Source organism: Streptomyces sp. NPDC001852 (genome assembly GCF_042891825.1).
Taxonomy (GTDB): Bacteria; Actinomycetota; Actinomycetes; order Streptomycetales; family Streptomycetaceae; genus Streptomyces.
This window is the reverse complement of record NZ_JBIATN010000016.1, coordinates 114,489-171,088: the sequence shown is the minus strand read 5'-3', so window position 1 is coordinate 171,088 and position 56,600 is coordinate 114,489. Positions and strand designations below refer to the sequence as shown.

At 70.8% G+C, this 56,600-nt stretch carries 55 protein-coding genes (2 of these 55 cut by a window edge); 46 read left to right on the top strand and 9 right to left on the bottom strand.

Features of this window, described 5'->3' with window-relative positions; genetic code table 11:
* The 9 genes from ACFYZB_RS27430 to ACFYZB_RS27390 all read left to right on the top strand — a co-directional run.
* Positions 1-3,192, top strand: partial view of a helicase-related protein gene (locus ACFYZB_RS27430; protein WP_388763270.1) — the 3' portion only. Its footprint begins 39 nt before the window's first position; the window shows 3,192 of its 3,231 coding nt (coding positions 40-3,231); the start codon falls outside the window, past its left edge; its stop codon occupies positions 3,190-3,192.
* A gap of 41 nt (positions 3,193-3,233) precedes the next feature.
* Positions 3,234-3,821, top strand: coding sequence for a 16S rRNA (guanine(966)-N(2))-methyltransferase RsmD (rsmD, locus tag ACFYZB_RS27425; RefSeq protein WP_351216330.1), 588 nt, complete (start codon positions 3,234-3,236; stop codon positions 3,819-3,821).
* 26 nt (positions 3,822-3,847) lie between these two features.
* On the top strand, positions 3,848-4,327 hold the full coding sequence (gene coaD / locus ACFYZB_RS27420; RefSeq protein ID WP_067041222.1) for a pantetheine-phosphate adenylyltransferase: 480 nt from the start codon (positions 3,848-3,850) through the stop codon (positions 4,325-4,327).
* 57 nt (positions 4,328-4,384) lie between these two features.
* On the top strand, positions 4,385-5,470 hold the full coding sequence (locus tag ACFYZB_RS27415) for an ATP synthase F0 subunit B (protein ID WP_388763268.1): 1,086 nt from the start codon (positions 4,385-4,387) through the stop codon (positions 5,468-5,470).
* Positions 5,471-5,598: 128 nt separating this feature from the next.
* Complete coding sequence (locus ACFYZB_RS27410; RefSeq protein ID WP_388763266.1) at positions 5,599-6,249, top strand: YceD family protein; 651 nt, start codon at positions 5,599-5,601, stop codon at positions 6,247-6,249.
* A 2-nt stretch (positions 6,250-6,251) separates the two neighbouring features.
* Positions 6,252-6,425, top strand: coding sequence for a 50S ribosomal protein L32 (rpmF, locus tag ACFYZB_RS27405; RefSeq protein ID WP_003951102.1), 174 nt, complete (start codon positions 6,252-6,254; stop codon positions 6,423-6,425).
* Between the two features lie 8 nt (positions 6,426-6,433).
* On the top strand, positions 6,434-7,291 hold the full coding sequence (rnc, locus tag ACFYZB_RS27400) for a ribonuclease III (protein ID WP_351216323.1): 858 nt from the start codon (positions 6,434-6,436) through the stop codon (positions 7,289-7,291).
* 82 nt (positions 7,292-7,373) lie between these two features.
* On the top strand, positions 7,374-8,255 hold the full coding sequence (gene mutM, locus ACFYZB_RS27395) for a bifunctional DNA-formamidopyrimidine glycosylase/DNA-(apurinic or apyrimidinic site) lyase (RefSeq protein WP_388763264.1): 882 nt from the start codon (positions 7,374-7,376) through the stop codon (positions 8,253-8,255).
* Between the two features lie 13 nt (positions 8,256-8,268).
* A complete protein-coding gene (locus ACFYZB_RS27390) occupies positions 8,269-8,688 on the top strand; it encodes a DUF6924 domain-containing protein (RefSeq protein ID WP_388763262.1) in 420 nt (139 codons plus the stop codon).
* Here ACFYZB_RS27390 and ACFYZB_RS27385 read toward each other — a convergent pair.
* Positions 8,664-9,092 carry a helix-turn-helix domain-containing protein gene (locus ACFYZB_RS27385; protein ID WP_351216378.1) on the bottom strand — a complete coding sequence of 143 codons (429 nt, stop codon included), beginning with the start codon at positions 9,090-9,092 and terminating at the stop codon, positions 8,664-8,666. The genes ACFYZB_RS27390 and ACFYZB_RS27385 overlap by 25 nt on opposite strands.
* A 117-nt stretch (positions 9,093-9,209) precedes the next feature.
* On the opposite strand from ACFYZB_RS27385, the gene ACFYZB_RS27380 reads away from it, so the two are divergent.
* Complete coding sequence (locus ACFYZB_RS27380; RefSeq protein ID WP_351216317.1) at positions 9,210-9,794, top strand: flavodoxin family protein; 585 nt, start codon at positions 9,210-9,212, stop codon at positions 9,792-9,794.
* A 59-nt stretch (positions 9,795-9,853) separates the two neighbouring features.
* Here ACFYZB_RS27380 and ACFYZB_RS27375 read toward each other — a convergent pair whose 3' ends face one another.
* On the bottom strand, positions 9,854-11,164 hold the full coding sequence (locus ACFYZB_RS27375; RefSeq protein WP_388763315.1) for a CAP domain-containing protein: 1,311 nt from the start codon (positions 11,162-11,164) through the stop codon (positions 9,854-9,856).
* Positions 11,165-11,346: 182 nt separating this feature from the next.
* Here ACFYZB_RS27375 and ACFYZB_RS27370 point away from each other — a divergent pair, with 182 nt between their 5' ends.
* The 4 genes from ACFYZB_RS27370 (at position 11,347) to ACFYZB_RS27355 (ending at position 17,659) form a co-directional block, all read left to right on the top strand.
* Positions 11,347-11,628: an acylphosphatase gene (locus ACFYZB_RS27370; RefSeq protein ID WP_351216313.1), complete on the top strand. Its 282-nt coding sequence runs from the start codon at positions 11,347-11,349 to the stop codon at positions 11,626-11,628.
* 381 nt (positions 11,629-12,009) lie between these two features.
* Positions 12,010-12,213 carry a hypothetical protein gene (locus ACFYZB_RS27365; RefSeq protein WP_061925742.1) on the top strand — a complete coding sequence of 68 codons (204 nt, stop codon included), beginning with the start codon at positions 12,010-12,012 and terminating at the stop codon, positions 12,211-12,213.
* Between the two features lie 247 nt (positions 12,214-12,460).
* Entirely contained in the window at positions 12,461-16,039 is a 3,579-nt protein-coding gene (smc, locus tag ACFYZB_RS27360) for a chromosome segregation protein SMC (protein ID WP_388763259.1), read from the top strand.
* A gap of 201 nt (positions 16,040-16,240) precedes the next feature.
* On the top strand, positions 16,241-17,659 hold the full coding sequence (locus ACFYZB_RS27355) for a sugar porter family MFS transporter (RefSeq protein ID WP_388763257.1): 1,419 nt from the start codon (positions 16,241-16,243) through the stop codon (positions 17,657-17,659).
* 118 nt (positions 17,660-17,777) lie between these two features.
* On the opposite strand, the gene ACFYZB_RS27350 is transcribed toward ACFYZB_RS27355, so the two are convergent.
* The 3 genes from ACFYZB_RS27350 to ACFYZB_RS27340 form a co-directional block, all read right to left on the bottom strand.
* Positions 17,778-17,978 carry a hypothetical protein gene (locus ACFYZB_RS27350; protein ID WP_388763255.1) on the bottom strand — a complete coding sequence of 67 codons (201 nt, stop codon included), beginning with the start codon at positions 17,976-17,978 and terminating at the stop codon, positions 17,778-17,780.
* A gap of 64 nt (positions 17,979-18,042) precedes the next feature.
* Positions 18,043-19,014 carry an LLM class flavin-dependent oxidoreductase gene (locus ACFYZB_RS27345; protein WP_388763254.1) on the bottom strand — a complete coding sequence of 324 codons (972 nt, stop codon included), beginning with the start codon at positions 19,012-19,014 and terminating at the stop codon, positions 18,043-18,045.
* A 214-nt stretch (positions 19,015-19,228) separates the two neighbouring features.
* Entirely contained in the window at positions 19,229-20,680 is a 1,452-nt protein-coding gene (locus tag ACFYZB_RS27340; RefSeq protein ID WP_388763252.1) for a cytosine permease, read from the bottom strand.
* A 363-nt stretch (positions 20,681-21,043) separates the two neighbouring features.
* Between ACFYZB_RS27340 and ftsY the strand changes: the two genes are divergently transcribed.
* The gene (ftsY, locus tag ACFYZB_RS27335; protein ID WP_351210920.1) at positions 21,044-22,246 is read left to right on the top strand and encodes a signal recognition particle-docking protein FtsY; all 1,203 of its coding nucleotides are present in this window, start codon (positions 21,044-21,046) and stop codon (positions 22,244-22,246) included.
* Between the two features lie 327 nt (positions 22,247-22,573).
* Here the strand turns inward: ftsY and ACFYZB_RS27330 are convergent, their stop codons facing one another.
* A complete protein-coding gene (locus ACFYZB_RS27330) occupies positions 22,574-23,236 on the bottom strand; it encodes a bifunctional DNA primase/polymerase (protein WP_351210918.1) in 663 nt (220 codons plus the stop codon).
* A 489-nt stretch (positions 23,237-23,725) separates the two neighbouring features.
* Here ACFYZB_RS27330 and ACFYZB_RS27325 point away from each other — a divergent pair, with 489 nt between their 5' ends.
* From ACFYZB_RS27325 to ftsH, 6 genes are all read left to right on the top strand, one after another.
* A complete protein-coding gene (locus ACFYZB_RS27325) occupies positions 23,726-25,204 on the top strand; it encodes a hypothetical protein (RefSeq protein WP_388763249.1) in 1,479 nt (492 codons plus the stop codon).
* Positions 25,205-25,545: 341 nt separating this feature from the next.
* Positions 25,546-26,889 carry an ammonium transporter gene (locus tag ACFYZB_RS27320; protein ID WP_388763247.1) on the top strand — a complete coding sequence of 448 codons (1,344 nt, stop codon included), beginning with the start codon at positions 25,546-25,548 and terminating at the stop codon, positions 26,887-26,889.
* Positions 26,886-27,224 (top strand): P-II family nitrogen regulator, encoded by a 339-nt coding sequence (locus ACFYZB_RS27315; protein ID WP_039656487.1) that lies wholly within the window; start codon positions 26,886-26,888, stop codon positions 27,222-27,224. Before ACFYZB_RS27320 ends, ACFYZB_RS27315 begins: the two co-directional genes overlap by 4 nt.
* Positions 27,225-27,253: 29 nt before the next feature.
* Positions 27,254-29,695 (top strand): [protein-PII] uridylyltransferase, encoded by a 2,442-nt coding sequence (locus ACFYZB_RS27310; protein WP_388763245.1) that lies wholly within the window; start codon positions 27,254-27,256, stop codon positions 29,693-29,695.
* A gap of 124 nt (positions 29,696-29,819) precedes the next feature.
* Positions 29,820-31,370 (top strand): signal recognition particle protein, encoded by a 1,551-nt coding sequence (gene ffh / locus ACFYZB_RS27305; protein WP_388763243.1) that lies wholly within the window; start codon positions 29,820-29,822, stop codon positions 31,368-31,370.
* Between the two features lie 138 nt (positions 31,371-31,508).
* The gene (gene ftsH / locus ACFYZB_RS27300) at positions 31,509-33,449 is read left to right on the top strand and encodes an ATP-dependent zinc metalloprotease FtsH (protein ID WP_388763242.1); all 1,941 of its coding nucleotides are present in this window, start codon (positions 31,509-31,511) and stop codon (positions 33,447-33,449) included.
* Here ftsH and ACFYZB_RS27295 read toward each other — a convergent pair.
* Positions 33,446-34,369 (bottom strand): SAM-dependent methyltransferase, encoded by a 924-nt coding sequence (locus ACFYZB_RS27295; RefSeq protein ID WP_388763240.1) that lies wholly within the window; start codon positions 34,367-34,369, stop codon positions 33,446-33,448. The two genes, ftsH and ACFYZB_RS27295, sit on opposite strands and share 4 nt — an antisense overlap.
* Before the next feature lie 522 nt (positions 34,370-34,891).
* On the opposite strand from ACFYZB_RS27295, the gene ACFYZB_RS27290 reads away from it, so the two are divergent.
* The 18 genes from ACFYZB_RS27290 to ACFYZB_RS27205 all read left to right on the top strand — a co-directional run bounded on the left by ACFYZB_RS27290 (position 34,892) and on the right by ACFYZB_RS27205 (position 48,278).
* On the top strand, positions 34,892-35,488 hold the full coding sequence (locus tag ACFYZB_RS27290) for a hypothetical protein (protein WP_351210904.1): 597 nt from the start codon (positions 34,892-34,894) through the stop codon (positions 35,486-35,488).
* A gap of 307 nt (positions 35,489-35,795) precedes the next feature.
* A complete protein-coding gene (gene rpsP, locus ACFYZB_RS27285; protein WP_351210902.1) occupies positions 35,796-36,224 on the top strand; it encodes a 30S ribosomal protein S16 in 429 nt (142 codons plus the stop codon).
* 5 nt (positions 36,225-36,229) lie between these two features.
* Positions 36,230-36,469, top strand: a complete 240-nt coding sequence (locus ACFYZB_RS27280) for an RNA-binding protein (protein WP_003973401.1) — start codon at positions 36,230-36,232, stop codon at positions 36,467-36,469.
* A gap of 82 nt (positions 36,470-36,551) precedes the next feature.
* Positions 36,552-37,103, top strand: a complete 552-nt coding sequence (rimM, locus tag ACFYZB_RS27275; RefSeq protein ID WP_351210900.1) for a ribosome maturation factor RimM — start codon at positions 36,552-36,554, stop codon at positions 37,101-37,103.
* Entirely contained in the window at positions 37,103-37,936 is an 834-nt protein-coding gene (gene trmD / locus ACFYZB_RS27270) for a tRNA (guanosine(37)-N1)-methyltransferase TrmD (protein WP_351210898.1), read from the top strand. Before rimM ends, trmD begins: the two co-directional genes overlap by 1 nt.
* Positions 37,937-38,070: 134 nt before the next feature.
* On the top strand, positions 38,071-38,421 hold the full coding sequence (rplS, locus tag ACFYZB_RS27265) for a 50S ribosomal protein L19 (protein ID WP_055704359.1): 351 nt from the start codon (positions 38,071-38,073) through the stop codon (positions 38,419-38,421).
* 63 nt (positions 38,422-38,484) lie between these two features.
* On the top strand, positions 38,485-39,180 hold the full coding sequence (lepB, locus tag ACFYZB_RS27260; protein WP_388763238.1) for a signal peptidase I: 696 nt from the start codon (positions 38,485-38,487) through the stop codon (positions 39,178-39,180).
* Positions 39,173-40,264 carry a signal peptidase I gene (lepB, locus tag ACFYZB_RS27255; RefSeq protein WP_388763236.1) on the top strand — a complete coding sequence of 364 codons (1,092 nt, stop codon included), beginning with the start codon at positions 39,173-39,175 and terminating at the stop codon, positions 40,262-40,264. The genes lepB (ACFYZB_RS27260) and lepB (ACFYZB_RS27255) overlap by 8 nt, the downstream gene beginning before the upstream one ends.
* Positions 40,152-41,162 carry a signal peptidase I gene (gene lepB / locus ACFYZB_RS27250; protein WP_388763234.1) on the top strand — a complete coding sequence of 337 codons (1,011 nt, stop codon included), beginning with the start codon at positions 40,152-40,154 and terminating at the stop codon, positions 41,160-41,162. The genes lepB (ACFYZB_RS27255) and lepB (ACFYZB_RS27250) overlap by 113 nt, the downstream gene beginning before the upstream one ends.
* Positions 41,159-41,449 (top strand): hypothetical protein, encoded by a 291-nt coding sequence (locus tag ACFYZB_RS27245; RefSeq protein WP_388763233.1) that lies wholly within the window; start codon positions 41,159-41,161, stop codon positions 41,447-41,449. The genes lepB (ACFYZB_RS27250) and ACFYZB_RS27245 overlap by 4 nt, the downstream gene beginning before the upstream one ends.
* Positions 41,450-41,542: 93 nt before the next feature.
* The gene (lepB, locus tag ACFYZB_RS27240) at positions 41,543-42,328 is read left to right on the top strand and encodes a signal peptidase I (RefSeq protein WP_388763231.1); all 786 of its coding nucleotides are present in this window, start codon (positions 41,543-41,545) and stop codon (positions 42,326-42,328) included.
* Positions 42,318-42,842 carry an NUDIX hydrolase gene (locus ACFYZB_RS27235; RefSeq protein ID WP_351210886.1) on the top strand — a complete coding sequence of 175 codons (525 nt, stop codon included), beginning with the start codon at positions 42,318-42,320 and terminating at the stop codon, positions 42,840-42,842. The genes lepB (ACFYZB_RS27240) and ACFYZB_RS27235 overlap by 11 nt, the downstream gene beginning before the upstream one ends.
* Before the next feature lie 56 nt (positions 42,843-42,898).
* Positions 42,899-43,207 (top strand): DUF2469 domain-containing protein, encoded by a 309-nt coding sequence (locus tag ACFYZB_RS27230; RefSeq protein WP_003965949.1) that lies wholly within the window; start codon positions 42,899-42,901, stop codon positions 43,205-43,207.
* Positions 43,208-43,288: 81 nt separating this feature from the next.
* Positions 43,289-43,684, top strand: coding sequence for a YraN family protein (locus ACFYZB_RS27225; RefSeq protein ID WP_388763229.1), 396 nt, complete (start codon positions 43,289-43,291; stop codon positions 43,682-43,684).
* Positions 43,685-45,310 carry a YifB family Mg chelatase-like AAA ATPase gene (locus tag ACFYZB_RS27220; protein WP_388763227.1) on the top strand — a complete coding sequence of 542 codons (1,626 nt, stop codon included), beginning with the start codon at positions 43,685-43,687 and terminating at the stop codon, positions 45,308-45,310.
* Positions 45,307-46,470, top strand: coding sequence for a DNA-processing protein DprA (gene dprA, locus ACFYZB_RS27215; protein ID WP_388763225.1), 1,164 nt, complete (start codon positions 45,307-45,309; stop codon positions 46,468-46,470). The genes ACFYZB_RS27220 and dprA overlap by 4 nt, the downstream gene beginning before the upstream one ends.
* 322 nt (positions 46,471-46,792) lie before the next feature.
* On the top strand, positions 46,793-47,635 hold the full coding sequence (gene whiG / locus ACFYZB_RS27210) for an RNA polymerase sigma factor WhiG (RefSeq protein ID WP_351210878.1): 843 nt from the start codon (positions 46,793-46,795) through the stop codon (positions 47,633-47,635).
* An 85-nt stretch (positions 47,636-47,720) separates the two neighbouring features.
* Positions 47,721-48,278 carry a TetR/AcrR family transcriptional regulator gene (locus ACFYZB_RS27205; protein ID WP_388763313.1) on the top strand — a complete coding sequence of 186 codons (558 nt, stop codon included), beginning with the start codon at positions 47,721-47,723 and terminating at the stop codon, positions 48,276-48,278.
* Between the two features lie 124 nt (positions 48,279-48,402).
* Here the strand turns inward: ACFYZB_RS27205 and ACFYZB_RS27200 are convergent, their stop codons facing one another.
* Positions 48,403-48,990, bottom strand: a complete 588-nt coding sequence (locus ACFYZB_RS27200; protein ID WP_388763224.1) for a murein hydrolase activator EnvC family protein — start codon at positions 48,988-48,990, stop codon at positions 48,403-48,405.
* Between the two features lie 273 nt (positions 48,991-49,263).
* Here ACFYZB_RS27200 and rpsB point away from each other — a divergent pair, with 273 nt between their 5' ends.
* The 6 genes from rpsB (at position 49,264) to ACFYZB_RS27170 (ending at position 54,574) form a co-directional block, all read left to right on the top strand.
* Positions 49,264-50,127, top strand: a complete 864-nt coding sequence (rpsB, locus tag ACFYZB_RS27195; RefSeq protein WP_388763222.1) for a 30S ribosomal protein S2 — start codon at positions 49,264-49,266, stop codon at positions 50,125-50,127.
* Between the two features lie 175 nt (positions 50,128-50,302).
* Entirely contained in the window at positions 50,303-51,139 is an 837-nt protein-coding gene (tsf, locus tag ACFYZB_RS27190; RefSeq protein ID WP_388763221.1) for a translation elongation factor Ts, read from the top strand.
* Positions 51,140-51,343: 204 nt separating this feature from the next.
* Positions 51,344-52,102 carry a UMP kinase gene (gene pyrH, locus ACFYZB_RS27185; protein ID WP_166002526.1) on the top strand — a complete coding sequence of 253 codons (759 nt, stop codon included), beginning with the start codon at positions 51,344-51,346 and terminating at the stop codon, positions 52,100-52,102.
* A gap of 176 nt (positions 52,103-52,278) precedes the next feature.
* A complete protein-coding gene (frr, locus tag ACFYZB_RS27180) occupies positions 52,279-52,836 on the top strand; it encodes a ribosome recycling factor (protein WP_055706853.1) in 558 nt (185 codons plus the stop codon).
* The gene (locus ACFYZB_RS27175; RefSeq protein WP_388763219.1) at positions 52,836-53,999 is read left to right on the top strand and encodes a phosphatidate cytidylyltransferase; all 1,164 of its coding nucleotides are present in this window, start codon (positions 52,836-52,838) and stop codon (positions 53,997-53,999) included. Before frr ends, ACFYZB_RS27175 begins: the two co-directional genes overlap by 1 nt.
* Positions 54,000-54,127: 128 nt before the next feature.
* A complete protein-coding gene (locus ACFYZB_RS27170; RefSeq protein WP_388763217.1) occupies positions 54,128-54,574 on the top strand; it encodes an SRPBCC family protein in 447 nt (148 codons plus the stop codon).
* A gap of 26 nt (positions 54,575-54,600) precedes the next feature.
* Here ACFYZB_RS27170 and ACFYZB_RS27165 read toward each other — a convergent pair whose 3' ends face one another.
* Positions 54,601-55,251, bottom strand: coding sequence for a YceI family protein (locus tag ACFYZB_RS27165; protein WP_388763216.1), 651 nt, complete (start codon positions 55,249-55,251; stop codon positions 54,601-54,603).
* A gap of 189 nt (positions 55,252-55,440) precedes the next feature.
* Here ACFYZB_RS27165 and ACFYZB_RS27160 point away from each other — a divergent pair, with 189 nt between their 5' ends.
* Positions 55,441-56,600, top strand: the 5' portion of a protein-coding gene (locus tag ACFYZB_RS27160) for a PP2C family protein-serine/threonine phosphatase (protein WP_388763214.1). Its footprint extends 64 nt past the window's final position; the window shows 1,160 of its 1,224 coding nt (coding positions 1-1,160); it begins with the start codon at positions 55,441-55,443; its stop codon lies off the right edge, out of view.

Genomic DNA, 56,600 nt, shown 5'->3' with positions numbered 1-56,600 from the left:
CCCCTGAAGTCGGTGCTCGGCCCCGCCACCGCGAAGGTGATGGCCGAGCACCTCGGCCTGCACACCGTCGGCGACCTCCTCCACCACTACCCGCGCAGATACGAGGAGCGCGGCCAGCTCACCCAGCTCGCCGACCTCCCCATGGACGAGCACGTCACGGTGGTCGCCCAGGTCGCCGACGCGCGCCTGCACACCTTCGCCTCCGCCAAGGCCCCGCGCGGCAAGGGCCAGCGCCTGGAGGTTACGATCACCGACGGCAGCGGCCGGCTCCAGCTGGTCTTCTTCGGCAACGGCGTGCACAAGCCCCACAAGGAGCTGCTGCCGGGCACCCGCGCGATGTTCGCCGGCAAGGTCTCGGTCTTCAACCGTCGCCTCCAACTGGCCCATCCTGCCTATGAGTTGCTGCGAGGCGACAGTGAGGAAACGGTGGAGAGCTGGGCCGGCGCGCTGATCCCCATCTACCCGGCCACCGCCAAACTGGAGTCCTGGAAGATCGGCAAGGCGGTCCAGACGGTGCTGCCCACCGCCCAGGAGGCCCGCGACCCGCTGCCGCCGTCCCTGTGCGAGGGACGTGGCCTGGTCCCGCTCCCGGAGGCCCTGCTCAAGATCCACCGCCCGCACACCAAGGCCGACATCGCCGACGCCCGCGCCCGCCTGAAGTGGGACGAGGCCTTCGTCCTCCAGGTCGCCCTGGCCCGCCGCCGGCACGCGGACACCCAACTTCCCGCCGTCCCCCGCAAACCCAAGCCCGACGGCCTCCTCGCGGCCTTCGACGACCGCCTGCCTTTCACCCTCACCGAGGGCCAGCAGAAGGTCTCCAAGGAGATCTTCGACGACCTCGCCACGGAACACCCGATGCACCGCCTGCTCCAGGGAGAGGTCGGCTCGGGCAAGGCCCAGCCGCTGGACTCGCTCGTCCTCACCCCTGTTGGTTTCCGTCGCATGGGCGACTTGAAGACAGGGGACGAGGTCATCGTGCCGGACGGGGAGGTCGCCCTGATCGACGGCCTCTTCCCGCAAGGAGAACGCGACGTCTGGCGTCTGATCCTTTCGGACGGAAGCTCTGTGGAGTGCGACGACGAACATCTCTGGATCGTCGGCACGAGCTGCGGGTGGCATCGGGGGCAGCCGCCCAAGGTCATGACCACTCGGGAGATCCGCCTGGACACATTGAAGGCCAACGGATCCTCGAAGTGGTACATCCCGGCCGCAGCCCCCGTCGACCTCGGAGACGACTCGGCGCTGCCGATGGATCCTTACCTTTTCGGCCTTCTCCTAGGGGACGGTTCCTTCCGCCACAACTTGCGCCTGTCCACTATCGATGACGAGATCCGGGATGCCGTGGCGGCCGCCGTGGCGCCAGAATGCCGGTTGGTGCCAGTGCAGGGCTCCCGTTGCGACTACACGATCCAGCTCGCGCAACGTGTCGGCGGGGCGCGAAATCCAGTGATCCAAGCCCTGCGCGATCTGGGTCTGTGGGATCTGACATCACACGACAAGTTCGTTCCCGACGTGTTCAAGAACACGTCGATCAAGAACCGTCATGCTGTACTCCAGGGGCTCATGGACACTGATGGGACCGTCCATACGGGCGGCTTCAGCGCCTCGTTCTGCTCCGCCTCGCGCAGGCTCGCGGACGATGTCGCATGGCTGGTGCGCTCCCTGGGAGGCCGGGCGCGGATCCTGCCGAAGCGGGCTGCGTTCAATGTCTCCGTGTCCCTGCCCGATGCCTATGCCCCGTTCAGGCTTACGCGCAAGGCTGAACAGGTAGGTCCCCGGCCGAAGTACAACACCTTCCGACGCGGAGTCCGCTCAGTCGAGTACGTGGGACGAAAGCCGGTCCAGTGCATCAGCGTCGCCCACCCGAGCCACGCGTACGTCACCGACCACTTCACGGTCACCCACAACACCATGGTCGCCCTGCGTGCCATGCTCGCCGTGGTCGACGCGGGCGGGCAGGCCGCCATGCTCGCGCCCACCGAGGTGCTCGCCCAGCAGCACCACCGCTCGGTCACCGAGATGATGGGCGAGCTGGCTGAAGGCGGCATGCTGGGCGGCGCCGAGCACGCCACCAAGGTCGTCCTGCTCACCGGCTCCATGGGCGCCGCCGCCCGCCGGCAGGCCCTGCTGGACCTGGTCACCGGCGAGGCCGGCATCGTCATCGGCACGCACGCCCTGATCGAGGACAAGGTCCAGTTCCACGACCTCGGCCTGGTCGTGGTCGACGAGCAGCACCGCTTCGGCGTGGAGCAGCGCGACGCCCTGCGCGGCAAGGGCAAGCAGCCCCCGCACCTGCTGGTCATGACGGCCACCCCGATCCCGCGCACGGTCGCCATGACGGTCTTCGGCGACCTGGAGACCTCCGTCCTCGACCAGCTCCCGGCCGGCCGCTCCCCGATCGCCAGCCACGTCGTCCCCGCCGCCGACAAGCCGCACTTCCTCACCCGCGCCTGGGAGCGGGTCCGCGAGGAGGTGGCGAACGGCCATCAGGCGTACGTCGTCTGCCCCCGGATCGGGGACGAGGAGGACGATCCCGGGAAGGCCAGGCAGAAGTCCCCCGAGGACGAGGCGGAGAAGCGCCCGCCGCTCGCCGTCCTGGACATCGCCGACCAGCTGGGCCGCGGCCCCCTGCAGGGCCTGAAGGTGGAGGTCCTGCACGGCCGTATGCACCCCGACGACAAGGACGCGGTGATGCGCCGCTTCGCCGCGGGCGAGACCGACGTCCTGGTCGCCACCACGGTCATCGAGGTCGGCGTGAACGTCCCCAACGCCACGGTGATGGTCATCATGGACGCCGACCGCTTCGGCGTCTCCCAGCTCCATCAGCTCCGCGGCCGCGTCGGCCGGGGTTCGGCCCCCGGACTGTGCCTGCTGGTCACCGAGATGCCCGAGGCCAGCGCGGCCCGCCAGCGGCTGAACGCCGTCGCCTCCACCCTCGACGGCTTCGAGCTCTCCCGTATCGACCTCGAACAGCGCCGCGAGGGCGACGTCCTCGGCCAGGCCCAGTCCGGCGCCCGCTCCTCCCTGCGCGTCCTCGCGGTCATCGAGGACGAGGAGGTCATCGCGGAGGCGAGGCAGGAGGCGACGGCGCTGGTGGCGTCCGATCCGGAGCTGGAGCGCCTGCCGGGTCTGCGTACGGCTCTCGACGCTCTTGTGGACGAGGACAGGGAGCAGTACCTGGAAAAGGGCTGAGCCACAATGAACGTACTGCCGCCCACGAAGAAGGACCCCACATGACCCGCGTGATCGCCGGCCGGGCCGGCGGACGGCGCCTCTCGGTACCTCCTGGTACCGGAACCCGCCCCACCTCCGACCGCGCACGCGAAGGTCTCTTCTCCACCTGGCAGTCACTGTTGGGCGGCCCCCTGGACGGCGAACGGGTCCTCGACCTCTACGCCGGATCGGGCGCCGTGGGCCTGGAAGCCCTCTCCCGGGGCGCCGGCCACACCCTCCTCGTCGAAGCCGACGCCCGCGCGGCGAGAATCGTGCGCGAGAACGTGAAGAACCTGGGCCTTCCCGGCGCCGAAGTGCGAGCGGGCAAAGCAGAACAGATCATCAGGCAACCGGCGCCGGAAGAGCCGTACGACCTCGTCTTCCTCGACCCCCCGTACGCCGTCACAGATCACGATCTTCGCGAGATTCTGCTCACACTCCACTCGGAGGGCTGGCTCGCTGAGCAAGCGCTCGTCACCGTGGAGCGCAGCACCAGAGGCGGCGCATTCCAGTGGCCGGACGGCTTCGAGGCGATCAGGTCCCGTCGCTACGGCGAGGGAACGTTTTGGTACGGTCGCGCCGCCTCTACGTGCGAAGACGCACGATGACCGGACCGGAGAGCGAGGGATCACAAGTGCGCCGCGCCGTCTGTCCCGGGTCGTTCGACCCGATCACCAACGGACATCTCGACATCATCGCCCGAGCCTCCCGTCTCTACGACGAGGTCTACGTCGCGGTGATGATCAACAAGTCCAAGAAGGGCCTGTTCGAGATCGAGGAGCGGATCGAGCTGATCCGCGAGGTCACCGCCGAGTACGCGAACGTCCGCGTCGAGGCTTTCCACGGCCTCCTCGTCGACTTCTGCAAGCAGCGCGACATCCCCGCCATCGTCAAGGGCCTGCGCGCCGTCAGCGACTTCGACTACGAACTGCAGATGGCCCAGATGAACATCGGCCTCACGGGGGTCGAGACGCTGTTCGTGCCCACCAACCCCACCTACAGCTTCCTCTCCTCCTCCCTGGTCAAGGAGGTCGCGGCCTGGGGCGGCGACGTCTCCCACCTGGTGCCCGCCCCGGTGCTCGAGGCCCTGAACAAGCGCCTGCGCAAGGACTGATGGGGCTACAGTCGTCCCGTCCGTCTCCAACCCGGCTGTAGAGAGTGGCGAGCACAGGTGGACGTGCAGAAGAAGCTCGACGAGATCGTCTCCACGGTCTCCGGCGCCCGGTCCATGCCCATGTCGGCGTCGTGCGTGGTCAACCGCGCCGAGCTGCTCGCGATGCTCGAAGAGGTGCGCCAGGCGCTGCCCGGCTCCCTCGCACAGGCGCAGGAGCTGATCGGCGACCGTGAGCAGATGGTCGAGCAGGCCCGCATGGAGGCCGAGCGGATCATCGAGAGCGCGCACGCCGAGCGCGGCTCGCTGATCTCCGACACCGAGATCGCCCGCCGCTCCCAGGCCGAGGCCGACCGGATCCTCGCCGAGGCCCGCAAGGAGGCCGAGGAGATCCGCGCCGAGGCCGACGACTACGTCGACTCCAAGCTCGCCAACTTCGAGGTCGTCCTCACCAAGACCCTCGGCTCGGTGGGCAGGGGCCGGGAGAAGCTGCTCGGCACCGGGCCCGGCCTGGACGAGAACGGCTACGAGGACGAGGACGCCCCCGAGCGCAGCCACGACCCGGAGACCCTGCGCCACAACGCCGACCAGTACGTCGACGTCAAGCTGGGCGCCTTCGAGGCGGTCCTCGCCAAGACCCTGGAGGCCGTCGGCCGCGGCCGGCAGAAGCTGCACGGCCGGATCGCCACGGACGACCTCGGCGCCCTCGCCGACGACACCACGACCTTCCAGCACTCCAGCGACGCCGACTACCTGGCCGACCTCGCCGCCCTCGCCGAGCAGGACGCCCCGGCCGAGCGCACCGACCGGCACCAGCAGCCGCAGCAGCAGCAGCCGTCGTACGAGCCACAGCCGGCGTATGCGTACGACCAGCAGCAGCCGGACCCCTACGGCGGCTTCCCGCAGCAGCCCGCCTACGGGCAGCAGGACCCGTACGGCTACCAGCAGGCCGACCCCTACGCCTATCAGGGCTACGACCAGCAGCAGGCCGCCTACGACCCCCAGCAGGCCCACCAGCACCAGCACCAGCAGCAGCCGCAGCAGCCGCAGCAGGGCTATGCCCTGGACGAGACCAGTCTCTTCGACACGGGCATGATCAGCGCCGAGCAGCTGCGGGCCTACGAGCAGGGGCGCGGTCTACAGTGACGTACCGGATTGGGCCCTGAGGGAAAGGTCCAGTATCCTGGCTCTTCGGTCGCGCGTACGTCCGCGATCACCGCTGCCCGCGACACCGACGGGCGGCGGCCCTCCGAGCTCGAAGATCGAAAGCAGGAATGGCCTCCAACGCCCGCCTCGACCACCGCAACCCCCTCGTGTTCGACACGCACGAGCTGGGTCGGCGTCCTGGCGCGCTCCAGCGCCTGTCCCGCACGATCGACGCTCCCGCCGATCTCGGCATCCAGGGGGTCATCGGAGTGCCGGAAGGCGCCCCGGTGGAGCTCGAACTCCGGCTCGAGTCGGTCATGGAAGGGGTGCTCGTCACAGGCACCGCCCGTGCACAGGCCGAGGGGGAGTGCGTAAGGTGTCTGGAGCCGGTCGGGCTGGAGCTCGAAGCGGACTTCCAGGAACTGTTCTCGTACCCTGACGCCGACGACCGGGGCCGCGTGATCGCGGAACCGGGCGACGACGCCGAGGACGACGAGGACAGGTTCTTCCTCGAGGACGGACTCTTCGACCTCGAACCTCTGCTGCGCGATGCGGTGGTGCTCGCACTGCCGATGCAGCCGGTGTGCCAGGAAGACTGCCCGGGCCTGTGCTCCGAGTGCGGAGCGCGGCTCGCGGACGACCCGGACCACCATCACGACGCCGTCGACATCCGTTGGGCGGCTTTGCAGGGACTCGCCGGTTCACTCGAAGACGGCGAGAAGGACGAGATGAGCGGCGCTGACGCGGAAGCGGGCGTCGACGAGAAGCAGGAGAAGTAGCCGTGGCTGTTCCGAAGCGGAAGATGTCGCGCAGCAACACGCGCCACCGCCGGTCGCAGTGGAAGGCTGCGGTCCCCACCCTGGTTGCGTGCGAGCGCTGCCACGAGCCCAAGCAGCAGCACATCGCGTGCCCGTCTTGCGGCACCTACAACAAGCGCCAGGTCCTCGAAGTCTGAGCGGGCTGGTGAGAGGCACTGTGTCCAGTCCCAAGAAGGCGGAAGACGCCAAGGCGGACGCACCCGCCAAGAAGAAGGCGGACAACCAGGCCTCGTCCCACACGCTTCTGGAAGGGCGGCTCGGCTACCAGGTCGAGTCCGCCCTTCTGGTGCGCGCGCTGACCCACCGTTCCTACGCGTACGAGAACGGCGGTCTGCCGACGAACGAGCGGCTGGAGTTCCTCGGTGACTCCGTCCTCGGCCTCGTCGTCACGGACACGCTGTACCGCATCCACCCCGACCTGCCCGAAGGCCAGCTGGCCAAGCTGCGGGCCGCGGTGGTCAACTCGCGTGCGCTGGCGGAGGTCGGCCGCGGCCTCGACCTGGGCTCCTTCATCCGGCTCGGCCGCGGTGAAGAGGGCACGGGCGGCCGGGACAAGGCGTCCATCCTCGCCGACACCCTCGAAGCGGTGATCGGTGCGGTCTATCTCGACCAGGGCCTCGACTCGGCGTCCGAGCTGGTGCACCGGCTCTTCGACCCGCTGATCGAGAAGTCCTCGAACCTCGGTGCCGGCCTGGACTGGAAGACCAGCCTCCAGGAGCTGACCGCGACCGAAGGACTCGGCGTGCCCGAGTACCTGGTCACGGAGACCGGCCCCGACCACGAGAAGACCTTCACTGCTGCCGCCCGCGTCGGAGGCGTCTCGTACGGCACCGGCACCGGCCGCAGCAAGAAGGAGGCGGAGCAGCAGGCCGCCGAGTCCGCCTGGCGGGCCATCAAGGCCGCGGCGGACGAGCGCGCCAAGGCGGCCAAGGAGGCCCAGCAGGCCGACGAGGCGGCCAAGGCCGCGGCCAAGAACGACGAGTCGTCGTCGGCTCCCGCCTGACCCACAGCAGTACCGAGCGCCCGCCCCGCCCGTCCCGGCGGAGCGGGCGCTCGGCCATCCACCGCTCCGTACGGGGGTCGCGATGCCCGAGTTGCCCGAGGTCGAGGTCGTCCGGCGCGGTCTGGCGCGCTGGGTCGCCCACCGCACCGTCGCCGAGGTCGAGGTGCTGCACCCGCGCGCCGTACGCCGGCACATCGCGGGCGCCGACGACTTCGCGCACCAGCTCAAGGGCCACCACATCGGCGCGCCCAGCCGCCGCGGCAAGTACCTCTGGCTGCCCCTGGAGGAGACGAACCAGTCCGTCCTCGCCCACCTCGGCATGAGCGGCCAGTTGCTGGTGCAGCCGCAGGAGGCGCCGGACGAGAAGCACCTGCGCATCCGGATCCGGTTCGCCGACTCCCTCGGCACCGAACTGCGCTTCGTGGACCAACGCACCTTCGGCGGGCTGTCGTTGCACGACAACACCCCCGACGGCCTGCCCGACGTCATCGCGCACATCGCCCGCGACCCCCTCGACCCGCTGTTCGACGACGAGGCGTTCCACCGGGCGCTGCGCCGCAAGCGGACCACCATCAAGCGGGCCCTGCTGGACCAGTCACTGATCAGCGGCGTCGGCAACATCTACGCGGACGAGGCGCTGTGGCGCGCCCGCATCCACTACGAGCGCCCGACGGCGAACCTCACCCGTCCGGTCACGACCGAACTCCTCGGCCACGTCCGGGACGTGATGAACGCGGCCCTCGCCGTCGGCGGCACCAGCTTCGACAGCCTGTACGTCAACGTCAACGGCGAGTCGGGCTACTTCGACCGGTCGCTGGACGCGTACGGCCGGGAGGGCGAGCCCTGCAACCGGTGCGGCACCCCGATCCGCCGCCGCCCCTGGATGAACCGTTCCAGCTACTTCTGCCCGAAGTGCCAGCGCCCCCCGAAGGTCCGGGCGGCGGTGCCGGCCGGCCGGGGCTGAGAGGAACAGCCGTATGGCGCTGCCCGGACAGGGCGAGTTCTCGCTCGTCCTGCGCACCGACTTCTCCGACGACCCGGCCTGGGACGCGGTGTGCGCGGAGATCGAGGAGACGGAGGAGTTCTCGACGGCCGTGTTCGTCAGCGATCCCCGGTTCGCCGGGGTGAGCGTCCGGGCACTGGTCGAGGAGGACGCCGCCGCCGACGACGACGCGAAGGTCTTCTACGTGTTCCTCGCGGACGAGACCACCATGGCGGACGCGGAGCACCGCCTCCTGGCCGTCGACCTCGCCGACGAGCCCGGCCGCACCTTCCGGGTCCCGCCTGCCTGGTTCTCCGACATCTCCGTCAACCTCGGCATCGCGAACATGGACTTCGCCGAGTTCGCGGACTGCGTCGACGGCTCGGGCACCTACCGGGGCTGCGGCGACGGCTGACCGCCACCCGGCTGTGCCGGCCGACGGCCGTCGTACGCCTCGCGTGCCGCCAGCACCTCGTCCATGGCGCCTTCCACGCAGTGGATGAGCGCCAGCAGCCGCTCGGCGACCTGACGGCCCAGGGGAGTGAGGTCGTAGTCCACGCGCGGTGGGTTGGTCGGCTGTGCCTCGCGGTGCACCAGGCCGTCGCGTTCCAGCGCGTGCAGCGTCTGGGACAGCATCTTCTCGCTCACCCCGTCCACCCGGCGGCGCAGCTCGTTGAAGCGCAGCGAACCCTCGTACAGCGCGCCGAGCGTGAGGCCGCCCCAGCGGCCCGTGACGTGCTCCAGCGTGCCGCGGGACGGGCAGGCCTTGGCGAAGACGTCGTAGGCGAGGTCGTCGGGGTCCTGGGCGGTGGCGCTCATACCGGCGGTCATGGCGCAAGGATACTCCCGCACAGCGCTAACCGGCAGGTTGCACTAACCAAGAGTTAGTGCTTTCCTGGGGTCACCGCTTTCGATCTGCCCATTCGAGGAGTCCCTGTGACCACCCCTGTCGTTTCCATCGCCTACCACTCCGGCTTCGGCCACACCGCAGTCCTCGCCGAGGCCGTCCGGGCCGGTGCCGCCGAGGCAGGTGCCGAGGTGCACCTGATCAAGGTCGACGAGATCACCGACGAGCAGTGGGAGACGCTGGACCGCTCCGACGCCATCGTCTTCGGCTCGCCCACCTACATGGGCACGGCCTCCGGGGCCTTCCACGTCTTCGCCGAGGCCACCTCCAAGCGCTGGTTCGGCCAGGACTGGAAGGACAAGCTGGCAGCGGGCTTCACCAACTCGGCCTCCAAGAGCGGCGACAAGCTGCACACCCTGCAGTTCTTCCAGACGCTCGCCGCCCAGCACGGCATGACCTGGGTCAACCTCGGTCTGCTCCCCGGCTGGAACGCCAGCACCGCCTCCGAGAACGACCTCAACCGCCTCGGCTTCTTCGCCGGCGCCGCCGCCCAGAGCAACAACGACCAGGGTCCCGAGGGCGTCCACAAGGCCGACGTGGCCACGGCCGAGCACCTGGGCCGCCGCGTCGCGGACACCGCCCGGCAGTTCGCGCGGGGCCGGATCGCCGCCTGACGCCAACGGGGCGGGGAACGAGCCGTGGCGTAGGTGGGGACGGGCTGTGCCGGGTCGGCTCAGTACCCGAAGTCCTGCGTCCACCAGGGCCCGCCCGGGCCGAAGTGGACGCCGACGCCCAGGGTCTTGAAGTCGCAGTTCAGGATGTTGGCGCGGTGGCCGGGGCTGTCCATCCAGGCCTGCATCACCGCCGCCGCGTCGGCCTGGCCGCGGGCTATGTTCTCGCCGCCGAGGTCGGTGATCCCGGCCGCCGCGGCCCGGTCCCACGGCGTCCTGCCGTCCGGGTCGGTGTGGTCGAAGAAGTCCCGTGCCGCCATGTCGTCGCTGAACGACTCGGCCAGCCTGGTCAGCGAGGAGTTCGTGGTCAGCGCGCTGCACCCGACCTTCGCCCGCTCCTCGTTGACGAGCCTGAGCACCTCGGTCTCCGCCGCGGCCGTGTCCGTCTTCGACACCGCCACCGGTGCGGAACCCGCCCTCGGCGCCTTGGACGCCGTAGCCGACGGAACCTCCGTCGACGGGGCGGACGCCGTCGCCCGCGGCGTCGGCGTCCCGGTCGCCGTCTGCGACGGGGTGGGGGTGGGGGAGGCCGACGGGGACGCCGACCGGGAGGCGGAGGCCGACGGGCTCGGGGCGGACGGGCTCGGGGACCGGGAGGGCCCGGAGGCGTGACCGGTGCCCGAGCCCGTGGGATCGTCGGCACTGCCCGAGGCGCCGCCCTGCTCGGCGGCCGTGTTGCTCGGCGCGGGCACCGCCTGCAGGCGCGCGTCCCCGGTGGTGTGCGTGTCGCCGCCGAGTCGGTAGTTCTGCAGACCCGGTATGACGCCGGTGGCCACCGCGGCCGTACCGAGGGCCACGGCCACGGACACCCCGAGCAGGCCCGCGCGCACCGGCCGCGCGCCCTTCCTGCGGCGCCGGTGACCGGAGGAGAGGCCGTCGGCCGGGGCGAAGCCACCGGCCCCGGAGCCGCCCGCGCCGTCGTGCTCCGCCGCGAACAGATAGGCGTGCGCCCTGGCGGTCGCCTCGGCGTAGGCCATCGGCTGCAGACCGGTCGCCGGGAAGTGCAACTCCGGGTTCAGATACGGCGCGATGCCCCGCGGCGCCTGTTCGCGCCGGACGATCTCCGTCCGTCCGCGCCGGACGATCTCACCCGGGTACGGCTCCCGCCGGGCGCCGCCCTGGTAGGGGTCCTGCCAGGCCTCACCCGCGAACGGGTCCTGCCAGGCCTCACCCGCGAACGAGCCCTGCCAGGCCTCACCCGCGAACGAGCCCTGCGGGACACCGCCCCCGGTGACGGAGCGCTGCGTGTGGGTGCCCCGCGTGGCGCGGCCCGTGGCGGAGCGGCCGGCGGTGGAGCGTCGGTGGCGTCCCATGTCCTTGCCCTCTTCCTCGTCCTCGCGGTGGGCCGGCGCCTGCGCGGCCGATGGGCTTCCCATGGCCAACCCGACTCACCCGATCGAGTGAGTTTCATATGAGATGCATGGGGTCGGGACGCTACCGCATGCCGTCGGCGAGCGATGTGAACCGAGCGACACCGGCCGGTTAGGTTGCACCCATGAGCGAGGATGTACGACTGGTCGCCTGGGTGCGTGGACGCGTGCAGGGTGTGGGTTTTCGCTGGTTCACGCGTGCCAAGGCGCTGGAGATCGGCGGCCTGAGTGGTTTTGCTCTCAATTTGGCCGACGGCCGCGTCCAGGTCGTCGCGGAGGGCCCGCGCGAGGACTGTGAGGGGCTGCTGGACTGGCTCCAGGGCGACGACACGCCCGGACACGTGGACGGAGTCACCGAGATCTGGGACACACCCCGCGGCGGCTACGACGGCTTCGCCATCCGCTGAGCCGATTCCGTAAAGGCGCGCAGGCCGGCGCACCGGGAGCTGCCGGGGGCACATGCACACCGCAGAAACGACCTGGTGGTTGCCAAGAACGGGCCGGCATGGCAGGCTCCGCAGGAACAGCTGATCGCCACGCCCTGAGGGTCCCGGAAGACTCGCTGCGCCGCCGCTTTTCCGGCCGCGCGCCCCGGTTTGCCCGCCAATACAGGGCGTGATCGTGTTGACCGTCAAACTTTTTGGTGAGACGCTGAAAGCCCCGCGCACCTTAGCTGTTTGGCATGGAGCAGCACTAGAGCAACACCCGAATGTGCCAAGCACCGCGGGTGCTATCCCTCACGACCCACACCGCATCGGTCGGTCACTCATTGTGGAGGACCATCCATCATGGCAAAGGCGCTTCTCGGTTACGTCGGCGGCTCCGACCCGCGACTCCTCGCCGAGATGCGACGGCTGCAGCAGCGCGTCCAGGACCTGGAGTCCGAGCTCGTACGGATCCAGGCGGAGAACGAAGCGCTGGCGGCTGCCGCCTCTCAGGACAGGATCATGGAGAGCATCGACGCACACCAGGCGGAGCCTGCGCTCACCTGATCACTGCATCAAGCTCCACAACAGCAGTCGCAGTGGTTGGGCTGCCCGTATCAACCGCTCAGTTGATGAGGACGACCGCAACCCGGTCGTCAGAGTTGCAAGGGACGCTTCGGCGTCCCTTCTTTCTTGCCCCGCGCATCCTTTCACCCTCTTTAACGTACGGTGTGCCCTGCATGTTCATTGGCGAAACCGCGCGGTTGCGAGGGTTCATGGAGTGAGATAGCGGCGCCCGGTAGAGTCCAGCGGCGTGCACCTCAAGGCCCTGACCCTCCGCGGGTTCAAGTCGTTCGCCTCGGCGACCACACTCCGGTTCGAGCCGGGGATCACGTGTGTCGTCGGCCCGAACGGCTCGGGCAAGTCCAACGTCGTGGACGCGCTCAGCTGGGTCATGGGTGAACAGGGCGCCAAGTCGCTGCGCGGCGGCAAGATGGAGGACGTCATCTTCGCCGGCACCACCGGCCGTCCCCCGCTGGGCCGCGCCGAGGTGGCCCTGACCATCGACAACTCCGACGGCGCCCTGCCCATCGAGTACGCCGAGGTCACCATCACGCGGATCATGTTCCGCAACGGCGGCAGCGAGTACCAGATCAACGGCGACACCTGTCGCCTCCTGGACATCCAGGAACTCCTCTCCGACTCGGGCATCGGCCGCGAGATGCACGTCATCGTCGGTCAGGGCCAGCTCGACTCCGTGCTGCACGCCGATCCCATGGGCCGCCGCGCCTTCATCGAGGAGGCCGCCGGCGTCCTCAAGCACCGCAAGCGCAAGGAGAAGGCCCTGCGCAAGCTGGACGCGATGCAGGCCAACCTCGCGCGCGTCCAGGACCTCACGGACGAACTGCGCCGCCAGCTCAAGCCCCTGGGCCGCCAGGCGGCGGTGGCGCGCAGGGCGGCCGTGATCCAGGCGGATCTCAGGGACGCCCGCCTGCGCCTCCTCGCCGACGACCTGGTACGCCTGCGCGAGGCGCTCAAGGCCGAGATCGCGGACGAGGAGGCCCTGAAGGAACGCAAGGAGGCGGCCGAGCAGGAGCTGAAGAAGGCCCTGCACCGCGAGGCCCTCCTGGAGGACGAGGTACGACAGCTCACGCCGCGCCTCCAGCGTGCCCAGCAGACCTGGTACGAGCTGTCCCAGCTGGCCGAGCGCGTCCGCGGCACGGTCTCGCTCGCCGAGGCGCGCGTGAAGAGCGCCACCTCCGCCCCGCCCGACGAACGCCGGGGCCGCGACCCCGAGGACATGGAGCGCGAGGCCGCCCGCATCCGCGAGCAGGAGGCCGAGCTGGAGGCGGCCCTGGAGGCGGCCCAGCGCGCCCTCGACGACACCGTCGCCCACCGCGCCGAGCTGGAGCGGGAGCTGGCCGCGGAGGAACGCCGGCTGAAGGACGTCGCCCGCGCCATCGCCGACCGCCGCGAAGGCCTGGCCCGCCTGTCCGGCCAGGTCAACGCGGCCCGCTCCCGTGCGGCCTCCGCGCAGGCCGAGATCGACCGCCTGGCCACGGCCCGCGACGAGGCCCAGGAACGTGCGGTGCGCGCGCAGGAGGAGTACGAGGCCCTGAAGGCCGAGGTGGACGGTCTCGACGCGGACGACGCGGACCTGGCCGACCAGCACGAGGCCGGCAAGCGCCGGCTCACCGAGGCCGAGGCCGCCCTGAGCGCGGCCCGCGAGGCGGCCACTGCGGCAGAGAGGAGCCGCGCGGCGACCCAGGCCCGGCACGAGGCGCTGGCACTGGGTCTTCGCCGCAAGGACGGCAGCGGGATACTGCTGGGGGCCCGTGACCGCCTCACCGGCGTCCTCGGCCCGGCGGCAGAACTCCTGACGGTCACCCCGGGCTACGAAGTACCGCTGGCGGCAGCCTTCGGAGCGGCGGCGGACGCGATCGCCGTGGCCACCCCGGCATCGGCAGCCGAGGCGATCCGCCTGCTGCGCAAACAGGACGGGGGAAGGGCGGCCCTGATTCTGGCCGGGGCGCCTGATGAGCCGACGGCGGACGCCGGCGCTTCCGTCACCCCGCCCCCGCCGGAGCCCACCCCCCTCCCCGCGGAGCGCTTCGTGCGCGGCCCCGCCGAACTCCTCCCCGCCGTCCGCCGCCTCCTGCAAGGAATCGTCGTCGTCGGCACCCTCGAGGACGCCGAGGACCTCGTCTACGCGCACCCGGAACTCACCGCCGTCACCGCCGACGGCGACCTCCTCGGCGCCCACTTCGCCCACGGCGGCTCGGCCGGCGCCCCCAGCCTGCTGGAGGTGCAGGCCTCCGTCGACGAGGCGGCGGCCGAGCTGGCCGAGCTGGCGGTGCGCTGCGAGGAGCTGGCCGAGGAGCAGCGGGCCGCGGCCGAACGGCGTACCCAGGCCGCCGCCCTCGTGGAAGAGCTGGGGGAGCGGCGCCGGGCGGCGGACCGGGAGAAGTCGGCCGTCGCCCAGCAGCTCGGACGGCTCGCCGGACAGGCGCGGGGCGCCGCCGGCGAGGCGGAGCGGTCCGCCGCGGCCGCCGCACGCGCGCAGGAGGCGCTGGAGAAGGCCGTACAGGAGGCCGAGGAACTGGCCGAGCGGCTCGCGGTCGCCGAGGAGATGCCGGTCGAGGAGGAGCCGGACACCTCGGTACGCGACCGGCTCGCCGCCGACGGCGCCAACGCTCGGCAGACCGAGATGGAGGCCCGCCTCCAGGTCCGTACCCACGAGGAGCGGGTCAAGGGGCTCGCCGGGCGGGCCGACTCGCTCGACCGTGCCGCCCGCGCGGAACGCGAGGCACGCGCGCGTGCCGAGCAGCGCCGCGCCCGGCTGCGGCACGAGGCGGCCGTGGCCCAGGCCGTCGCCTCCGGCGCCCGGCAGCTGCTCGCGCACATCGAGGTGTCCCTCGCCCGCGCCGAGCAGGAACGCGCCGCAGCCGAGGCCGCCAAGGCGCAGCGCGAGCAGGAGCTGACCGCCGCGCGCACCGCCGGACGCGGACTGAAGGCCGAACTGGACAAGTTGACGGATTCGGTGCACCGCGGCGAGGTGCTCGGCGCCGAGAAGCGGCTGCGCATGGAGCAGCTGGAGACCAAGGCGCTGGAGGAGCTGGGTGTCGAGCCGGAGGGGCTGGTGGCCGAGTACGGCCCGCACCAGCCCGTGCCGCCCTCGCCCCCCGCCGAGGGCGAGGTGCTGCCGGAGGACCCGGAACACCCGCGCAACCAGCCCAGGCCCTTCCACCGTGCCGAGCAGGAGCGGCGGCTCAAGGCCGCCGAGAGGGCGTACCAGCAGCTCGGCAAGGTCAATCCGCTGGCCCTGGAGGAGTTCGCGGCGCTGGAGGAGCGGCACAAGTTCCTCAGCGAGCAGTTGGAGGACCTGAAGAAGACCCGCGCCGATCTGCTGCAGGTGGTGAAGGAGGTCGACGAGCGCGTCGAGCAGGTCTTCACCGAGGCCTACCGGGACACCGCCCGTGAGTTCGAGGGCGTGTTCAGCAGGCTGTTCCCCGGTGGCGAGGGCCGTCTGGTGCTGACCGATCCCGACAACATGCTCACCACGGGCGTGGACGTCGAGGCGCGTCCGCCGGGCAAGAAGGTCAAGCGGCTGTCCCTGCTCTCCGGCGGCGAGCGCTCGCTGACCGCCGTGGCGCTGCTGGTGTCGATCTTCAAGGCCCGGCCGAGCCCGTTCTACGTCATGGACGAGGTCGAGGCGGCGCTGGACGACACCAACCTCCAGCGGCTGATCCGGATCATGCAGGAGCTGCAGGAGGCCTCGCAGCTGATCGTGATCACGCACCAGAAGCGCACGATGGAGGTCGCCGACGCGCTCTACGGCGTGTCGATGCAGGGCGACGGCGTCTCCAAGGTCATTTCCCAGCGCCTTCGTTAGCGCATCCATTCAAGATCAACTCACCCTGTGTTCAAGAAGTGAACACAGGGTGAGGGGGCATATCGAAAAACTCACAGCGGTTGGACTATTGACTTCGAAACTTGAAGGCATAGTCTCTGCAACGTTGCTTTTACCTTCAGGTCTCACCTGTAAGGGCTCGCCCCCCACGCGGCAGCGCTGCCGCGGCCCGAGGAGATTCACGTGACCAGCACAGCGCAGGCACCTCAGACAGGAGCCAGAACGGCCCACCCCGAGCATCTCGGGCACGTCATCTTCATCGCGGCGGCCGCCGCCATGGGCGGTTTCCTCTTCGGTTACGACAGCTCCGTGATCAACGGCGCGGTCGAGGCCATCCGAACCAAGTACGACATCGGTTCCGCGGCCCTCGCCCAGGTCATCGCGGTCGCCCTGATCGGCTGTGCCGTCGGTGCCGCGACCGCCGGCCGCATAGCCGACCGGATCGGCCGTATCCGGGTCATGCAGATCGCGGCGGCGCTCTTCGTCGTCAGCGCTGTCGGCTCCGCGCTGCCCTTCTCCCTGTGGGACTTCGCCTTCTGGCGCATCGTCGGCGGCTTCGCCATCGGCATGGCCTCCGTCATCGGCCCGGCCTACATCGCCGAGGTCGCCCCGCCCGCCTACCGCGGCCGGCTCGGCTCCTTCCAGCAGGCCGCGATCGTGGTCGGCATCGCCGTCTCCCAGCTGGTCAACTGGGGCCTGCTCAACGCCGCCGGCGGCAACCAGCGCGGTCACCTGATGGGCCTGGAGGCCTGGCAGGTCATGCTCGGCGTCATGGTCGTCCCGGCCGTCCTCTACGGCATGCTGTCCTTCGCGATCCCCGAGTCCCCGCGCTTCCTGCTCTCCGTCGGCAGGCGCGAGCGCGCCAAGGAGATCCTCGCCGAGGTCGAGGGCACGGACGTCGACCTGGACGCCCGCGTCGCCGAGATCGAGCACGCGATGAAGAGCGAGCACAAGTCCGCCTTCAAGGACCTGCTCGGCGGTGGCTTCTTCTTCAAGCCGATCGTCTGGATCGGCATCGGCCTGTCGGTCTTCCAGCAGTTCGTCGGCATCAACGTCGCGTTCTACTACTCCTCGACGCTGTGGCAGTCGGTAGGCGTCGACCCGACGGACTCGTTCTTCTACTCCTTCACGACGTCGATCATCAACATCATCGGCACCGTGATCGCGATGATCTTCGTGGACCGCGTCGGCCGCAAGCCGCTCGCGCTCATCGGTTCGGTCGGCATGGCCGTCGGCCTGGCCCTGGAGGCCTGGGCGTTCTCGTACCACCTCGTCGACGGCAAGCTCCCGAGCACCCAGGGCTGGACCGCCCTGATCGCCGCCCACGTGTTCGTCCTCTTCTTCGCCCTGTCGTGGGGTGTGGTGGTCTGGGTCTTCCTCGGCGAGATGTTCCCGAACAAGATCCGCGCCGCCGCCCTGGGCGTCGCCGCCTCGGCGCAGTGGATCGCCAACTGGGCCATCACCGCGAGCTTCCCGTCGCTGGCCGACTGGAACCTCTCCGGCACCTACATCATCTACACGGCCTTCGCCGCGCTCTCGATCCCGTTCGTCCTGAAGTTCGTCAAGGAGACGAAGGGCAAGGCGCTGGAGGAGATGGGCTGACCAGCCCCCCGTGAACTCGGGGAGAAGGGCCAAGTCCCCGCTGCCCTCCTCCTCGTACCGTCCGCCGCCCCCAGCCCGGCCACTGCCCGGACCGGGGGCGGCGGTGTCGTACGACGGCTCACCAGATGAGGACGCGGGCGCCGATCTCCCGGGCACGCAGAGTCGCCGCCTCGATGTTGTCCAGGCGTCTGACGATGCTGGACGGGTGCACTCCGACGGCCGCGCAGATCACGTCCAGGCGGGCGCGCAACAGCGCGAGCTCCTTCAGGAAGAGCGGCAGTTCCTCGGTCGGGACCGTCGGGCCCCCGGACCACCACATCCACATTCAGACTCATGCAGGCAGCGCACCACCGCGCCGGACGCGAGTCCACCGGATTCTTCGCTCAGCCCCCCACCACCGGCACCACCCGCTCCGCGAACAGCCTGAGGCTCCGCCAGCCCTCCTCCACCGGCATGCCGCCCACCAGCGGATGCAGGACGAGACTGTCCAGCCCCAGCCCCACGCACTGGTCCGGCGTGAGGATCCGGTACACGCCCTCCGCGCGCAGCTCCGCCACCGTCGTGGCCGCCGACCTCACCGCCGAGCGGATCTGCCCCGACTGCCAGGAGGCGTAGGTGCGCGCCTCGTGCAGGAAGTGCTCGCCGTACTGCGCCCACGCCCGGTCCGGGTCCTCGGCGATGTGCAGCAGGGGCGTCTCGGCCGCGGGCATCATGACCCAGCCCTCCGTGCCGTACTCGGCGAGCTGCTCCTTGTAGTAGGACTCCAGTTCGGGCAGATGCGCGCTCGGGAAGAACGGCAGGCCGAGCCGGGCGGCCCGGCGGGCGGCGGCCCTGGAGGAGCCGCCGACCAGCAGGAGGGGGTGCGGGTCGGTGTACGGGCGCGGGGTGAGCCGTACCGTGCGGCCCCGGTGGTCGAACTCGTCGCCGGACCACGCCTTCAGCAGGGTCTCCAGCAGCTCGTCCTGGAGCCGGCCCCGGCGCTTCCACTCCACGCCGAACAGGGCGTACTCCTCGGGCCGGTAGCCGATCCCGGCCACCGTCACCAGCCGCCCGCCGCTCAGCAGGTCCAGTACGGCGATTTCCTCGGCCAGCCGCAGCGGGTCGTGCAGCGGGCCGATCACCGCCGACACCGTCACCGCGATACGGCGGGTCGCCCCGAACACCGCGCCCGCGAAGGCGAACGGCGACGGCAGCCAGTTGTCGTCGGCGCCGTGGTGCTCCTCGGTCTGCACGGTGCCGATCCCGTGCTCGTCCGCGTACGCGGCCATCTCCAGGGCGGCCCGGTAGCGGGCGGAGAGGGCGGCAGGGCCGGCGCCGGGAGCGACGAGGTTGAAACGGACGACCGTGACGGGCATGGGAAGTCCCCCTCCGGTGCGATGCGGTGGAGGGGGACGGTAGCTGACGTATCGTCAGATGGCTATGGCTATGGCTATGGCTATGGCTGTGGCGGGACGGGAGCAGGCGCACGGGACGGGGGACGCCGTACCCATCGATCCGCGGGCCGAGTCCGGCCGGGGCCGGGTCGGCGAGTGCCGCTCTGCACAAGGCGGCCCGGCCCGCTGAGGGCCGTCAGGCGTCGACGGTCGCGCGCTCCTCGGCCGGCTCGACGGCCTCCGCCGGCTTCGTCACCGCCGGCTTCGGCAGCGCCAGGTACAGCAGGCCCGAGATCACGATCGTGGCGACCCAGCCGAGGCCGTACTCGCCGATGACGTTGTTCTTGGCGAGCGGGCCGGTGAACCAGTCCGAGGTCGTGAACATCAGGCCCGACACCAGGCCGATCGCCCAGGCGGCCACGGCCGCGGGGGAGAAGCCGCCCTTGTACCAGTAGGCGCTGGCGCGGGTCGTGTCCGTCATGGCGCGGCCGTCGTACTCGGTGCGGCGCAGCATGTCCGCGCCGAAGACGCCGACCCAGGCGGAGAAGGCGACCGCGAGCAGCGACAGGAAGGCGATGAACGAGCCCATGAAGCTCGTCGCCACCAGCATCAGCACTCCGCCGAAGACCAGCGAGATCACGGCGTTCACCGAGACCGCCCAGTGCCGCGGCACCTTGAAGCCCAGGGTCTGCGCGGTGAAGCCCGCCGAGTACATCGACATCGAGTTGATCAGCAGCATGCCGATCAGCGCGATGAACAGGTACGGCACCGCGATCCACGTCGGGAGGATCTCGCCGAGGAAGGACACCGGGTCGGTCGCCGAGGCCAGGTCCGGCGTGGACACCGCCATCACCGCGCCCATCAGGACCATGGGCAGGACGACGATGCCGGCACCGCCCACCGCCGTACCGACGATCGCCTTCGAGGACGCCGTGCGCGGCAGATAGCGGGTGAAGTCCGGCGCCGTCGGGATCCAGCTGACGCCGCCCGCCGCGATCATGCCGACACCGGTGATCACCGCGGCCGTGGAGCCGCCGCCGTGGTGCAGCACCTTCGACCAGTTCGTGTTCGCGACCAGGTAGGCCAGGACCAGCACCGAGAAGACGCCGAAGAGGTAGGTGGCGTACTTGTTGCACTTCTGCACGGCGTTGATGCCGAGCCCGGAGATCGCGAAGGTCGCGACGACGAAGACCAGCAGCATCACCATGTCCAGCACGCTGTTCGCCTTGATGCCGAACAGGATGTCCAGGATGGTGAGCATGGCGTAGGCGCCGGTGACCGCGTTGATCGTCTCCCAGCCCCAGCGCGCGACCCAGATCAGCGAACCGGGCAGCAGGTTGCCGCGCTGGCCGAAGACCGCGCGCGAGAGCGCCATGCCGGGGGCGCCACCGCGCTTGCCCGCGATGCCGATCAGACCGACCAGGCCGTACGACACGACCGGCGCCGCCGCCGCGACGACGAGCGCCTGCCAGATGTTCAGGTGGTACGCCACGACGGGGCTCGCGCCCATCGTCAGCAGCAGCACGCTGATGTTGGCGCCGACCCAGGTGGGGAACAGCTCGCGGGTCTTCGCGGTGCGCTCGTGATCCGGGACCTGCTCGATACCTCGGGTCTCGAGAGCGCCTTCGGTCTCGACGGTTTTGCTCATGAAAAAGGGGCACCAGACGTGGGGGGACGGGGACGCTCGGACTCTACGCGCGTCAACAGAGTCGCCACCATCGTACTTTGCTCCGAGTCCTCGTAATAAGTGGCGTTTGTCTCTTGGAGGAAGGCACAAAACAGCCTCTCGCGGCGAGGGCGTGTCGCGGCCCACCGTATGAGCCGTGACACGCCCTGGGCCCCTGTCCTTTGGACCCCACGCATCCTGATACCGGACGCGTTGTGACTTCGCCCCTGAGGGGCTTCCGGCCGGCGCGAGGCCGGACCGCGGGCCAGGCCGGCCCGGCGGGGTCGGTGGCCCCGCGCGTAGAACGAACGGCCGAGTGCGAGGTCACGCCATACTGAGTTTGTTATGGAAACCGTCATCCTTGCTGTAGTCATCGCCGTGGTCGTGCTCGCGGCGCTCGGCGGGCTGCTGGTGGGCACCCGGCGCAAGAAGCCGCTGCCTCCGCCGCCTCCGAAGGCGCCCGACATCACCGCGCCCCCGGCCGAGCCGCACGTCGGCGAAGAGGCCGAGACGCCGCGCGAAGAACCGCGCCGGACCATCGAGGAGGTGGATCTCCCCGGCGGCCCCGCACCGGTCGCCGTGGAGGAGCCTCCCGCCGTTGCGGCTCCCGAGATCGAGATCCCGGAGCCCACCGCGGGCCGGCTGGTCCGCCTGCGCGCCCGCCTGTCCCGCTCCCAGACCGCCCTCGGCAAGGGCCTGCTCACGCTGCTCTCGCGCGAGCACCTGGACGACGAGACGTGGGAGGAGATCGAGGACACGCTGCTCACCGCCGACGTCGGTGTGCAGCCCACCCAGGAGCTGGTCGAGAGCCTGCGCGAGCGCGTGAAGGTGCTCGGCACCCGTACCCCTCAGGAGCTGCGCGGCCTGCTGCGCGAGGAGCTGCTCAAGCTGGTCGGCACCGAGGCCGACCGCACGGTCAGGACCGAGCCCGAGGACCGCAAGCCCGGCATCGTCATGGTCGTCGGCGTCAACGGCACCGGGAAGACCACCACCACCGGCAAGCTCGCGCGCGTGCTCGTGGCCGACGGCCGTACCGTCGTGCTCGGCGCCGCCGACACCTTCCGCGCCGCCGCCGCCGACCAGCTGCAGACCTGGGGCGAGCGGGTCGGCGCCTACACCGTGCGCGGCCCGGAGGCCGGCGACCCCGCCTCCGTCGCCTTCGACGCGGTCAAGGAAGGCAAGGAGATGGGGGTCGACGTCGTCCTCATCGACACCGCCGGCCGCCTGCACACCAAGACCGGCCTCATGGACGAGCTCGGCAAGGTCAAGCGGGTCGTGGAGAAGCACGCGCCGCTCGACGAGGTGCTGCTCGTCCTGGACGCCACCACCGGCCAGAACGGCCTGGTGCAGGCCCGCGTCTTCGCGGAGGTTGTGGACATCACCGGCATCGTGCTGACCAAGCTGGACGGCACGGCCAAGGGCGGCATCGTCGTCGCGGTCCAGCGCGAGCTGGGCGTCCCGGTCAAGCTGGTCGGACTCGGTGAGGGCGCCGACGATCTGGCGCCGTTCGAGCCGGAGGCGTTCGTGGACGCGCTGATCGGCGAATAGGGACCACGTACCAATAGTGGTAGGTGGTGAGAAGCGCCCGCCCCGAGGTGCAGTCGGGGACGGGCGCTTCGCCTTGTCCGGCGGGGTGTACGGCCGGCTACGCCCGCGCGCGCGACCGGTGGCGCATGCGCCGGCGGGCCCGGCTGTAGTGGTTGCTGCGGGTGTGGTCGTGTGTCGGCCGGGGGCGTGTCGGAGGGGTGTGTGGGTGTGCTGATCGGTGGTCGAGCGGTTGCTGGTGCGGTGCCTGCGGTTGCTGACGAGAAGCGCCCGCCCCGAGGTGCAGTCGGGGACGGGCGCTTCGCCTTGTCCGGCGGGCCGTACGGCCGGCTACGCCCGCGTCCGCGACCGGTGGGCCACGTACGCCAGTGTCCCCAGCAGGAGCCGTGCCGCCGGTGGCCGGGTCGCCGAGTCCAGGGCGGGTGGGCGCAGCCAGTGGACCGGGCCCAGGCCGCCCCGGTCGGAGGGCGGGGCGGTGATGTGCGTACCGGGGCCGAGGCCGCGCAGGTCCAGGGCCGTCGGGTCGTCCCAGCCCATGCGGTAGAGCAGCCGGGGGAGCTCGGCGGCGGCGCCGGGGGCGACGAAGAAGTGGGCGCGGCCGTCGGGCGTCGCGGTCACCGGGCCGAGGGGGAGTCCCATCCGCTCCAGGCGGACCAGGGCGCGGCGGCCGGCGGCCTCGGAGACCTCGACGACGTCGAACGCCCGGCCCACGGGAAGCATCACCGCAGCGCCCGGGAACTCCGACCAGGCCTTGCTCACCTCGTCCAGCGTGGCCCCGGCCGACACCTGGGGCGCGAAGTCCAGAGGGTGCGCGCCCGGCGCCGGGCAGTCGGCGCGCCCGCACGAGCAGGCGCCCGCCTGGGCCCGGGCTCCCGGCACCACGTCCCAGCCCCACAGCCCGGTGAACTCGGCGACGGCGGTGCACTCCGACGAACGGCCGCGCCGACGCGTGCCGGAGCGGATCTCGCGAATGCCGCCGATCGTGAAGCCCATGCCCCCTCCAACGGGTCCAGCGCGCCGGTGGTTACGACACGGAACGAGACGGAAGCGGTACGTAACGCTACGGCTCCGCCTTCCCCGATGGATGCGAGGTCAAGGTGGCGCCTTGAGGTGCAACGGGTGGCGCGTCAGGGTATTCACGCCCCCATGTGCCTCACTCCGCCCACTTCCAGCCGTCCTATGTCAAGTGAATCGCGTACTGCCGACCGTGAGTTCATTCGAAGGGGTGGCGAATGGTGGCGTTTCCGGGATCCCCGTGGCTGAGCGGGTGATCGTAGGATTACTGTGAGTGTGCGAGTCCGGACGGCATATGCCTGGACGGGTATGCCGGAGGCGAGTCGTCAGCTCGTTCGAAGGGTGAGAACCAGCGGACAAGAGACCGTATTTACCGGCATTCTGATAAGGCTTGGCGCGTGGTGGTCTCCCTCCGGGGCGACCGAGGTCGCAACGACGACAAGTGGTCTCAGGGATGGGGGCGTTCCAGTGAGCGGCAACGGCGGTAGTGGAGCGAACGCTGACAAGCGCCCCAATGAGCTGCTCGGCTCGTGGTTCGTGCGCAGCGGCTGGTCCAAGGGCGAGCTGGCGCGCCAAGTGAACCGCCGGGCACGCCAGTTGGGTGCCAACCACATCTCCACCGACACCTCGCGCGTGCGCCGCTGGCTGGACGGGGAGAACCCGCGCGAGCCGATCCCGCGCATCCTCTCGGAGCTGTTCTCCGAGCGCTTCGGCTGTGTCGTCTCCATCGAGGACCTGGGTCTGCGCGCCGCCCGCCAGTCACCCTCCGCGTCCGGCGTCGACCTGCCCTGGACGGCCCCGCAGACGGTCGCCCTGCTCAGCGAGTTCTCGCGCAGCGACCTGATGCTCGCGCGGCGCGGCTTCCTCGGCACCTCCCTCGCGCTGTCCGCCGGCCCGTCCCTCGTCGAGCCCATGCAGCGCTGGCTCGTCCCGAGCCCCGCCGCCCCGGTCCCCGCCGAGCCCGAGCCCGTCCTCGACGCCCGCAGGCCCGGCCGGCTGTCCAAGCCCGAGCTGGACCTGCTGGAGTCCACCACGCGCATGTTCCGCCAGTGGGACGCCCAGTGCGGCGGCGGCCTGCGCCGCAAGGCGGTCGTCGGCCAGCTGCACGAGGTCACCGACCTGCTCCAGGAACCCCAGCCCGAGGCCACCACGCGCAAGCTCTTCAAGGTCGCCGCCGAACTCGCCGAACTGGCCGGCTGGATGTCGTACGACGTCGGGCTCCAGCCCACCGCGCAGAAGTACTTCGTCCTCGCCCTGCACGCGGCCAAGGAGGCCGGCGACAAGCCGCTCGGCTCGTACGTCCTCTCCAGCATGAGCCGCCAGATGATCCATCTCGGCCGGCCCGACGACGCGCTGGAGCTGATCCACCTCGCCCAGTACGGCAGCCGCGACTGCGCCGGCCCGCGCACCCAGTCCATGCTGTATGCGATGGAGGCCCGCGCCTACGCCAACATGGGCCAGCCCGGCAAGACCAAGCGCGCGGTCCGCATGGCCGAGGACACCTTCGCCGAGGCCGACGAGTGGGACGAGCCGGACCCGGACTGGATCCGCTTCTTCTCCGAGGCCGAGCTGTACGGCGAGAACTCCCACTCCTTCCGCGACCTCGCCTACGTCGCCGGACGCAGCCCCGCCTACGCCTCCCTCGCCGAGCCGCTGATGCGGAAGGCGGTGGAGAAGTTCTCCGAGGACAGTGAACACCAGCGGTCGTACGCGCTCAATCTGATCGGCATGGCCACCGTGCACCTGCTCCAGCGCGAGCCCGAGCAGAGCACGGCCTATGCCTGCCGGGCCATGGACATCGCCAAGAAGGTCCGCTCCGAGCGTGTGAACACTCGTATCCGAAAGACGGTCGACACGGCCGTACGGGACTACGGCGATCTCGCCGCCGTGGTCGACCTCACCGATCAGCTCGCCGTCGACCTGCCGGAGACCGCCGAGGCGGTCTGACACACCCGGCTCCCTTGCCCCGGCCGCGGCCGGTCCTCCCGAACTGCCCGACTCGGCTCCCCCACGCCAGGTCATCGGAGAGGCCCGCCGCGGCCGGCCTGTCGCTCCGGCAGGATCACCCGGAGCAGGTTGCGTCACGATAACGATCGGCGAGCCGCGAATCCGGCGGTTCATCCAGGCGTAACAAGCAGGGCGCCTTCGTCACCCCGGCGAAACAACGAGTGGCTTCCACCGAAACCGCGCTGCGCCAATCTCGTGGCGCATAACCGGCCCACCCCACACCCGCCGGACCGCTCAGGCACCGCCCGCACGGGGCCGTACCAACCGACGAGGAGACGCCGATGGCATCAGCCATCACGCTTGCCGCGGAGGCACCCAAGCTGTCTGCCGCGAACACAGGCTTCATGCTCATTGCTTCCGCCCTGGTGTTGATCATGACGCCCGGTCTTGCCTTCTTCTACGGGGGCATGGTCCGCGTCAAGAGCACCCTGAACATGCTGATGATGAGCTTCATCAGCATGGGCATCGTCACCATTCTGTGGGTGCTCTACGGCTTCTCCCTCGCCTTCGGCACGAACAACGGCCTCATCGGCTGGGACTCCGACTGGTTCGGCCTGCGCAAGATCGGTCTGACCGAGCTCTGGCCCGGCTACACCATCCCGATCTTCGTGTTCATGGTCTTCCAGATGATGTTCGCGATCATCACCCCGGCCCTGATAAGCGGCGCCCTCGCGGACCGCGTCAAGTTCTCGGCCTGGTCGCTCTTCATCGCCCTGTGGCTCACGATCGTCTACGTCCCGGTCGCCCACTGGGTCTGGGGCGCCGACGGCTGGGCCTTCAAGCTCGGTGTGATCGACTTCGCGGGTGGTACGGCGGTCCACATCAACGCGGGCGCGGGTGCCCTCGGTGTCATCCTCGTCATCGGCAAGCGCGTCGGCTTCAAGAAGGACCCGATGCGCCCGCACAGCCTCCCGCTGGTCATGCTCGGCGCAGGGCTCCTGTGGTTCGGCTGGTTCGGCTTCAACGCGGGCTCCTGGCTCGGCAACGACGACGGCGTCGGCGCGCTGATGTTCGTCAACACGCAGGTCGCTACGGCCGCCGCCATGCTGGCCTGGCTCGCCTACGAGAAGATCCGGCACGGCGCGTTCACCACGCTGGGCGCCGCCTCCGGCGCGGTCGCCGGTCTGGTCGCGATCACCCCGTCCGGCGGTGCGGTCTCCCCGCTCGGCGCGATCGCCGTCGGCGCCATCGCCGGTGTCGCCTGCGCCGCGGCCGTGGGCCTGAAGTTCAAGTTCGGCTACGACGACTCCCTCGACGTCGTCGGCGTCCACATGGTCGGCGGCATCATCGGCTCCCTCCTGATCGGCTTCTTCGCCACCGGCAAGGGCCAGTCCACCGCCACCGGCGTCTTCTACGGCGACCACTCCTTCACCCAGCTGTGGAAGCAGTGCGCCGGTGTCGGCGCGGTCCTCGCCTACTCCCTGGTCGTCTCCGCGGTCCTCGCCTTCCTGCTCGACAAGACGATCGGCATGCGGGTCACCGAGGACGAGGAGATCTCCGGCATCGACCAGGCGCAGCACGCCGAGACCGCATACGACTTCAGCGGCGCCGGCGGCGGTGTCATCGGCTCCGCCGCCCACGCCCCCGCCCTGGCCGGCACGCAGACCAAGAAGGTGGACGCATGAAGCTCATCACCGCCGTCGTCAAGCCCCACCGGCTGGACGAGATCAAGGAGGCCCTGCAGGCCTTCGGCGTGCACGGCCTGACGGTCACCGAGGCCAGCGGCTACGGTCGTCAGCGGGGCCACACCGAGGTCTACCGCGGTGCCGAGTACACCGTCGACCTGGTCCCCAAGATCCGCATCGAGGTGCTGGCCGAGGACGACGACGCCGAGCAGCTGATCGAGGTCGTCGTCAAGGCGGCCCGCACCGGCAAGATCGGCGACGGCAAGGTCTGGTCCCTGCCGGTCGAGACGGCCGTACGGGTCCGCACCGGCGAGCGCGGTCCGGACGCGCTCTGACCACAACTTCGCAGAACGGGAGTCGCTGGGTGACGGGAACGGACGAGCGGATGGCAGAGGACTCGGGACCCAGCGGCTACGCGGCGGCCCGGCTGCGCCTCCTCACGGAGGGGGCGCGGTCCGGGCCGCCGCGCCGTGCCGCCCTCGCGGAACTGACCGACGACTGGCTCGGAGGACTGTTCACCGCGGCGGCGGAGGGCATCAAGGGCGCTTCCCTGGTCGCCGTCGGCGGCTACGGCCGCGGCGAGCTCTCCCCGCGCAGCGACCTCGACCTCCTGCTGCTGCACGACGGCTCCGACCCGAAGGCGGTCGCCGCGCTGGCCGACCGCCTCTGGTACCCCGTCTGGGACCTCGGCCTCGCCCTCGACCACTCCGTGCGCACCCCGGCGGAGGCCCGCAGGACCGCCGGGGAGGATCTGAAGGTCCACCTCGGCCTCCTGGACGCCCGCCACCTCGCCGGCGACCTCGGCCTCACCGCAGGCCTGCGTACGGCCGTCCTCGCCGACTGGCGCAACCAGGCCCCCAAACGCCTCCCCGAACTCCAGGAACTCTGCACCGAGCGCGCCGAGCGCCAGGGCGAGCTGCAGTACCTGCTGGAGCCCGACCTCAAGGAGGCCCGCGGCGGCCTCCGGGACGCCACCGCGCTGCGCGCCGTGGCCGCCTCCTGGCTCGCGGACGCCCCGCGCGAGGGGCTCGCCGACGCCCGCCGGCGCCTGCTCGACGTACGGGACGCCCTGCATCTGGCGACCGGCCGGGCGACCGACCGCCTGGCCCTGCAGGAGCAGGACCAGGTGGCGGCCGAGCTGGAGCTGCTGGACGCGGACACCCTGCTGCGGCAGGTCTACGAGGCGGCGCGGGTCATCTCGTACGCCAGTGACGTCACCTGGCGCGAGGTGGGGCGCGTGCTGCGTGCGCGCGCCGTCCGGCCCCGGCTGCGCGCCATGCTGGGCGGCGGCAAACCCGTCGCGGAGCGGTCGCCGCTGGCCGAAGGGGTGGTGGAGCAGGAGGGCGAGGTGGTGCTCGCCCGCGCCGCGCGCCCCGAGCGCGATCCCGTGCTCCCCCTGCGCGCCGCGGCCGCCGCCGCGCAGGCCGGCCTGCCGCTCTCCCTGCACGCCGTACGGCGCATGGCCGCCACCGCGCGCCCCCTGCCCACGCCCTGGCCCGCCGAGGCCCGTGAGCAGCTGGTCACCCTGCTCGGCTCCGGCCGCCCGACCGTCGACGTCTGGGAGGCCCTGGAGGCGGAGGGCCTGATCAGCCGCCTGCTGCCGGACTGGGAACGGGTCCGCTGCCGCCCGCAGCGCAATGCCGTGCACGTGTGGACGGTCGACCGGCACCTCATCGAGACGGCCGTCCGCGCCTCCGAGCTCACCCGCCGTGTCAGCCGCCCCGACCTGCTCCTGGTCGCCGCCCTGCTGCACGACATCGGCAAGGGCTGGCCCGGCGACCACTCGGTGGCCGGCGGGATCATCGCCAAGGACGTCGCGGCGCGGATCGGCTTCGACCGCGCGGACGTGGAGGTGCTGTGCGCCCTGGTCCGCCACCACCTGCTGCTGATCGAGACGGCCACCCGCCGCGACCTCGACGATCCGGCCACGGTCCGCTCGGTCGCCGAGGCGGTCGGCAGCCAGAGCACCCTGGAGCTGCTGCACGCCCTGACCGAAGCCGACGCCCTCGCCACCGGCCCGGCGGCCTGGTCCTCCTGGCGCGGCTCCCTCGTCACCGACCTGGTCCGGCGGGTCTCCGCCGTGCTCGCCGGCGACGCCCCCGACGAGCCGGAGCCCGCCGCGCCCACCGCCGAGCACGAGCGACTGGCGATCGAGGCCTACCGCACGGGCGGCCCGGTCCTCGCGCTGCGCGCCCAGACGGAACCGGTCAGCGATGAGGAGGCGTCCGGCGAACCCCTCGGCGTGGAGCTGGTCATCGCCGTACCCGACCAGCCCGCCGTCCTCCCCGCCGTCGCCGGTGTCCTCGCCGTGCACCGCCTCACCGTCCGTACGGCGGAACTCCGCACCCTCGGCCTGCCGGACGACGTCGACGACGGCTCGGTGCTGCTGCTCAACTGGCGGGTGGCCGCCGAGTACGGCTCCCTGCCCCAGGCGACCCGGCTGCGCGCCGACCTGGTCCGCGCCCTGGACGGCACCCTGGACATCGCCGGCCGCCTGGCCGAACGGGACGCGGCCTATCCGAGGCGCCGGGGCTGGGTCGCCCCGCCTCCGCGGGTGACCGTCGCTCCGGCGGCCTCCCACCACGCCACGGTCATCGAGGTCCGCGCCCAGGACGCCCCGGGCCTGCTGTACCGGATCGGCATGGCCCTGGAGAAGGCGGCGGTGCGGGTGCGCAGCATGCACGTCAGCACGCTGGGCTCCAACGCGGTGGATGCGTTCTACGTCACCACGGGCACGGGGGCGCCACTGCCGGCCGAGGACGCGGGAACGCTGGCGCGCGTCCTGGAAGAGGCGCTGCGGGCGTGACCCCGCGGCCGTGCCATGTCCCTGCCCGCTCATCCAAGCGAGCGGGCAGGGACGAATAGGTTGCGCGGCCGGATACCCTGGAGGGCAGCCCGAACCGACTCCGACCTCGAGGACCGACGCCACCGTGTTCGATACCCTCTCCGACCGCCTCAGCGCGACTTTCAAGAATCTCCGCGGCAAGGGGCGCCTCAGCGAGGCGGACATCGACGCCACGGCGCGCGAGATCCGCATCGCGCTCCTCGAAGCGGACGTCGCCCTCCCTGTCGTGCGGACCTTCATCAAGAACGTCAAGGAAAGGGCACTCGGCGCCGAGGTCTCGCGCGCGCTGAACCCGGCCCAGCAGGTGCTGAAGATCGTCAACGACGAGCTCGTCACCATCCTCGGCGGCGAGACCCGGCGCCTGCGCTTCGCCAAGCAGCCGCCCACCGTGATCATGCTGGCGGGTCTGCAGGGTGCCGGTAAGACCACGCTCGCGGGCAAGCTCGCCCGCTGGCTGAAGGAGCAGGGCCACTCGCCGCTGCTGGTCGCCGCCGACCTCCAGCGCCCGAATGCCGTCAACCAGCTGAGCGTGGTCGCCGAGCGCGCCGGTGTCGCCGTCTACGCACCCGAGCCCGGCAACGGCGTCGGCGACCCCGTGAAGGTCGCCAAGGACTCCATCGACTTCGCGAAGTCGAAGGTCCACGACATCGTGATCGTGGACACCGCCGGCCGCCTCGGTATCGACGCCGAGATGATGCAGCAGGCCGCGGACATCCGCGACGCCGTCTCCCCGGACGAGATCCTGTTCGTCGTCGACGCGATGATCGGTCAGGACGCCGTCAACACCGCCGAGGCCTTCCGCGACGGCGTCGGCTTCGACGGCGTGGTGCTCTCCAAGCTCGACGGTGACGCCCGCGGTGGTGCCGCCCTGTCGATCCGGCAGATCACCGGCAAGCCGATCATGTTCGCGTCGAACGGCGAGAAGCTGGACGACTTCGACGCCTTCCACCCGGACCGGATGGCCTCCCGCATCCTCGACATGGGTGACCTGCTCACCCTGATCGAGCAGGCGGAGAAGACCTTCAGCCAGGAAGAGGCCGCCAAGATGGCCTCGAAGCTGGCGTCCAAGAAGGGCCAGGACTTCACCCTGGACGACTTCCTGGCCCAGATGGAGCAGGTCCGGAAGATGGGCTCCATCTCCAAGCTGCTCGGCATGCTCCCGGGCATGGGCCAGATCAAGGACCAGATCCAGAACATCGACGAGCGGGACGTCGACCGCACCGCCGCGATCATCAAGTCGATGACCCCGGGCGAGCGCCGGGACCCGATGATCATCAACGGTTCCCGCCGTGCCCGTATCGCCAAGGGTTCCGGCGTCGAGGTCAGCGCGGTGAAGAACCTGGTCGAGCGGTTCTTCGACGCCCGCAAGATGATGTCCCGCATGGCTCAGGGCGGCGGAATGCCGGGCATGCCGGGGATCCCGGGCATGGGCGGCGGCCCCGGCCGGCAGAAGAAGCAGGCGAAGAAGGCCAAGGGCAAGCAGCGCTCGGGCAACCCGATGAAGCGCAGGCAGCAGGAGCTGGAGGAGGCCCAGCGCCGCGAGGCCGCCGCACAGGGCGGAGGCGCCTTCGGGCTGCCGCAGCAGGGCGGCCAGGACTTCGAGCTGCCGGACGAGTTCAAGAAGTTCATGGGCTGACGTCCAGGACGTTCATGGGCTGAAGTCCAGGACGTTCATGGGCTGCATCCCGCTCGTACGACTCTGAGGGCGCCACCCCGGCCGCGGGGGGCGCCCTCAGCGCATGCCGACGTCCGCCAAATGCCTTAACGTCCAGATATGAGCGATGCGGCGCCACCACGCAAGACCCCTGATCAGCCGTGGCGCACCGAGGGCACCCCCGACGAATCGCCCCGGCGCCCCGGCGGGGGAAGGATCCGCGGCGGAAAGTGGTGGGGCCTGCTCGTCACCGCGGTGGTCGTCTTCCTGCTGGCCTACGTCGGGCTGAACTATCTCGGCCAGGGCAACCAGCCGACGATCTCGTACACGGAGTTCAGCAGGCAGGTCACGGCCGGCAACGTCGCCAAGATCTACTCCAAGGGTGACGCGATCCAGGGCCAGCTCAAGAGCGCGCGGGCCAATCCCGAGGGCGGCGGGAAGTACACCCGGTTCAAGACACAGCGCCCGGCCTTCGCCAGCGACAGGCTCTGGCAGAACCTGAGCAGCCATGGCGTCACGGTGACGGCACGCCCCGTCGTGCAGGAGCGCAGCCTGCTGTCCAACGTGCTGATGTCGCTGATCCCGATCGCGGTCCTGGTCGTGGTGTGGATCTTCTTCGCGCGGCGGCTCGGCGGGGCACTGCCCGGCGCGGGTGGCCTGTTCGGCCGCCGGGCGCCGCCCAAACCGGTCGGGCTGCGGCCGGGCACCGAGCGCACGACCTTCGCGGACGTGGCCGGCATCGACGAGGTCAAGGGCGAACTGGACGACGTCGTCGACTTCCTGGAGCACCCCGACGTCTACCGCCGGATGGGCGCGAAACTGCCCCGCGGTGTGCTGCTCGCGGGCCCGCCCGGCACCGGCAAGACGCTGCTCGCACGCGCGGTCGCGGGCGAGGCCGGCGTGCCGTTCTTCTCCGCCTCGGCGTCCGAGTTCATCGAGATGATCGTCGGCGTCGGCGCGTCCCGCGTGCGCGAACTGTTCGCCGAGGCCCGGAAGGTGGCGCCGTCGATCATCTTCATCGACGAGATCGACACCATCGGCCGGGCGCGCGCCGGCGGCGCTTCGATGAGCGGGCACGACGAGCGCGAGCAGACGCTGAACCAGATCCTCACGGAGATGGACGGCTTCTCGGGCGCGGAGGGCGTGATCGTCATCGCCGCGACCAACCGGGCGGACATCCTGGATCCGGCCCTGACCCGTCCGGGCCGCTTCGACCGAGTGGTCAACGTGGCCCCGCCGGACCGCGCCGGCCGCGAGTCGATCCTGCGCATCCACACCCGTGAGATCCCGCTCGCGCCCGACGTCGACCTGGCCCAGCTGGCCCGCGTCACCCCCGGCATGACGGGGGCGGACCTGGCCAATCTCGCCAACGAGGCCGCACTGCTCGCGGTCAAGCGCAAGCAGGAGCGGGTGACCGGGCCGGACCTGTCCGAGGCGCTGGAAAAGGTCCAGCTGGGCGCCGAACGCACTCTCGTGATGCCCGAGGAGGACCGCCGGCGCACCGCGTACCACGAGAGCGGCCACGCCCTCCTGGGCATGCTCCAGCCCGGCGCCGACCCCGTCCGCAAGATCACCATCGTGCCGCGCGGCCGGGCACTCGGGGTGACCATGTCCACGCCCGAGGTGGAGCGGTACGCCCACTCCGAGGAGTACCTGCGCGGCCGCATCATCGGCGCCCTGGGCGGGATGGCGGCGGAGGAGGTCGTCTACGGCGTGGTCACCACGGGCGCGGAGAACGACCTCGAACAGGTCACCAACATCGCGCGCGGGATGGTGGCCCGCTGGGGCATGAGCGAGCGGGTCGGCCGCCTGTCCGCCCTCCCGAGCGATGCCCAGCAGGCCTACGGGCTCTCCGCCGCCCCGCAGACCCTCGACGTGATCGACACGGAGATGCGGCGGATCGTGGACGAGTGCTACGAGGAGGCGTGCCGCAAACTCCGGGACCACCGCGGCCAGTTGGACGCCCTCGCCGAGGCGCTGCTGGAGAACGAGACACTGGAGGAGGCGGACGCGTACCGGATCGCCGGGATCACGCGCCTGACCAAGGAAACCGAGGTCTAGGCCACGCGGGCGACGAGGTAACGGAAGACGTTCGGCATCCACACCGTCCCGTCCGGGCGCCGGTACGGGTGCAGCGCCTCCGTCAGCTCCTTGTCGACCTGCTTGGCGTCCGTCGCCGCGATCGCCGCGTCGAACAGACCGGTCGACAGCAGCCCCCGTACGGCGCTGTCGACGTCGGCGTACCCGAACGGACAGGCCACCCGCCCCGAGCCGTCCGGCTTCAGCCCCGCCCGCTGGGCGACCTCCTCCAGGTCGTCCCGCCGGGCCGGCCGCCAGCTGCGCGCGCTGCGCAAGGGATCGGCCAGTTTCGTCGCCACCCGCAGCACCGAGGAGGTCGCGCAGCGCTCGGGCGGACCCCAGCCGGCCAGGACCACGGCGGCCCCGCGCGCGGCCAGCGGCAGCGCGTCCGCCAGCAGCTCACCGAGCCCCTCGGAGTCGCCCGCGAGGCACCCGATCGGCTCGAAGAGGGTCACCAGGCTGTAGGCGGCGGTCTCCGCCCCGGCCGCCTCGCGGGGTGAACCCGCGACGAGTTTCACGGCACGCGCGCGTGTACGGCCGCTCGCGCCGCGCCCCCCGCCGTCGCCGTACCGAGCGCGCCCGGCGTCACCGCGCACACCGCCGCGCGAGGCGCCCGGCAGCAGGCGCTCGCCGGCGAGGGCGAGCCGCTCGGGCGACGCGGCGTCGACACCGGTGACGGTGGCACCTCTGCCGGCCGCCAGCAGCAGCGCGAGCCCGGCGCCGCAGCGCAGCCCCAGCAGCCGGGTGGCGGGCCCCACTTCGAGTCGTTCGTAGACGGCTTCGTAGAGCGGTACCAGCATCCGCTCCTGGATCTCGGACCAGTCACGCGCGCGTGCGCACAGGTCCACGCGGGGTGCGGGATCCGCGTGAGGCACGTGCTGCCGCACGAGCGTAGGTGTCATAGGTAAGCGCCCCAATCCGCCGACAGTTCACCGCTGTGCCCGGTTGCGTGGCCCCCGTGCCGTGCGCGCGCAACTTCCCACGTATGTCAGGTAACTCCCGGCTCGCTGCGCCGTCCAGGGGTCGTAGGGCCCCGCTTGGGGTGATGGCGCGGGTGTGGCGAGATTTCACATCCCGGCAACCTGGATGGCCATACGGTGTCCGCGCCGGGAGGACCCGCCGGTACCGGGGGTCGCACAGCGCGGGGTAACGCCTCGCGCGTCACGGACGCTGACCGGAGTGAGACTTCACGACGAGAGCGGCCGAAACGCCTCTTGACTGGCGCCGGCCACACCCGCAGCAGGGTCTACGCGCAGGGTCGTACGGCGGACTACGCACCAGCTTGATATGAGCTGTGTGGCTTCTCCGCAGATCAGCGCACCCGCCCTCGTCCGGACGCATCAGCGGCAACTGACGGGTACGTGCAAATTATTTGGGATGCCCCGGAATAGGAACACATTCGAGCTCCCGCTCGTTGTCATTACGTGAGCACGACACAGACACCACCTGTACTCGCCGCAGAGCTGGCGCAGGCGTGGGCCGACATTCAGCGGTACCACCCCGAGCTGCCGGACCTTGCCGCGCCAGAGTCCCTGATCGGGGAGTCGTCGTCCGCGTGCGGACACGAGCTCTCCTTCGAACGACTGCTCCATGAGGCAGTCCACGGCATCGCCGCCGCCCGTGGGATCCGCGACACCTCCCGCGCCGGCCGCTACCACAACCGCCGTTTCCTCGCGATCGCCGAGGAACTGGGCCTCGACCATCCCGAGGAGCCGCACCCGAGCAGCGGTTTCTCACTGGTCACGCTCAACCCCGAGGCCAAGCGGCGCTACCGCCCGACCATCGAACGGCTGCAGCGCGCACTGAGGGCGCACACGGCGGCGACCACCTCGGACACCACCCGCACCTTCCGCGGCCCGGCCGCCCGGCACGGCTCCTCCGGCGGCGGCGTACGGGTCAAGGCGGTCTGCGACTGCGGTCGCAACGTCCGCGTGGTCCCCTCGGTCCTCGCCCAGGCACCCATCGTCTGCGGCGGCTGCGGCAAGCCGTTCAGGATCCCGGAGGTCGCGGGGGCGGCGTGACCGCGTGCCGCGAAGGGCCGGCATCTCGTGGGTGCCGGATCGCGGGGCGTCAATTTCACAGCACCGGGCAGCGCACCCGACGTGACCTCACCTCCACGCCGGGTGCCTCCCAGGCATGCCCGCAGCCCGCCTGCCCGCCCCGGCCCAAAGCGACCGGCAGGGTATGGCACAATGGCTAGCTGTACTCGACAGCCGCACAGGACCCCTCTCTCCTCCGGCTGACGCGTCCGTCGGGCACTCGGGTACCGCAACCCCACGCGGCAGCTCGCCGTGCCCAACCACGTCAAATCCAGGAGAACCCACTCCCGTGGCAGTCAAGATCAAGCTGAAGCGTCTGGGCAAGATCCGTTCGCCTCACTACCGCATCGTCGTCGCCGACTCCCGTACCCGCCGTGACGGCCGGGCCATCGAGGAGATCGGCAAGTACCACCCGACCTACAACCCGTCGGTCATCGAGGTGGACGCCGAGCGCGTGGCGTACTGGCTGGGTGTCGGCGCGCAGCCGACCGAGCCCGTTCTCGCCATCCTGAAGAAGACCGGCGACTGGCAGAAGTTCAAGGGCGAGCCGGCTCCCGCGCCGCTGCTCACCGCCGAGCCCAAGCCGGCCCGTCCGTCGTTCGAGGCCCTCGGCGGCGACGACGAGGGCAAGGGTGAGGCGATCACCCAGAAGAAGAAGGCCGAGAAGAAGGACGAGGCGGCTGCTGAGTCCTCTGCGGCTGAGTCGACCGAGGCCTGAGCAGCATGCTCGAAGAGGCGCTTGAGCACCTCGTGAAGGGCATCGTCGACAACCCTGACGATGTGCAGGTCGCCTCGCGCAACCTGCGCCGTGGGCGCGTGCTCGAGGTCCGGGTCCACCCGGACGACCTCGGCAAGGTGATCGGCCGCAACGGCCGCACCGCGCGCGCTCTGCGTACCGTCGTGGGCGCCATCGGCGGTCGCGGTGTCCGCGTCGACCTCGTCGACGTGGACCACGTCCGCTGACGCTTCATAGCAACCGGCTCGGGCCGGGGAGGGCCACTGGGCCGTCCCCGGCCCGCAGTCGTATGACAGGAGATCAAGCACAGTGCAGCTGGTAGTCGCACGGATCGGCCGCGCCCACGGCATCAAGGGCGAGGTCACCGTGGAGGTACGAACCGACGAGCCGGAACTGCGGCTCGCCCCGGGCGCCGTCCTGGCCACCGACCCGGCCTCCACCGGGCCCCTCACCATCGCCACCGGCCGGGTCCACAGCGGCCGTCTCCTGCTGCGCTTCGAGGGCGTCACCGACCGCAACGCGGCCGAGGCCCTGCGCAACACCCTCCTGATCGCCGAGATCGACCCGGAGGAGCTGCCCGAGGGCGAGGACGAGTACTACGACCACCAGCTCATCGACCTCGACGTGGTCACCGAGGACGGGGCGGAGGTCGGCCGGATCACCGAGATCTCGCACCTGCCCTCGCAGGACCTGTTCATCGTGGAACGCCCGGACGGCAGTGAGGTGCTGATCCCCTTCGTGGAGGAGATCGTCACCGAGATCGACCTGGAGGAGCAGAAGGCGGTCATCGCCCCGCCGCCGGGCCTGATCGACGACCGAGCCGAGATCGCCTCGTCCAGGGACTCGGGAGACGAGTCGTAATGCGCCTCGACGTCGTCACGATCTTCCCCGAGTACCTGGACCCGCTGAACGTCTCCCTCGTGGGCAAGGCACGCGCGCGTGGACAGCTCGATGTCCATGTGCACGATCTGCGCTCGTGGACGTACGACCGCCACAACACCGTCGACGACACCCCGTACGGCGGCGGCCCCGGCATGGTCATGAAGACCGAGCCCTGGGGCGACGCCCTGGACACGGTCCTCGCCGACGGCTACGAGACCGGCGCCACGGCCCCCGCGCTGATCGTGCCCACCCCCAGCGGCCGCCCCTTCACCCAGGAACTCGCCGTGGAGCTCTCCGAGCGCCCCTGGCTGATCTTCACGCCCGCGCGTTACGAGGGCATCGACCGGCGTGTCATGGACGAGTACGCCACGCGCGTGCCCGTCCACGAGGTCTCCATCGGCGACTATGTGCTGGCCGGCGGCGAGGCGGCCGTCCTGGTCATCACGGAGGCCGTGGCGCGGCTGCTGCCCGGCGTCCTCGGCAACGCCGAGTCCCACCGCGACGACTCCTTCGCGCCCGGCGCGATGGCGAGCCTCCTGGAAGGCCCCGTCTACACCAAGCCGCCCGTCTGGCGCGGCCGGGACATCCCGGACGTGCTGCTCAGCGGCCACCACGGCAGGATCGCCCGCTGGCGCCGCGACGAGGCCCTCAGGCGTACGACCGCCAACCGGCCCGACCTGATCGAGCGCTGCGACCCCGAGGCCTTCGACAAGAAGGACCGCGAGATGCTCTCCATCCTGGGCTGGGAACCGGACCCGGAAGGCCACCCGTACGGCCGATTTTGGCGGCGGGCCGGGGGCGTGGAACAATAGACCGCTGTTGTGCGCCCGTCCGGCGTGCGCCCCTGCCACAGGGGGACACGACGCCCGCCCCGACCCGCACACGGCTTCATCAAACACCTAGTTGCCGTTGATGACCTGTGGCATCAGCGAAGAAAGCAGACGAAATGTCTCACCTGCTCGACTCCGTCGACGCCGCGTCGCTGCGCAGCGACATCCCGGCCTTCCGCCCGGGTGACACCGTCAACGTCCACGTCCGCGTCATCGAGGGCAACCGCTCCCGTGTGCAGCAGTTCAAGGGCGTTGTGATCCGTCGCCAGGGCTCCGGTGTCCGCGAGACCTTCACGGTCCGCAAGGTCTCGTTCTCCGTCGGCGTCGAGCGCACCTTCCCGGTGCACACCCCGATCGTCGAGAAGATCGAGCTGGTCACCCGTGGTGACGTGCGCCGCGCCAAGCTGTACTACCTCCGTGACCTGCGCGGCAAGGCCGCGAAGATCAAGGAGAAGCGCGAGAGCTGAGCGCTTCCCCGGTGTCAAGGCCCTGACCGGGCGCACAGCTGAGCCGGATAGCATCTGGCTCCGATGGACACCGAAGCACAGCCGACGGAACGCGACCGCTCCTCCCACCCGGATTCCCCGGGGCCGGAGGGATGGTCGCGTTTCGCGTTGGTGGCGCGGATCGCCGACTGGCTGCCGGGCGGCCGGATCACCCTCACGCTCTTCTGCTGCCTGGCGTTTTTGCTCGGCCTCAACGCTTTCGTGGTGCAACCGTTCCAGATTCCGAGCGGATCCATGGAACAGGGCTTGAGGATCGGGGACCGCGTTCTCGTAAATAAGTTGGCGTACCGTTTCGGTGCCCAGCCGCGCCGCGGCGATGTGATCGTGTTCGACGGCACGGGGTATTTCGGGGACGCCGACTACATCAAGCGGGTGGTCGGTACGGGGGGAGACCATGTGGTCTGCTGCGACAGGCAGGGGAGGATCGAGGTGAACGGCCGCGCCGTCGACGAGTCGGCGTTCCTCCATCCCGGGGACAGCGCCTCCGGCGTGCCCTTCGACGTCGTCGTACCCGCCGGCCGTCTGTTCGTCCTCGGCGACCACCGCAGCGACTCCAGCGACTCCCGCGACCACCTCGGCTCGCCCGGCGGTGGCATGATCCCGGTCGGCGACGTCATCGGCCGCGCCGACTGGATCCTGTGGCCGTACGACCACTGGACGCACCTGACGCGGCCCTCCGCCTACGCGCGCGTGCCCGCTCCGGAGGGCGCGCATGGGTAACCGCGGCAAACCGCGCGGGGTGCCCAGCAACCCCGCCGACAATCTGCTGCCCACCGGATCGCGCCGCACCTCCGCGCCCGGCGGCGGCCGCACGCGCGCGGAGCGGCGGAAACTCCAGCGGAAGGTCAAACGCAAGCGCAGGCGTTCAGCCGTTCGGGAGATCCCCCTTCTGGTCGGTGTCGCCGTCCTCATAGCGCTGGTCCTGAAGACCTTCCTCGTCCAGGCGTTCGTGATCCCGTCCGGCTCGATGGAGCAGACGATCCGGATCGGCGACCGCGTCCTGGTCGACAAGTTCACCCCCTGGTTCGGTGCCACGCCGCAGCGCGGGGACGTCGTCGTCTTCCACGACCCGGGCGGCTGGCTGGCCGACGAGCAGACGGCCAAGAAGCACGACCCGGTCGTCGTCAAGCAGCTCAAGGAAGGCCTCACCTTCATCGGCCTGCTGCCCTCCGACAACGAGAAGGACCTGATCAAGCGGGTCATCGGGGTCGGCGGCGACCACGTCAAGTGCTGCGACGCGCAGGGCCGGGTCACCGTCAACGGCGTCCCCCTCACCGAAGGGGATTACATCTATCCGGGTGACGCCCCGTCCGCCCAGCCCTTCGACATCACCGTCCCCAAGGGCCGGCTGTGGGTCATGGGCGACCACCGGGGCAACTCCGCGGACTCCCGTTTCCACCAGAACACCTCGTACGGCGGAACGGTGTCCGAGAAATCCGTGGTGGGCCGAGCCGTCGCCATCGGCTGGCCGATCGGCCACTGGACACGCCTTGAGGAACCTAAAACCTTCGCAAGCGTCGCCGACTCCACGGCGGGTGCGACCGCCGGTCGCTCACCGTCGCATAGGGTTGCCTCCGAGAATCCGAACGGAACGACCCAGCTCCCGACCCCTGCGGAACTCCCGCTCGTTATGGGAGTAGTGGGCCTGCGTCGTATGCGGTGCAGGCGGCGGCACAGAGTAAGGAGTTGGCGTGGGGGATGTGGCGGTTGGCGCACGGTCGGGGCACGACGGCGAGGAGCACCGCGGGCACCCCGTGGAAGACAACGCCCCCGTGCCGGACGGCGCCATGACTTCCGGGAATGACGCGGCGGGCGACGAGGGCACGCCGGACGACGGGCAGCGGCCGAGGGCCGAGGGCGCCGGTGCGGGCCAATCCGCGGACCGGTCGAGGAAGCCACGCTCCTTCTGGAAGGAGCTGCCGATCCTCGTGGTCATCGCGCTGGTGCTGGCGCTGCTGATCAAGACGTTCCTGGTGCAGGCGTTCTCGATCCCGTCCGCCTCGATGCAGAACACCCTCCAGGTGGGTGACCGCGTCCTGGTCGACAAGCTCACCCCGTGGTTCGGCTCCAAGCCCGAGCGCGGCGAGGTCGTGGTCTTCCACGACCCGGACGACTGGCTGGCGGGCGAACCGGCGCCGAGCCCGAACGCGGTGCAGAAGGTCCTCAGCTGGATCGGTCTGATGCCGTCCGCCAACGAGAAGGACCTCATCAAGCGCGTGATCGGCGTCGGCGGCGACACGGTCCAGTGCAAGGGCGACGGACCGCTGCTGGTCAACGGCCACGCCCTGAACGAGCCGTACGTCTACCCCGGCAACACGCCGTGCACCGACGACGAGCTGGGCGGCCAGTTCAAGGTGACGGTCCCCAAGGGCTACATCTGGGTGATGGGCGACCACCGCCAGAACTCCCGTGACTCCCGGTACAACCAGTCGGACAAGCACCACGGCATGGTCCCGGTCGGCGACGTCGTGGGCCGCGCGATCGTCAAGGCCTGGCCGATCAACCGCTGGGGCACCCTGCCGATCCCGGACACCTTCGACCAGCCCGGCATCAACCAGCAGACCTCGGCCTCCGCCGCCCTGACGGTGGCCCCGCAGGGCGTGGCCATCGCGGCGGTGCTGCCGGTGGCGATCTGGCGCCGCCGGCGCTCGGACCGGCTGGAGTCCAAGTTCGAGCGGAAGACGGTCGCGGGCAGCCGGTGACCGCACAGGCCCCGGTGCTCCCCGACGGCTGGACGGTGGACCGTCTGCGCGCCCACTCCGGCGACGCGCGTGCGATCCCGCTGTCGCCGGACCGGTTGGTGTACCTCGAGGACGGCAGCGGCGGCGATCCCGAGCGGCTGCGCCCCTCGCACGTGCTGGCCTTCGGCGAGCTCTGCCTCGTCGGTCACGACGGCGAGTGGTACATGGGCTGCCTCGGTGACGACGGCTCGGTGGGTTGCTGGGCCTCCTACGGGCCCGACCTGGCCGAGGCGATCCGGAACCTGTGAGTCCGGCGACTGCCGTGCCTTTGCCCCCGGTCCGGCAGCGGCCGTGAAACAGGGGCTGCCCCTGCACGGTACTGCCGGGTAGGGTGCGGGTCCATGGGTGGCGAGAGCACGACGCGTACGGCCCCGCACAGCGGCGGGACAGGCACGGCACAGCCTGGCGGCAGCCGGCTCGGACAACGGCTGTCCTCGGTGGCCGTGGCCCTGGGCCTGGTGCTGTTCCTCGGCGGATTCGGCTGGGCAGCGGTGACCTACCGGCCGTACACCGTGCCCACGAGCTCCATGACCCCCACGATCGACGCCGGTGACCGCGTGCTGGCACAGAAGGTCGACGGCAGCGAGGTCAAGCGCGGTGACGTGGTCGTCTTCGAGGACAAGAGCTGGGTCACCAACGCCAAGGTGGTCAAGCGCGTGGTCGCGGTCGGCGGCGACACCGTCTCCTGCTGCACGAACGGCAAGCTGACCGTCAACGGCAAGCAGATCGACGAGCCCTATCTGCCCAAGGGCAGCCTGGCCGAGATCAAGAACATCCCGACGGTGACCGTCCCCCAGGGCCGTCTGTTCCTCCTCGGTGACGAGCGCCAGGGCTCCCTGGACTCCACGGCCCACCTCACCGACGCGGCCAAGGGCACGGTCTCCCGCGACGCCGTGACCGCCCGCGTGGACGCGGTCATCTGGCCGTGGAAGGGCTCGCTCAAGCGCCCCACCGGCTTCGAGGCCCTGGGCACCCTCTCCCGGCCCGGGCCACTGTCCACGATCGAGCTGCTGATCGTGGCCGGTGCCGTCCTCGTCCTGGCCGGTGGCGCCTACGGCCCGATCGCGGGGCGCATGAGCCGCTCCCGCGCGCGTGCCGCCCGCCCGGAGGCGGCCGGTGTCCGCTGAGGCCACGCGGACCGGCGAGGACTCGTACGAGGGCGGGCTGCGCAAGGTGGCCCGGGTGGTCCTCCTCGATCCGGAGGACCGCATCCTCCTCCTGCACGGCCATGAGCCGGACGATCCGGCCGACGACTGGTGGTTCACCCCCGGTGGCGGCCTGGAGGGCGCCGAGACGCGCGAGGAGGCCGCGCTCAGGGAACTCGCCGAGGAGACCGGCATCACCGACGTCGAACTCGGTCCGGTGCTGTGGCGCCGCATGTGCTCCTTCCCGTTCGCGGGCCGACGCTGGGACCAGGACGAGTGGTACTACCTGGCCCGTACGACGCAGACGGCGACCGCGGCGCAGGGGCTGACGGAGCTGGAGCGGCGCAGTGTCGCCGGAGCACGCTGGTGGACGTGTCAGGAACTGACCCGGGCACATGAGACGGTGTATCCGACCAGGCTCGCCGGGCTGCTGCGCACGCTGCTCGACGAGGGTCCCCCGGCCAGTCCTGTGATCCTCGACGCGGAAATCGTCTGAGGGGCCGTCGGACTGGCGCACAATGGGGGGATCGCACGGCTGAAGGGGAACATGCCATGAGCGCCGAGGACCTCGAGAAGTACGAGACCGAGATGGAGCTGAAGCTCTACCGGGAGTACCGAGATGTCGTCGGTCTGTTCAAATACGTGATCGAGACCGAGCGGCGTTTCTATCTCACCAACGACTACGAGATGCAGGTGCACTCGGTGCAGGGTGAGGTGTTCTTCGAGGTGTCGATGGCTGACGCCTGGGTCTGGGACATGTACCGGCCGGCGCGCTTCGTGAAGCAGGTGCGGGTCCTCACGTTCAAGGACGTGAACATCGAGGAGCTGAACAAGAGCGACCTGGAGCTTCCGGGCGGGTGATCCCGCCTCGCGCTTGCGGGTGACGGAGTTTTCCACAACCGCCGAGTTGTCCACCAAGATCAACAACTTGGGGCGGGATGCGTGACGGTTGGCGCCGGAGGTGGTGCCGACATGAACAGGGCACGCAACGGACTCGGCAAGTACGGCGAGGACCTGGCCGCCCGGCGGCTGGCCGAGGCCGGGATGACGGTCCTGGAGCGCAACTGGCGTTCCGGCAGGTCCGGCGAGATCGACATCGTGGCCAGGGACGGAGACGCCCTGGTCGTGTGCGAGGTGAAGACGCGCAGGGGCGGGACCTTCCAGCATCCGATGGCCGCGATCACACCGGCGAAGGCCGATCGCCTGCGCGGTCTGGCGGAACGCTGGATCGAGGCCCACGGAGGAGCCCCGCCGGGCGGCGTGCGCATCGACCTGATCGGCGTCCTGCTGCCCCACCGCGGCGCCCCGTCCGTCGAGCACGCCCGGGGGGTGGCCTGAATGGGATTCGCGCGCACCTGCTCCGTGGCCCTGGTCGGCGTCGAGGGAGTGGTCGTAGAGGTCCAGGCCGACCTGGAACCCGGCGTCGCCGCCTTCACCCTGGTCGGCCTCCCGGACAAGAGCCTCACGGAGAGCAGGGACCGGGTCCGGGCTGCGGTGGTGAACTCGGGTGGCGAGTGGCCGCAGAAGAAGCTCACCGTCGGCCTCAGCCCGGCGTCGGTCCCCAAAGCCGGTTCCGGCTTCGACCTGGCCGTCGCCTGCGCGGTGCTCGGCGCCGCCGAGCGGATCGATCCGCGTGTCCTCGCGGACATCGTCATGATCGGGGAGCTGGGGCTGGACGGCCGGGTCCGGCCGGTCCGCGGCATTCTGCCGTCCGTCCTCGCCGCGGCCGACGCCGGCTACGAGCAAGTGGTCGTGCCCGAGTGCGCCGCCGCCGAGGCCTCGCTGGTCCCCGGCGTCTCCGTGCTCGGCGTGCGCAGCCTGCGGCAGCTCGTCGCGGTCCTCACCGAGGAGCCCGTCCCCCAGGAGGAACCGGACGAGCAGGGCCGCCCCGACCCCCTCCTGGCCGGTCTGCGCGTGCCGGGCACGGGCGCGGCCACCGGTATGCACAGTGTCGGGTCCGCGCAGCACGAACACGATCACGACCTGGCGGACGTCGTGGGCCAGACCTCGGCCCGTACGGCCGTGGAGGTGGCCGCCGCCGGTGGGCACCACCTGTTCCTCGAGGGCCCGCCCGGCGCGGGCAAGACGATGCTCGCCGAGCGGCTGCCCGCCGTCCTGCCCCGGCTCACCAGGGAGGAGTCGCTGGAGGTCACGGCGGTGCACTCGGTGGCCGGGCTGCTGCCGCCGGGCAAGCCGCTCATCGACGTGGCTCCCTACTGCGCCCCGCACCACTCGGCCACGATGCAGTCGCTCGTCGGCGGAGGCCCCGGGATCGCACGACCGGGGGCGGTCTCCCTCGCCCATCGCGGCGTGCTGTTCCTGGACGAGGCGCCCGAGTTCCACAGCCAGACCCTGGACGCCCTGCGGCAGCCGCTGGAGTCGGGCCACGTCGTGATCGCGCGCAGCGCCGGCGTCGTCCGGTTCCCGGCCCGCTTCCTCATGGTGCTGGCGGCCAATCCCTGCCCCTGTGGACGCTTCTCGCAACGCGACTCCCTGTGCGAGTGCCCGCCGTCGGCGATCCGCCGCTACCAGTCCCGGCTCTCCGGCCCGCTGCTGGACCGCGTGGACCTGCGCGTAGAGGTCGATCCGGTCACCCGGACCCAGCTCACCGAACCCGGCGCCCGGGGCGAGTCCACGGCGACCGTGGCCGAGCGGGTACGGCAGGCCCGTGAGCGCACGGCGGCCCGCCTGGCCGGGAGCCCCTGGCGCACCAACAGCGAAGTCCCCGGCCGGGAGCTGCGCAGCCGCCACCACCCCGTCGCCGGCGCGATGGACGAGGCCGAGCGCAACCTCGAGCGGGGTGTGCTCACCGCCCGGGGCATCGACCGGGTCCTGCGCGTCGCCTGGACGGTCGCCGACCTCGTCGGACACGACCGCCCGGACGCCACCGACGTCGCCCTCGCCCTGCAGCTGCGCACCGGAGTACCGCGAGGGGTGCCGATGGCCATCGGGGCCCTGACATGACCACGAGCGAGGACCCCGGAGAGGAGTTGCTCGGGCGGGTCCTTCTCTGTCGGGTGGTCGAGCCGGGGGACGAGGCCGGTGGGCGGTGGGTGCGGGAGCTCGGGGTGGGGGAGGTGGTGCGGCGGCTGCGGGAGGGGGTGCCGGCCGCCTTGCCGGGGGTGAGCGAGGCGCGGTGGGCCGGGCTGGTCGCGCGGGCCCGGCGGGCCGTGCCGGAGCGGGATCTGGCGGTGGCCGCAGAGGCCGGGGCGCGGTTCGTGGCCCCCGGGGACGCCGAGTGGCCCGGGCAGCTCGATGATCTCGGGGATGCCCGGCCGCTCGGACTGTGGGTGCGCGGGCGGCCCAGTCTGCGGATGTGGGCGCTCCGGTCCGTGGCCGTGGTGGGGGCGCGGGCCTGCACCGAGTACGGCACCCACGTCGCCGCCACCCTCGCCGGAGGCCTCGCCGAGCGGGGCTGGGTGGTGGTCTCGGGTGGCGCGTACGGCATCGACGGCGCCGCCCACCGAGGCGCCCTGGCCGCCCGCGGAGCCACCGTCGCCGTCCTGGCCTGCGGCGTCGACCGGCCCTACCCGCGCGGTCACGCCGCCCTGATCAACCGGATCGCGGAACAGGGACTGGTGGTGGGCGAGTTGCCCCCGGGCGACCATCCGACCCCCAGCCGGTTCATCCTCCGCAACCGCGTCATCGCCGCGCTGACCAGGGGCACCGTCGTCGTGGAGGCCGCCTGCCGCAGCGGCTCGCTGGCCACCGCGCGGGCGGCAGGGCGCCTGGGGCGGTTCACCATGGGCGTGCCCGGCCCGGTCACCAGCGCACTCTCCGCCGGCGTGCACGAACTGCTGCGCGCGGAGGCCACCCTGGTCACCGACGCCGCGGAAGTCGTCGAACTCGTGGGTGACATGGGCGAACTGGCCCCACCCCGCAAGGGCCCCGTGCTCCCGCGTGACCTGCTGGAACCCGCCGCCCGGGCCGTCCTCGCCGCCCTGCCCGGCAACCGGGCGGCCGGCGTCGAGGAGATCGCGCTCGGCACACCGACCACCCGGGACGAGGCGATCGCGAGACTGTACGAACTCCGAGCACTTGGGTACGTCGAACGACATGGCGACGGCTGGAAGTTGACACGCCAGGCGGTGATGTCGGTCCGTACCGGTCACGGTCGGTGCTGACCGAGCGTGTTCGGCCGTCCGGGGGAACCGCCGACGCCCTTGAGGTTTCCCGGAGTTGACGCTCGGGCCGGTCACGCAGAGCGAGCTGCGAAACCCGCGCACGAGACCGGCGGGAGCGCCCCGCGCACGGGTGGAGCCGCACTGTTCGCACACCGCGACACCTCAGTCACGCTACGCTCACGAAGACGCCCGCACAGAATGCGCCAACTCGACACCAGACCGACAGCTCACCCAGGCAGCCCACTTCCCCCCACCGAATCCCACCCCGTCTCACTTCACAGCACTTCACGGCACTTCACGGCAGAACGGCACAAGGCGACGAATGCCCCAGCACACCTCCGGGTCCGACCGGGCGGCGATCCCCCCAGCCGCCCGCGACGGTGGCAGCGTGCGGCCGCCCGCTCCCTCGACGCTCGACGAGCTGTGGCGGTCGTACAAGGCGACGGGGGACGACCGGCTGCGGGAGCAGCTGATCCTGCACTACTCGCCACTCGTGAAATACGTCGCGGGCCGGGTGAGCGTCGGCCTGCCGCCCAACGTCGAGCAGGCGGACTTCGTCTCCTCCGGCGTCTTCGGGCTGATCGACGCGATCGAGAAGTTCGACATCGACCGGGAGATCAAGTTCGAGACGTACGCGATCACCCGGATCCGGGGCGCCATGATCGACGAGCTGAGGGCGCTGGACTGGATCCCGCGGTCGGTGCGGCAGAAGGCGCGGAACGTGGAACGGGCCTACGCCACCCTGGAGGCGCGGCTGCGGCGCACCCCGAGCGAGGCCGAGGTCGCCGCCGAGCTGGACATGGAGGTCGATGAACTCCACGCCGTGTTCAGCCAGTTGTCGCTGGCCAACGTGGTCGCGCTGGAGGAGCTGCTGCACGTCGGCAGTGAGGGCGGGGACAGGCTCAGCCTCATGGACACCCTGGAGGACACCGCCGCGGACAACCCCGTGGAGGTCGCCGAGGACCGGGAACTGCGCCGCTTCCTGGCGCGGGCGATCAACACGCTGCCCGAGCGGGAGAAGACCGTGGTCACGCTGTACTACTACGAGGGCCTCACCCTCGCCGAGATCGGCAACGTCCTCGGGGTCACCGAGAGCCGGGTCAGCCAGATCCACACCAAGTCGGTGCTGCAGCTGCGGGCCAAGCTGGCGAGCTTCGGGCGCTGAGGCCGGCGGCGCGGGGCCGAGTGGCTCCCGTTCGGCCGGGGGCGTCCGTAAAGTGGTTGACGTGCCAAGGATTCGAGCGGCCTCCGTGGCCGAGCACCGGTCGATGCAGCGAGCCGCCCTGCTGGACGCGGCCCGGTCGTTGCTGTCCGAGGGCGGGACGGAAGCGCTGACGTTTCCCGCGCTGGCCGAGCGGACCGGGCTGGCGCGGTCGTCCGTGTACGAGTACTTCCGGTCGCGGGCCGCGGTGGTCGAGGAGCTGTGCGAGGTCGACTTCCCGGTGTGGGCGGCGGAGGTGGCGGCCGCGATGGAGCGGGCCGGGTCCGCCGAGGGCAAGGTCGAGGCCTATGTGCGGCAGCAGCTGGCGCTGGTCGGGGACCGGCGGCATCGGGCGGTCGTCGCCATCTCCGCGAGCGAGCTGGACGCCGGGGCGCGGGAGAAGATCCGGGCGGCGCACGGCGGGCTCGTCGCGATGATCGCCGAGGCGCTCGGGGAGATGGGGCACGAGCAGCCCCGGCTGGCGGCGATGTTGCTGCAGGGGGTCGTGGATGCGGCGGTGCGGCGCATCGAGCTCGGTGCGGCCGAGGATCCTGCGGTGGTGACGGATGCGGCGGTGGCCATGGCGCTGGGGGGTGTGAAGGGCTGAGCCCGGCTGTCGCCGGGCGGGCGGCGGTGTTTCGCTCGCCCGCGCTTGCGGGGCGCCGCTGCGCTCACCCGTGCCGCCCCAGCGGTACGACCGCCCGCAGCCGCGCGGGTGTGCTCGCCCGCAGCTACCCCGGAATCGGCACCCCCAGCACCGGGAGCAGTCTCGGTGGCCCCCTGTGCAGCAGCCACGGTGGGAGCAGGGAGAGAGGGTCCAGGTAGGTCTCTCCCCGGCGCAGGCCCCAGTGGAGGCACGAAGTGGGGCAGTGGGGGGCGGCCGTCGGTTCCACCGTGCCCAGCGCCTGACCCGCCTCCACCTCGTCCCCCTTGTGGACCAAGGCGGTCACCGGTTCGTACGTCGTGCGGAGATCCGTGCCCGTCAGGTTGACCGAGACGACCCCGCGCCCGGCCACCCGGCCCGCGAAGGACACCCGGCCCGGGGCGACCGCCCGCACCTCGGAACCGGCCGGGGCCGCCAGGTCCACACCCCGGTGTCCGGGGCCGTACACCGTCGCCGGTGGCTCCCAGCCCCGTAACACCAGGGGCCGGACGCCCACCGGCCAGGTGCGCGCGACGGCCGGGACCGGGGTGTCAGGGGGCGGTGCGGGGGCCGGAGTCGGGGCCTCCGCCCAGGACCGGGAGGGGACCAGGGCGGCCAGGACCAGGCCGAGGAGCAGACCCGTCGACAGCAGGACATATCGCATGGCTTCTCGCATGCGACAACCGTCCCGCACCCCCGCCGATCATGGCCGGGGGCTGTGCACAACCCACCGGTTGTGGACAGCGGCGTCACCCGGTGCCCCGGCGGTCCCGTACACTTCTTCTGGCGATCCGGGTCACCGGGTCGACTTCGCACGCCCCGACACCGGGCCGGTCACCGGTCGGTGTCAGCGCCTCTCGGTCCTTCGCGGCAAGGCGCGTCGCGGGCGTCAGGCGCGGGAGCCGTCCGGCACCCGCGGCACAACCGAGAAACTCAAGGAGATACGGCCATGGCCGTCGTCACGATGCGGGAGCTGCTGGAGAGCGGCGTCCACTTCGGTCACCAGACCCGTCGCTGGAACCCGAAGATGAAGCGCTTCATCTTCACCGAGCGCAACGGCATCTACATCATCGACCTGCTCCAGTCGCTGTCGTACATCGACCGCGCCTACGAGTTCGTCAAGGAGACCGTCGCCCACGGCGGCACGGTCATGTTCGTCGGCACCAAGAAGCAGGCGCAGGAGGCCATCGCCGAGCAGGCCACCCGCGTCGGCATGCCCTACGTCAACCAGCGCTGGCTGGGCGGCATGCTCACCAACTTCTCGACCGTCTACAAGCGTCTGCAGCGCCTGAAGGAGCTCGAGCAGATCGACTTCGAGGACGTCGCCGCGTCCGGTCTGACCAAGAAGGAGCTTCTCGTGCTCTCGCGCGAGAAGGCCAAGCTGGAGAAGACCCTCGGTGGTATCCGCGAGATGCAGAAGGTGCCGAGCGCCGTCTGGATCGTGGACACCAAGAAGGAGCACATCGCCGTCGGTGAGGCCCGGAAGCTGAACATCCCGGTCGTCGCGATCCTCGACACCAACTGCGACCCCGACGAGGTCGACTACAAGATCCCGGGCAACGACGACGCGATCCGCTCCGTCACCCTGCTCACCCGTGTGATCGCCGACGCCGTCGCCGAGGGCCTCATCGCCCGTTCCGGCGTCGCCACCGGCGAGAAGGGCGAGAAGGCCGCGGGCGAGCCGCTCGCCGAGTGGGAGCGTGACCTGCTCGAGGGCGAGAAGAAGGCCGACGAGGCCGAGAAGCCGGCCGAGGCTCCGGCCGCCGAGGCCGCTGAGGCCGAGGAGAAGGCCGCCGAGGGCGAGCAGGCCTGACGCAGGCGTTGACGGCGGGGGCGGTACTTCAACCGACAGCGCCTCCGGCGCGGTCAAGTCCGCCCCCGCTGTTCACCCGTAGGTCGGTACGACGTATGCGTTCCGCGGCTACATGTGGAGCGCAAACCGTGCGGATCTGAAGATCTTCCAGACTTCGAGAAAGACTCACAGACTCATGGCGAACTACACCGCCGCCGACGTCAAGAAGCTCCGTGAGCTCACCGGCGCCGGCATGATGGACTGCAAGAAGGCGCTGGACGAGGCCGAGGGCAACGTCGAGAAGGCCGTCGAGGCGCTGCGCATCAAGGGCCAGAAGGGCGTCGCCAAGCGCGAGGGCCGCTCCGCCGAGAACGGCGCGGTGGTCTCCATCATCGCCGACGACAACTCCTCCGGTGTCCTGGTCGAGCTGAAGTGCGAGACCGACTTCGTCGCCAAGGGCGAGAAGTTCCAGGCCGTCGCCAACAAGATCGCCGAGCACGTCGCCGCGACCTCCCCGGCCGACCTCGAGGCCCTGCTCGCCTCCGAGATCGAGGCCGGCAAGACCGTCCAGGCGTTCGTGGACGAGGCCAACGCCAACCTCGGCGAGAAGATCGTCCTGGACCGCTTCGCGCAGTTCTCCGACGGCTTCGTGCTCGCCTACATGCACCGCACCATGCCCGACCTGCCCCCGCAGATCGGTGTCCTGGTCGAGCTCGACAAGCCGAACGCCGAGGTCGCCAAGGGCGTCGCCCAGCACATCGCCGCCTTCGCGCCGAAGTACCTCTCCAAGGACGAGGTGCCGGCCGACGTCGTCGAGACCGAGCGCCGCATCGCCGAGGAGACCACCCGCGCCGAGGGCAAGCCCGAGGCCGCGGTCGCCAAGATCGTCGAGGGTCGCCTCAACGGCTTCTTCAAGGACGCCACGCTGCTCGGCCAGCCGTACGCGCTCGACAACAAGAAGTCGGTCCAGAAGGTGCTGGACGAGGCCGGTGTCACCCTGAAGCGCTTCTCGCGCATCAAGGTCGGCATCTGAGCCCGTTCCGCGATCGACGCGCGACCCACGGGGAATTCTCGGTAGGGTCGACAGCAGTCGTCCGCGCACACCGCCACACCCCGGGGTGGGGCGGACGGCAGCAGATCTGACGAGGAGGCCATTGCCGCGCATGGGAGCGAAAAGCGACCCCACCGGCAATGGCCTTCTTCGTATGTGCAACACGTGAAAGAGGCGGGATCTCCCATGACCACCAAGGCCCAGAAGAGCGACGACGGCAAAGTACGCGGCCGGTTTCTGCTGAAGCTGTCCGGAGAGGCGTTCTCCGGTGGCGGTGGCCTGGGCGTGGACCCGGACGTGGTGCACAAGATCGCCCGCGAGATCGCGGCCGTCGTCCGGGACGGGGCGCAGATCGCGGTCGTCATCGGCGGCGGCAACTTCTTCCGCGGCGCCGAACTCCAGCAGCGCGGCATGGACCGCGCCCGCTCCGACTACATGGGCATGCTCGGCACCGTGATGAACTGCCTCGCCCTCCAGGACTTCCTGGAGAAGGAGGGCATCGACAGCCGGGTGCAGACCGCCATCACCATGGGCCAGGTCGCCGAGCCGTACATCCCGCTGCGCGCCGTGCGCCACCTGGAGAAGGGCCGCGTGGTCATCTTCGGCGCAGGCATGGGCATGCCGTACTTCTCCACCGACACCACCGCCGCCCAGCGCGCCCTGGAGATCGACGCCGAGGCGCTGCTCATGGGCAAGAACGGCGTGGACGGGGTCTACGACTCGGACCCCAAGACCAACCCGGACGCCGTCAAGTTCGACGCGCTCGGCTACGGCGAGGTCATCACCCGCGACCTCAAGGTCGCCGACGCCACCGCCATCACGCTGTGCCGCGACAACAAGCTCCCGATCCTCGTCTTCGAGCTCCTCGCGGAGGGCAATATCGCCCGTGCCGTCAAGGGTGAGAAGATCGGCACGCTGGTGGGTGACCAGGGCAGCCGGAACTGACCCGGCAGCAACCCGGCCGGTGGCGCGCGGCCCCGTAAGGGGCCCCGGACCCCGGCCGGGGGATGGACAATGTCCTGCCGGTTGGGAACCGTGCAGGAAGAAGACGCGACGCAGCCGGCCGCCGACCGCTTCAGGAACCGCAGCCGGGCCTTACTCAAGACACGCAGGAGCAAGTGGTGATCGAAGAGACCCTCCTCGAGGCCGAGGAGAAGATGGAGAAGGCCGTCGTGGTCGCCAAGGAGGACTTCGCCGCGATCCGCACCGGTCGTGCGCACCCGGCGATGTTCAACAAGATCGTGGCCGACTACTACGGCGCCCCGACGCCGATCAACCAGCTGGCCTCGTTCTCCGTGCCGGAGCCGCGCATGGCCGTCGTGACCCCGTTCGACAAGAGCGCGCTGCGCAACATCGAGCAGGCGATCCGCGACTCCGACCTGGGCGTCAACCCCAGCAACGACGGCAACATCATCCGGGTGGTGTTCCCCGAGCTGACCGAGGAGCGCCGCCGCGACTACATCAAGGTCGCCAAGGGCAAGGCCGAGGACGCGCGCGTGTCCATCCGCTCCGTGCGCCGCAAGGCCAAGGAGGCCCTCGACAAGCTCGTCAAGGACGGCGAGGTCGGCGAGGACGAGGGCCGCCGCGCGGAGAAGGAGCTCGACGACACCACGCACAAGTACGTCGCGCAGGTGGACGAGCTCCTCAAGCACAAGGAAGCGGAGCTGCTCGAAGTCTGATGAGCGACTCTTCCTGGGGGGCGCCGCCAGCGGCGGGCCAGGCCGGGTACTGGGGGCCCGCCGGGGGCGGGCCTGCCCAGCCTGTCCCGGGGGCCGTCCCGGCGGGTCCCGCGTACGATGCGCCTGAGGCGCAGCAGACTCGCCCCATGCCCATCGTGCCCGACGAACCCGCGTACGGCGGCGGCCAGGGTGGCGAGCCGGGGGCCGTTCGGCGGGGCGGCCCCCTGGTCCAGGAATTCCAGGACGAGTTCCGCCCCGAGCCCCCGCAGGCCCGCGCCCTCCCGGCCGAGAACCAGAATCCGGAGCCCATGCCCGACGCCCACCAGCCGGCCCCAGCGCCGCAGAAGAAGAGCGCGGGCCGTGACCTGAGCGCGGCCATAGGCGTCGGGGTCGGGCTCGGTGTGGTGATCGTCGCCTCGCTGTTCATCGAGAAGGCCGTCTTCGTTGGTGTGATCGCGGTCGCGGTCGTCGTCGGCCTGTGGGAGCTGACCAGCAGGCTGCGGGAGCGCAAGGAGATCAGGGCGCCGTTGGTGCCGCTCGCGGTGGGCGGTGCGGCGATGGTGGTCGCCGGGTACGTCAGCGGCGCCGAGGGCGCGTGGGTGGCCATGGCGTTGACGGCCCTCGCCACCCTGGTCTGGCGCATGACGGAGTCGCCGGAGGGCTATCTCAAGGACGTCACGGCAGGCGTCTTCGCGGCCTTCTACGTACCCTTCCTGGCGACGTTCGTGGCGATGATGCTGACGGCGCAGGACGGCTCCTGGCGCGTCCTGACCTTCCTCCTGCTGACGGTGGTCAGCGACACCGGCGCGTACGCGGTCGGCTGGCGGTTCGGCAAGCACAAGCTGGCCCCGCGCATCAGCCCCGGCAAGACCCGCGAGGGCCTGCTCGGCGCGGTGCTGTTCGCGATGGTCGCCGGCGCCCTGTGCATGCAGTTCCTGATCAAGGACGGCACCTGGTGGCAGGGCCTGCTGCTGGGCCTCGCCGTCGCCGCCAGCGCCACGCTGGGCGACCTCGGCGAATCCATGATCAAACGCGACCTGGGCATCAAGGACATGGGCACCTTGCTCCCCGGCCACGGCGGCATCATGGACCGCTTGGACTCCCTCCTCCCGACGGCCCCGGTGGTCTGGCTTCTGCTGGTGGTGTTCGTCGGTTCGGCGTGAGTGTTGTGCCGTACGGCTTTCGGGCCCCCGTTCTGTGTCAGGGCGGGGGCCCGTTGGTGTGTGGTGGTGTGGTGCTTGGGGTGGGACGATTCGGGGCGTAGGTCCTCTATCCGGAGGAGGAGGGTGTCATGTCCGCCTTCCATGAAGAGATCGACGTCGACAGGTCTCCCGGCGAGGTCTGGGCGTATCTCAGCGACCCGTCCCACCTGCCGGAGTGGCAGAAGAGCGCGGTGTCGGTCGAGCAGTTGGACGACAGCCCCTTCGGCCTCGGGTCCCGGATCCGGATCACCCGGCAGGTCGGCCGCCGCGACGTCCCGATGACCATGCGGGTCACCGAGTTCGACCCGCCGCACGCATGGAGCATGAGGGGCACCGACGGCCCGGTCCGGGGCCGGGTGCACGGCGAGGTCACCCCGCTCCCCGACGGCCGTACGCGCGTGACCATGGACCTGGACTTCGAGGGCCACGGCCTCGGCAGGGTGCTGATCCCCCTCGTCGTACGTCCCCAGGTCCGCAGGGAACTGCCGGAGAACGAGCGGCTGCTCAAGGAGCGGCTGGAGCACGCCGCCGCCTAGGTGTATTGATCACGAGCGAAGCGGCCTCACGTGGCCCGGATGGCGGCGATGTCGAACTGGAGGCGGACCTTCTCGCTCACCATGGCCCCGCCCTGGGCCAGCCGGGCGTCGTAGGTCAGCCCCCAGTCGGAGCGGTTGATGGTGGTGGTGCCGTCGAAGCCGACCCGCTCGTCACCGAACGCGTCTACGACATGGCCGATGTAGGTGAGCTCCAGGTCGACGGGCCGGGTGGTGTCCTTGATCGTGAGATCGCCGGTCATGCGGTAGACGTCCTCGCCGGCGAGTTGCACGGTCGTGCTCGTGAAGGTCATCCGCGGGTGCGCCCCGGCGTCCAGGAACTGCCGGCCGACCAGGTGCGCGTCGCGCTGCTCGACACCCGTGTCGACGCTGGCCGTGTACAGCACGATGTCGGCGCGGGAGCGGGCCGGGTCGCGGCCGTCGAAGTACAGGCGGCTCTCGTACTCGGTGAAGGCGCCCCGCACCGTCGTCACCATCGCGTGCCGCACGGAGAACCCGATCCTGCTGTGCGCGGGATCGATCAGCCACTCGCCGGTGAGGCCCGCCAGCTCGGGATCGGGCAGGACGGCGGTGGCACTGGCCACCGGCGTGGCGGTCGCCACGGGAGCGGCGGAGGGCTGCGCGCGCCGGTGGAAGGAGTTGCGGCCGAAAAGGTTCATGCTTCATGTGGTTAACGTCAGCCCAAGGGGTGGGACAAGGCCCGACCAGGAAACCCGACCGTTCGTCAGCAGAACTTCACAGGGGCGCCGCCGGGCTCGGGCGCCGGCACGGGCCCACGAGAGCCCGAATCCCGGATCGCCCGTAAGATGACATTTGGGTAGCCGCGCTCGCGGACCGGGAGAGCGCGCATGACACGAGACATCGAGTTCGCGGCCTTCTGTGACGCCGCACCGATCGCGTATCTGGTGCTGGACCGGGAGCTGGTCATCCGCTACGTCAACCCGGCCTATCTGCAGATCACCGGGCGAACCAGGGACGAGCTGATCGGGAGGTACTTCTTCGACGCCCTGCCGGAGAACCCCGGCGCCCCCGCGGGAGACGCGGAATCCCTGAAGGCGTCCATGCTCGAGGTCCTGCGCACCAGGAAGCCGGACACCCTCACGCTGCAGCGGTACGACATACCCGACCCCGGCCGGCCGGGCACGTTCGAGGAGCGGTGGTGGTCCGAGGTCCACACCCCGATTCCCGGACCGGACGGCACCGTGGAGTGGATCGTCCAGCAGGCCGACGACGTCACCGCCTTCGTCCACTCGCGCAGGGCGCATCCGCTCACCGAGCGCGACAACGGCATAGCGGCCGAACTCTATGTGAGAGCGCGCGAGTTGCACCGGCTGAACCAGGAACTGCGCCAGGCCCACGCCCGCGAACGCCAGGTCGCCGTCACCCTGCAGGAAGCCATGCTCGACGACGCCGACCTGCTCCGGCACGACAACATCGCCGTGCGGTACCTGCCCGCGACCACCTCGCTCAACGTGTGCGGCGACTGGTACGACATCGTCGACCTGCCACCCGACCGGTACTCGGTGGCGGTCGGAGACGTCGTCGGCCACGGCCTGCACGCCGCGGCCGTCATGGGCATGCTCCGCAGCGCTCTGAGCGCAGCCATCCGGGCCCTCCCCAGCCCCGCCCAGGCCCTGGAGATCCTCGGCCTGTACGCCCGCTCCATCGACGGCGCGACGGCCGCGACCGCGGTGAAGGTGCTGGTCGACCCCCGCACCAGGCTGATCATCTACAGCAGCGCCGGACATCCGCCGCCCGTCCTGCTCCACGGCGACGGGACGTGCGAGCTGCTGGACCAGGCCACCGATCCGCCGCTCGGCGCCCGCCCGCACCATGTTCCCCGCCCGCAGGCCAGCGTGGTCTACACCCGCGGGGACACGCTCGTGCTCTACACCGACGGGCTCATCGAGCGCCGTGACGCGGACATCTACGCCGGTGTGACCCGCCTGACCGAAGCCCTGGCTCTGGACACCGCCCTTGCCCCTGACGAACTGGCCGACGCGCTGCT

Bases quoted from the DNA above. Each gene is read 5' to 3' on its own strand.
- ACFYZB_RS27165 (WP_388763216.1), bottom strand. From the start codon at position 55,251: ATGAACCTTTTCGGCCGCAACTCCTTCCACCGGCGCGCGCAGCCCTCC.
- ACFYZB_RS27340 (WP_388763252.1), bottom strand. From the start codon at position 20,680: ATGAGCAAAACCGTCGAGACCGAAGGCGCTCTCGAGACCCGAGGTATC.
- ACFYZB_RS27170 (WP_388763217.1), top strand. From the start codon at position 54,128: ATGTCCGCCTTCCATGAAGAGATCGACGTCGACAGGTCTCCCGGCGAG.
- pyrH (WP_166002526.1), top strand. From the start codon at position 51,344: ATGACCACCAAGGCCCAGAAGAGCGACGACGGCAAAGTACGCGGCCGG.
- whiG (WP_351210878.1), top strand. From the start codon at position 46,793: ATGCCCCAGCACACCTCCGGGTCCGACCGGGCGGCGATCCCCCCAGCC.
- dprA (WP_388763225.1), top strand. From the start codon at position 45,307: ATGACCACGAGCGAGGACCCCGGAGAGGAGTTGCTCGGGCGGGTCCTT.
- ACFYZB_RS27365 (WP_061925742.1), top strand. From the start codon at position 12,010: ATGGCAAAGGCGCTTCTCGGTTACGTCGGCGGCTCCGACCCGCGACTC.
- ftsH (WP_388763242.1), top strand. From the start codon at position 31,509: ATGAGCGATGCGGCGCCACCACGCAAGACCCCTGATCAGCCGTGGCGC.
- ACFYZB_RS27330 (WP_351210918.1), bottom strand. From the start codon at position 23,236: ATGGGCTTCACGATCGGCGGCATTCGCGAGATCCGCTCCGGCACGCGT.
- ACFYZB_RS27280 (WP_003973401.1), top strand. From the start codon at position 36,230: ATGCTCGAAGAGGCGCTTGAGCACCTCGTGAAGGGCATCGTCGACAAC.
- ACFYZB_RS27390 (WP_388763262.1), top strand. From the start codon at position 8,269: ATGGCGCTGCCCGGACAGGGCGAGTTCTCGCTCGTCCTGCGCACCGAC.
- trmD (WP_351210898.1), top strand. From the start codon at position 37,103: ATGCGCCTCGACGTCGTCACGATCTTCCCCGAGTACCTGGACCCGCTG.
- tsf (WP_388763221.1), top strand. From the start codon at position 50,303: ATGGCGAACTACACCGCCGCCGACGTCAAGAAGCTCCGTGAGCTCACC.
- ACFYZB_RS27375 (WP_388763315.1), bottom strand. From the start codon at position 11,164: ATGGGACGCCACCGACGCTCCACCGCCGGCCGCTCCGCCACGGGCCGC.
- ACFYZB_RS27345 (WP_388763254.1), bottom strand. From the start codon at position 19,014: ATGCCCGTCACGGTCGTCCGTTTCAACCTCGTCGCTCCCGGCGCCGGC.
- ACFYZB_RS27315 (WP_039656487.1), top strand. From the start codon at position 26,886: ATGAAGCTCATCACCGCCGTCGTCAAGCCCCACCGGCTGGACGAGATC.
- rsmD (WP_351216330.1), top strand. From the start codon at position 3,234: ATGACCCGCGTGATCGCCGGCCGGGCCGGCGGACGGCGCCTCTCGGTA.
- ACFYZB_RS27220 (WP_388763227.1), top strand. From the start codon at position 43,685: ATGGGATTCGCGCGCACCTGCTCCGTGGCCCTGGTCGGCGTCGAGGGA.
- ACFYZB_RS27320 (WP_388763247.1), top strand. From the start codon at position 25,546: ATGGCATCAGCCATCACGCTTGCCGCGGAGGCACCCAAGCTGTCTGCC.
- lepB (WP_388763231.1), top strand. From the start codon at position 41,543: ATGGGTGGCGAGAGCACGACGCGTACGGCCCCGCACAGCGGCGGGACA.
- ACFYZB_RS27410 (WP_388763266.1), top strand. From the start codon at position 5,599: ATGGCCTCCAACGCCCGCCTCGACCACCGCAACCCCCTCGTGTTCGAC.
- ACFYZB_RS27385 (WP_351216378.1), bottom strand. From the start codon at position 9,092: ATGAGCGCCACCGCCCAGGACCCCGACGACCTCGCCTACGACGTCTTC.
- ACFYZB_RS27350 (WP_388763255.1), bottom strand. From the start codon at position 17,978: ATGTGGTGGTCCGGGGGCCCGACGGTCCCGACCGAGGAACTGCCGCTC.
- lepB (WP_388763238.1), top strand. From the start codon at position 38,485: ATGGACACCGAAGCACAGCCGACGGAACGCGACCGCTCCTCCCACCCG.
- ACFYZB_RS27175 (WP_388763219.1), top strand. From the start codon at position 52,836: ATGAGCGACTCTTCCTGGGGGGCGCCGCCAGCGGCGGGCCAGGCCGGG.
- ACFYZB_RS27230 (WP_003965949.1), top strand. From the start codon at position 42,899: ATGAGCGCCGAGGACCTCGAGAAGTACGAGACCGAGATGGAGCTGAAG.
- lepB (WP_388763236.1), top strand. From the start codon at position 39,173: ATGGGTAACCGCGGCAAACCGCGCGGGGTGCCCAGCAACCCCGCCGAC.
- ftsY (WP_351210920.1), top strand. From the start codon at position 21,044: ATGGAAACCGTCATCCTTGCTGTAGTCATCGCCGTGGTCGTGCTCGCG.
- ACFYZB_RS27370 (WP_351216313.1), top strand. From the start codon at position 11,347: ATGAGCGAGGATGTACGACTGGTCGCCTGGGTGCGTGGACGCGTGCAG.
- ACFYZB_RS27295 (WP_388763240.1), bottom strand. From the start codon at position 34,369: ATGACACCTACGCTCGTGCGGCAGCACGTGCCTCACGCGGATCCCGCA.
- mutM (WP_388763264.1), top strand. From the start codon at position 7,374: ATGCCCGAGTTGCCCGAGGTCGAGGTCGTCCGGCGCGGTCTGGCGCGC.
- rplS (WP_055704359.1), top strand. From the start codon at position 38,071: ATGTCTCACCTGCTCGACTCCGTCGACGCCGCGTCGCTGCGCAGCGAC.
- rpsB (WP_388763222.1), top strand. From the start codon at position 49,264: ATGGCCGTCGTCACGATGCGGGAGCTGCTGGAGAGCGGCGTCCACTTC.
- ACFYZB_RS27200 (WP_388763224.1), bottom strand. From the start codon at position 48,990: ATGCGAGAAGCCATGCGATATGTCCTGCTGTCGACGGGTCTGCTCCTC.